Below are 56,525 nucleotides of genomic sequence, written 5' to 3' on the forward strand. Positions count from 1 at the left end.
CGGATCGAGCGGACATCCTCATCTTCATGCCGCCGGCGGCAGGGGGATGGAGCGGCATATGCATGCGTCTCGCGTGCATGCGGCGCATGTGCATGCTTCCCACGTCCATGCCGCGCACTTTCATGGCGGAGGCAGGAGATAATCGGCGGAAGGAGAGGGCAAGGTTACGGCGACAGCATGTGTAGGAAAGGAGGTAATCATGAGCATGAGGAATCGCCTGGCGGGTGTTTCCAAAATTTGGAGTCCAAATCCCCGCAGGGTCGTTTTGCTGGATCCGGAGAACTCATCGGCGACGGCTCCGCACGGGGAGGCGGCCGGAGCTGACGGCGGCCGGCAAGCCGCTAAAAACGGTGTTAGGGCGAATGGAGAGGGGGCATCCCCGTCCGAATCGTTGGTCCCGTACGGCTCGGGTTCGGTCGAGCCGGCATCGGCTCCGGAACCGCGAGCAAGAAGGGGTCGCGGGCTCCTGCTTCTCTCCCTCGGCGGGGGGATTCTTCTGGCTGGCGGCTTGGCGACCGTCGGCTTCACCAGCTGGGTGAACCATCTGCAGGTCCCGGGGTCGCTCGCGGACGAGGAGTATCATGCCTACGATCGAACGGTCGCCCAGTACGAGAAATGGAGAAAGGAAATTCTCGACCGGATCAACGGAGGCGGTGACGGCGCGGGGGCGGCGAAAAAGCTCGGCAGGATCGAGGCGAAAGTGCATTTCCCGCCGGAAGAAGCGGTCCATGCGTGCTTGCGGAGGCACCTTCCCGGTGATGTGTCGATTATCTCGATCGAGCCGGTCGCTTACCGATCCGTCGGGAACGCCGAAGAATTGGACTATCGGGTGACGGTCGAGTCGGCGGTCGATCTTTATGTCGTTCCGGCTCTGGCCGCGCCGGGACCGCCGGAAAATGCGCCCGGGCTAGTCAAGGAAGTCTGGCCCGATCTGCTGTGGGACGCGACGCTGCCTCCGGGGATGGAGTTTAAAGCCGGCGAGAAAGACCGCTACTTGCTCGCGAAGGCGGATCAGAAGGTATCGTTTCTTTGGAAGATCGAGAAGGCGCAGGTCGTCGACGGGAAATGGCGGATTCAGCGCGTTGCGCCCCCTCTCCTGGAGTGGAGCAACGGCTTTTTTGCCGCCGGGTTGGACAATGCGCTGCGGGGAGGCGGAGCCATTCCCCCCTTATTCCTCTGCCGGAGCAAGGATCTTGAAGAGTATTCCGCTTCCTTCGAACGGTGCCTGGCGGACCTGCACAGCAGGTATGACGCCATGGAGGCGGACGTCGCCCAGGCAAGAAAGGAGCTCGGAGGGGAGGTGACCAAGGCTCCGAAAGGCATCCGGAAAGGAATCGACCTGGCGGCAGTGCGGCGAGCCCGTTCCGAAGGCTTTCAGCAGGGAATGGAGGAGGGCGGGTATGCGAGCGACGCCCTTTCCAATTTGGAAGGCACCACCCGCACAGGAGTCATCCCATGGCTCGAAACGGTGACTCCCTTCGTTGGTGGTCTGGTTCATAGCAAGAAGGCGGAAAAAGAGGAGATCGCCAGGCAGCGCGCGGCGGCAAGAGCGGAATATCGAGCGCAGTGGGCGAGGCATATCCGGGAGCTCAAGGAAGCCGAGCAAAAGGGCAATCAATATCAAGCACAGCAGGAGTCCCGGTTCGTTCAGTACTATCGGGATCTTGCTGACCAGAGGGTGTCGGATATTCGCCGATTCATCCAGAAGACCGCCGTTGCCGAAGATGCAGCGGGCGGAGCGAGGAACCATCGTTCTCTGAGCAACTGAGCCTTTTTCGGCACCGGGACTGTAGAGCAGAACGCCGCCTCATCCGAGGCGGCGTTCCTTTTTTGGTGCGCTGCAGCCTACCGGCGGCCGGCGTCAAGGCATGATTTCAAGCCGTGTCGCCGATGGGATTTCGAATCACGATGCCGGCCGCCCGCGAGGAGCCGCGGGCGTGTGGGATGTCACACATCTGCCACGGGTTCGTAATAAAGTCGTCACGGAAATGGCAATGAACCGTCACAGAAATGTAACGACATTGTAACAACCGGTTCCATTCCGGCCGTGCTATAGAATATCGGCCGCCTACGACGGCAGCTGCGGTCCGGTTCCGGCTGCTTGGGACTCGGCGAGACGTGAAAACCGGCGGCCGGAGAAGTTTGGGCAAGAGCGAGTCCGGGAGGGTGGATCTGTGAGGAGGGATAGCGGCATCATAGGTTCGATTCGGAGTGTCTATATCCGACGGTTTCTGTGCTTTGTGCTGGGAATGCTCCTCGCGAGCCTTTCTATGCCGCTGCGGGCGGCCGACCCCTCGGTGGAGCCCGCTTCCCCCCTGGGCAGCGGGGATGCGGATACGGGGGGCAGCGGTCTCACCGGAGGCCCCGGATCCTGGGACCGGAATCCGGTGGAGGGGAACGGGTCGGGAAGCGGGGACGCACTCGGCGATGGCTCCTCGCACAAGCCGCTGGAGGATATCTTGCGCAATCAGCCTCTTTTGGCCGACGCTTCCAATGCCCTGAAGGAGGGGAGCGCCGCAGCCGATCCGGCACCCGATTCGTCCTCTTCCCCATCTTCTTCCTCTTCGCCGGCGCTGGTCAATCCCGGCACCGGAAAGGTCGTGATGCCGGAAACGCTCGTGACCGCCAACGAGCAGTCGGTTCTCCCCGGGGACTACGACATCAGCTCGGTTTACGGCACACCGGTCAATATCGTCGACACGCCTAGGAGCGTCCAGGTCATCACCCAGCAGGAAATCCAGTCCTCCGCGTTCATTTCCCAAAACGTCATGTCAATGATGTACATGGCGCCCGGCCTCTACATGGGGACGACCTTCGGCGAGTTCTCGGTGCCGAACATCCGAGGCATGCCGGCCAACAAGTACATCAACGGGATGCTCTCTTTCTTGCCTGGCACCGGCTACGAAGGGGGGCCGATGAACATGAACGACTTCGACCAGATCAACATCGTCCAGGGGCCGACGATGCCGAGCCTGCTCTCGATCCGCGCGGCGGGCGGGTATCTGGACATCCAGACCAAGCGCCCCTACTGGGACGGCTTCCACGGGACGGCGACGGTCATGGAAGGGATGTACGACCAGAATCTCTGGCAGGCCGACGTGGGCGGCCCGATCAACGACAAGCTCGCGTTCCGGTTCAGCTACCTGGGGAACTACTCGGGGAACTATTACGACAACGACTACCTGCATAACCAATCCTTCTACACAGCCCTCTCCTTCAAGCCGTACGACAACTACGAGCTCTTCTTCAACAATTCGTTCTACACCGAAGGCTACAACGAGATCGGCGGGATCAACCGGCCGACCCAGGAGCTGGTTTCGGATCATGAGTATCTTTCCGGCTATATACCGAATATTTATTTAGGTCCGCCGCGCTACGTCGATCACCATAAAGTCAACTACAATATCGGTCCGGAATTGTACAATTACGGGGTGTCGGTGCTGCCGCAATATTATGATACGCTGCGCTATGTCCCGCTCTCGGCGATCGGCGGATATCGGGCCAATTTGCTCAACCCGGGTTCGGGGGGCTACGTCGAAAGCGAGCGGGCCCAGGTCATCCAGCGGGTGAACGTAGACGACGGCTTCCAGATCGTCAACAATACCAACTTCGAGTATTTTTCCTACAACTACCAGAATTTTACGCCCTATAATATCTACACTCCGGGCTCCTGGGTAGCCCAGAACAACACCTCGTTCATCCTGAACTTCGACACCCCGATCGGCGGGGCTGCCGAAGGCGGACAACAGGAGAACCCGAGCCTGGCCGACCGGAAGAATCCTCCCTTGAAGGACGAGGCTTTTCCTATCCATCACACGGTCAATGTCGGGTTCGAGACCGACTATGCCAACATGATCGTCTACGAGGGCGACTTCGAGCAGGTGTTCAACGTCTGGAACATGGGGCCGCTGGCCAATGCGGTCTATCCCTCGTATTTTCAATACAACCTGCCGGGCATGCCGTGGTTCAGCAAGTATCTGTATCAAGACGTGCCGATTCCGGGCCGACCCGGGCAGGTGTTCAACCCGGGCAACTTCAGCTCGACCGATTCCGAGACCTGGTACTTGCGGCCCTACTGGCAGCACCAGATTGACTTCGGCAAGCACTTCTCGATTTTCATGGGCGCCAGCGCGCTGGCCTTGATGGCGACCGCGCAGAATCCCGTAGGCACGCCCGGCACCTACTTCGACTTCGGCGAGGCACTCCATCCGGGGGGACAGTACTTTTCCACCGTCATCCCGAACTTCGACTTCAGTCCGCGCTGGAAGCCGAACGAGTGGACGACGGTCTATTTCGATTTTCAGCAGGCGTGGCTAGCCGAAACGGGAGCTTTTTACGGCGTCTCCCCCTTGACGAGCAACTACAACCTTCACCTCCATCAGCGACTCTACAGCGGGGGGATCAACTTCAGCTTGCTCAATGGCAAGCTCAATATCTTGACCGCCGCCTTTGACCAGGAGTTCCAGGAATTGGAAAGCTACAAAAAAGTGCTTCTGGTCCCGGTTCCGATCGACGTGGTGGGGGGCACCCTACAGGTGAGCTATCAGCCGGATCGGCATCTCTGGCTCGTCGCCAACGCTTCCTACATCTTGGGCACGTTCGACTATGCTTCTCCGCTCACCACAGGCCCCAGCATGGACCAGCCATACCCGAGCAACTACGTTTTGAACAATCCGGGAAAGTACGCCTTCGACAACTTCGGCTACTTCCCCCAGGGTACATACAACTACGTGGGCTGGCCCAACTTCCAGACCTCCTTCATGGCGACCTACACGCTCGATTGGGGATTGGGCTTCTTCGCCTCCTTCAACGCGACGAGCCCGCAATATCTTGCCTACGATTACCTCGTCCGGATTCCCTGGCAGTACACCCTCAATTTGGGCATAAGCTACACGAGCCCGGATAAGCATTGGGTAGGGAGGCTCTGGGTCTGGAACGTGACCGACCAGCACAACTGGATGACGAGCGGCAGCGGATACGCGACATCGTTCAACAATTACGACGAGCTCATGGTCTCCTGGCCTTTCTGGATACAGGGACAGATCAGCTATCAATTTTAGTCGATTTTAGGAAAGGAGATTCTATGATCCGAGCCATGCGGACGGCGTCAGGCTCTATCCGGCTCTTCCTGGCGGTGGGCTCGGTCATTATGGGTGGAAGCGTCCCGGAGGGCTCGGCGGCTGCCCAAGCCGCCGGGGCGGGCCAAGTGGCCGTGGCCCCGCAGATGATTCTGGGTGCCAACGGCGAGGGCAGGAAGGCGCAAGAGCTTTTGCAGGCGGGCCGCCCGGCCGAGGCGCGGGCCGCAGCGGAAAAGGATCTCCAAACCTCGATCGCGCGATCCGGCTTCAGCGCCTTCGGCAACATGGTGCCCTACAACAACCTCGGCGTCGTCTACACGGCCGAGGGCAGGTATGCGGAGGCGCACAAGATGTTTTCCCGGGCGATCGGGCTGGGGAAGGCGGCGCTCAGCCAAGCACAGATGGCCGCCGGCTACAGCGGAGGATCGACCTACACGCAGGCGGGGGCGGGTGCCGGCACAGGGGTGGCGGTGCAGAAGAAGATCCTGGCCCTCTGTCTCTTCAACAATAGCATCGCCTACCGGAAGGAAGGCGACCTCGCGAAGGCCGCACGTTTTCAGGCGGATGCGCGGAAGCTCGATCCCGCCTTGCCCGAGTGGAAATGATCCGCTCCCATGGGATGCCGGTGTCCGGGAAATGTTTTCCCTCGCGGGGAAAAGGGTTGCGGAGGCTGCGGCTCGCGGTCGTCGCGGGGGCTGCCTGTCTGGCCGCTGCGGTTTCCGCAAGAGCCCGTCCGCCGGAGGGCGCTCCCGAGGGCGCCTTCCTTCCGACCGGGGTGCGGATCGATCTTTCGCCGATTCCTGGCCTGCGCCTAGATCCGCTCTACCTGGCGAAGGGAAAGACGAAGGTCCCGGTTTCCGGGTCGTTTGCCATGGCGGCGAGCCCGGCGGGCGGTGCGCTGGCGGTGGTGAGCTCGGGCTACAACCTCTGGTTCGGCTTCGACGGAAAGCCGGTTCCGGAGCTCTCCCACGAGTCCGTCTTTGTCTTCGACATTTCCCAGGGGGCGCCCAAGCCGGTGGCTGTTCTCCCGCTCCCGAACTCCTTTTGCGGGATCGACTGGAATCCGGACGGGAAGGAGTTCTACGTCTCGGGCGGGGGAGAGGATCGGATCTATGCCTTCGCAAGAAAAGGAGATACGTGGGCGCCCTCCCGTCCGCCGATCGCGCTGGGGCACGAAAAAGGCAACGGGATCGAGACGAAGCCCGTGGCTGCCGGACTTCGCGTCGATCCGGAGGGGAAGCTCCTGCTCGTCGCTAACTACGCCAACGACTCGGTCAGCCTCGTCCGGTTGACCGATGGAAAGAAGGTAGCCGAGCTCGACCTGCGTCCCGGGAAGATCGATCCCAAGGACAGGGGACTCCCCGGGGGCGAGTATCCAATGGATGTCGCTTGGGTGGGAAAGGGGAAGGCCTATGTCGCCAGCCTCCGGGATCGGGAGATCGTGGTCGTCGGCATGGAAGCCGAAACATTACGTTGCTTGGGCCGGATTCCGCTCCAGGGGCAGCCGAACCGGATCGCCGTCGATCGGGATCGACGCCGAGCCTATGTGACCGAGGATAACTCGGACCGGATCGCGGTGATCGAGACGGAGGCCGACCGGCTTCTGGAGGCGATTCCTTCTGTTTCCGAGCCGGGTTCGGGCCGGCCGGGGAAGTCCCGCAAGGGGGCCTCTCCGAACAACCTCTGGCTCGATCCCTCGGGGCGGCTCCTCTATGTCACCAACGGCGGAATGAACTGCGTCTCGGTGATCGAGCTGGGCCCTAAGGCGCGGGGGGTCGCAGGGGAGGTGCCGGAAGATGGAGCGGAGGCGAGCAGCAGGGTCGTGGCCCTGATCCCGACCGGATGGTATCCGACGGCCGTGGCCTGCGATGGACGCGGAAGCCGGCTCTATGTGGCGACCGGGAAGAGTGTGACGGGACCGAACGACCGGGGATTCGGCCGGCCGCTCCCGCCTCCGGAGGAGCTCGTCAAGGTCTGGAGGTCGAAGAACGAATATATCCTCCAAAAAACGGCCGGAACTCTGCAGAGCTTCCCGCGGCCCGATCCGGCGGACTACGCGCGCTTGACCGAGACCGTATGGAGGAACAACCGGCGAATCGGCGCCGCAGCGGGGGATAAGGCCATTCTGCAGATGCTGCGCCGCCGGATTCATCACATCCTGTACGTGATCAAGGAGAACCGTGGATACGACCAGCTCTTCGGCGATTTGCGGCGCGGGGACGGCGATCCCGACCTGGCGATCCTGGCTCCTTACTGCCCCAACGAGCGGCGGCTGGCCGAGCGGTTCGTCCTGTTGGATCATTTCTTCTGCAGCGGGGAGGTGAGCGGGGACGGCTGGAACTGGAGCACGGAGGCCCGGGCGACCGATATCATCGAAAAGACCGTTCCCCTCCATTATGCCCATCGTGGGCCTACCTACGATTTCGAGGGCGACAACCGGAACATCGCGGTGGGAATCGGGACCATGGCCCAGAGGAAGGAAGCGGACCCCGGGCTTCCCGACGATCCCGACCTCTTGCCGGGAACCCGGAGCGTGGCCGCACCCGACGGCTCCGAGGGAGAGGTCGGCCTCGGCTATCTCTGGGATGCGGCGCTGCGGAAGGGCATCACCGTGCGGAATTACGGGTTTTTCGGCGATCTCACCCGCTACCATCTGCCCAAGGAGGATCCTGCCTTCCTCCCCTTATCGCGGCATCCTTTTGCGGAGAGGATGATCCAGTTCTTTCCCGCCAACCCCACGCTGGCCAAGGTGAGCGACCTCTACTACCGCGGCTTCGACATGAAGTACGCCGACTACTGGCGGTACAAGGAGTGGGAACGCGAGTTCGACGACTATGCGCGGAAGGGGAATCTTCCCGCCTTGGAGCTGATCCGCCTTCCCCATGACCACTTCGGCTCCTTCCGGGAGGCTGCCGACAAGGTCGACACGGTCGAAGCGCAGATGGCCGACAACGACTATGCGGTGGGGCTGCTGGTGGAAAAGGTTGCGCGCAGCCGGTACAAGGATGACACCCTGATCTTCGTGATCGAGGACGACGCGCAGGCCGCGGCGGACCATGTCGACGCCCACCGGAGCATCGCCCTTGTGGCGGGCCCCTTCGTCAAGCAGGGAGCCGTCATCCGCCGGAGGTTCACCACGGTGAGCGTGCTGAAGACGATCGAGGAGATCCTCGGCTTCGGGCCTCTCTGCTTCTACGACGAGGGAGCCGAGCCGATGACCGACCTCTTCGATCCGGCAGCGTCGAGCTGGAGCTACCGGGCGGTCGTTCCCGCCGCCCTGCTTCAGACCGACCTTCCGGTCGGCGGGAAGAAAGGCGCGGGGGCCGGCGCCCGCCACGATTCCGCGTTTTGGGAGAAGCTCTTGGGCGGCCAGGACTTTTCGGACGCGGACCGGCTCGATTCGGAGCAGTTCAATCGCGCCTTGCGGTTCGGCTTGTCCGGACGGCGGAGCTCCCGGCCGACCTTCCGCGAAGCGGGGGAGTAAGGCCCGGCGGCCGCTTCGGCGGCGCCTCGGCAACGAGCTTTGCGGCAAGCCGTGGCCGGGAAGGACGAGGTTCCGAGCCGCCCGCCTCTGTATCCGGATTCACGATCTCCGTCCGGCAAGATCGGCTGCAGAGAGAGAAGCGCAATGAGCTGCGGATTGTAGATCAATGGGTTGCGACTTTCGGAAAATGGCACCGTTTTGTCACAGAAATGTCACATGTTTTTCACAACCGTTTCGTTGGCGCTTACGGTATAGAACTACGGGCGATCTTCGGATCGCTCGCCGGGCAAAGGGGGTTGATGAACCCGCACCGGCGTCGGACCGCGGCGAAGTTTTTTATCGAGGAGGAAGAGGAATGAAACGCGAGGTGTCAGTGACCAAACGACGAGGTTTTCGGCCGGCCGGGCTGTGGATTATCGCTTCGGCACTCGTGATCGGAACGGTCCGCGCGGACGAGGCAAATCCCGCCGCAGCCCCGACGGGCAGCAGCTCGGGGACGGGCGAAACGGCGGAGAGCGGCCAGGCACCCGTCAGCGGGAGCGGAAAGGCGAAGCAGTCGGGATGGGAGGGGATCGTCCAGCAGACCGAACCGGAAAAGAAGCAGAAAAAATCGCCGACCGGCGACGTGCAGATGCAGGAGGTGACCGTATCGGGGGAAGCCGAGTGGACTTCCCCTGACCTGACCTCGGGCGAGCCCAACGCCCCGATCCTGCCGACGACGGCCCCGGTGGTCTCGACCTTCGGGACGCCGATCAACGTGATGGATGCGCCGCGGCAGATCACCCCGGTCAATCAGACGCTGCTGCGGACGTCGGGAGCACTCTACCAGGGGTATATGGATCCGCTCTCGATCTCCTCCATCCTGCCCACGGCCTATACGGAGCTCAACTGGGGCATGGGCAACTCGGTGACGATCCGCGGCCGCCAGGCGCTCCCCTACATCAACGGCATCGAGATGACCCTCCAGAATGACGCCATGCAAGGCGTGCCCTTTAGCTGGAACATGGTCGAAAACATGGACATCCAGGAAGGCCCGGCGAACGCGGTCTTCGGGGCCACTCAGGCGTCGACCGGCAGCGTCAACTACATCACCAAGCAGCCCTACTTCGACAAGTTCCGAGGACGGGTCTGGGACACGACCGGCATGTACCAGCAGTACCTCTGGGGGGCGGACATCGGCGGCCCGGTCGACAAGGAGGGCAAGCTGGCATGGCGCTTCTCGTACATGGGCCAGGAGCAGGGGAGCTACTACCAGTACATGTACAACGATCAGCAGAACTTCTACTTCACCGTCGGGTGGAAGCCTACCGATAACTATTCGGCCAACTTCTACGGCGACTATGGGATGTACGATTTCTATCCCGAGCTGGCCGACTTGATGAACCGGCCGACCAACCAGCTCATCCAAAACGGGTTGTATCTCCCCGGCACAGTGCCCGGATTTCCTTTCACGGTGGCCCAGGGTGGACCGGCGACCGGCTCGGCGATCAATCCCCCGTTCAACACCTACGCGCAGTCGCCCGTCGGGATCAATCGGCGGGCTACCATCTGGAGCCCGTACGGAGGCGGGAACGCCAACAACGGTTTTGCCCAGCTCGTGCAGACGGTGCAAGTCAACGACGACCTCCAGATCGTGAACAATTCTTTCCTCTGGTACACCAAGACGGAATGGCTCGAGCCGCAGCTCTATGCCATGCAGTATACTCCGGGAGACTATGAGTTCGATAACCGGACCGAGGTTCGGTGGACCTTCGATCCGCTCGCCAGCGAGCCCGAGAAGCCCAAGACGAAGGAGGAACAGGGGCTGGAGAACGTCTTCGGCAAGCTTCTGCTCAAGAGTTCGGTCGACACAGGTGTCGAATGGCACTACGAGTACCATGACGACTATTTCTCGGAGAGTGCTTGGGCCTACGGCAACTCTTGGAGCCTCGTCGATCCTTTGAATCCCGCGTTTGCCAACCCGGCGCTCTTCTATTTACCCGGCACCAAGCAGTTCAACAGCTTCATCAATAACCCGAAGGCCGCCTTCGGAGGCCTTTGGCATGTGCCCGGCGCTCCGGCGAACTACTTTTACGAGCCGCTGAACGGAGCCTCGGGAAGCACCTTCGGTCACTACTGGTCGGTCGCGCCCTTCTGGCAGCACAACCTCCAGATCACCGACAAGTTCGCGCTCTACTTCGGCGTCCGGGCAACCGCGTACTTCTGGGACTTCACGACTCCGGAAGGACCGGCCGGCATGCCGCAGATTCCCGGAGTGACGACCGCGAGCCTGCAGCAAGCTTCGCTGGCCCCGCTTATCAACATCAGCCCTACCTATAAGCCGTTCGATTGGATGACCGCCTACTTCAACTACAACTGGTCCTACGTGAACAACGTGGCGGTGATCGGCGGGGCGGCACCAACGTTCGATGCCGCCTCGTTCCGGCTGCTGAACCAGTTGATCGAGGGAGGCCTCAAGTTTAACCTGCTCAACGACAAGCTCTTTATTACCGCTGCGGGCTTCACTCAGGATCAGCAGCTGAACAACCTGGGATTGCCGCCGACTCCCGCCACCATCACCGGATACGAGGTCAACCTCGCATACCAGCCGGATAAGCACTGGTGGGTGCGCGCCGGCTACATCGACATGCACGGTGTCGAAAACTGGACGGCGCTCACGCACGGCCCCAGCATGCGCCAGGACTACTCCACCGCATTCGCGCTGCAGCAGGCGTTGGCGCTCAACACCAACTTAGGCCTTCCTCCGGGGATCTACAATATGATCGGCTTCCCGGAGCAGTATGCGAGTGCGACGATCACCTACACCTCGGATATCGGTTTAGGCGGGACGATCCAAGGGATCGTGATGAGCGATCAGTATCTGGACTACTTGGGCAGCGCCAAGATCCCGACACAGTACATCTTGAACGCCCAGATCTTCTACGTGCAGCCGAAGTGGGAGGCGCGGCTCTACCTCTATAACTTCACGAACAATAACTACTGGCTGCCCTTCGGCTTGGGTTCGGCCGGAAGCCGCGCGTTTAACGAAAGCTCGATCGTCGCGGGATGGCCCTTTTGGATCGAAGGGAACGTAGTCTTCAAGTTCTAGCGCGCTTCGGTCGGTTTTCGTTCGTCGCTCATCGCAGGAAGGCGGAAGCCACAGGCCTCCGCCTTCCTGCCGGCACGGAGGCTGCTTTTCCGTTTGCGGCGAAGCCGCTCTTGCCGGGAGCGCGGGATCGGCATAGTCAGCTTGTTTCGAGGGGAGCAGGGGTGAAGGATCGGAAAAGGGAAGGGCGCGGCGGGAAAATCCGCCGGGTCGCGCTCGCCTTGGTCGCCGCCGGGGCCGTGGCGTGGGGCGGGTGCTTCCGAGTTCATGCGGGCTCCGAAGTGTGGGAGGGGAGCCTCGTCGATTTGCGGGTGACGGCGAAGGCGGGAGGAGAGCGGATGCTGCGCGGGATCGTCGTTTCGGTCGACGGCCGGCTGCTCACGGTGATGTCGGGCCTCGAGGACGCCTCCCGGATCGCGGCCAAGCGCTGGAATTTCCGCCCGGTGCGTTGCACGGGATGGCTGGCCGCCGATCCCGGCACGGGCCTGGTTCTCTTGCAGTTGGAAGGTTCGGACCTCTCGGCGGCCCGGATCGTGGCCCCCGACAACCTGCCGCCCGAAGGCGGGGAGACCTTCACCGTTCCCCGGCCCGGCCCGGAGGATCCCAAGAAGGAGGCGGCCTTTCTCCGGGTGTCGGGGCCGGCTCCTCCGGCCGGGGAGGACGGCCTACTCTGGTTGGGGGGCAGGGTGGAGGAGATCCTGCCGGGGAGCCCCGTCTTCAACGAACGCGATCAGTTCGTCGGCCTTGTGCGGGTGGTCGACGCGGACAACCATCGGCTGGGAGTGGTGCGCGTTTGCGCGCCGCTGGAGCTGCTCGACCGGGCGGACTTGGCGGCGGAAGCCGCCGCCCTGCGGCAGAGCATGGAAAAGCTGGCGGTGCGGAGCCAGGACCCGGCCGTGATGAACAATCCGGCATGGCGGGATTTGCAGGCCGCGGTCGGGCCGAAAGAAGCGGAAGCGGCGGCCGATCGACTGGTGGCGGCGGCTCCCCGGTCTCCTTCGGCCTGGACGGCGGCGGCGTTCGCCTACTTGCGGGCGCGGGCACTGGAAAAGGCCGAGTTCGCCGCCAAGAAGGTGGTCACATTCTTTCCTCAGGAGCCGTCGGCGCTGGTGCTCCTCGGCCAGGCCGAAGCGGCTCAAGGCCGATACGGCCCCGCGATCGACGCATTCTTGGAGGCCAAGGAACGGGGAGCCTCGGCGGCCGAAGCTTCCCTGCTCTTGGGAAGATGCTTCCTGGCCGAGCGGCAGTGGGAGAAGGCATCCGACGAATTCCGCGCCTATCTCCGGTTCCGGCCCAGGCACACCTCCGTTTGGCTGCTCTTGGGAGAGGCGCTGCTCAAGGCTCATGACTATGAAGAAGCCGCCAAGGCCTACACGCGGGCGGCGCGCCTGAACCCCCAGTCGGTTCGGGCTTGGGCGGGCATGGCGGAGAGCTTCCGAGAGGCCAAGCGGTGGGAGGATGCGGCGTCGGCGTACACCGAGCTGACGCTGCTCGAGCCCAAGAACGGCGGCGCCTGGTTCAACCTCGGGCTTGCCCTCCTGCACACCGAGCAGCTCGCCTTCGCGCGCGCATCTTTCCTGCGCGTGGTTCAGCTCAATCCGAAGGATCGGGACGGCTGGTTCAACCTGGCCGTGCTGAGCCAAAAAGCCCGGGACGCCCGCACCGCGGTCGAGGCCTACCGAAAGGCGCTGGAGATCGACCCGTCGTTCGGCGCCGCATGGTTCAATCTCGGCGCCGTCTTCCTGGAGATCCGCCGCTACGAGGCCGCATCGTTGGCGTGGAAGAAGGCCGAGGCGCTCCTCCCCGGCGACGTGCGTCCCGTCGCGAATCTCGCGCTGCTCGAGGAAGCTCTCCACCGGCCTTCCGAACGCGATCGGGAGCTGCAAAAGCTCGACGCGATGGACGCCCGGATCGCCCAGCAGATCCGTTCCCAGATCGCTCTGGGCGCGCGGCAAGTTCGGCAGCCGTAAAGGGGGCCGTGGCGGAGGAGGCCGCGTTTTCGCTTGTCGGGCGGCCGGGGAAAAGAGCAGGATGCGGCCTCATGAGGCGTCTGGTTTTTCTGCTGGCTCTTCTTGTCGTTTTCCTGGCAGCCGGGAGCGTTCGTGCCCAGGATCAGCCGATGTCCGCGTCCGAAGACGGGGAAAGCGGGACGGAGGAGAAGGTCGTGACGACCCCCTCGGGCCTCAAGTATGTGGATATTGTGGTAGGCCGCGGCAATCCGGTCGCGCCCGGAAAGCGGGTCACGGTGGACTACGTGGGAAAGCTCGAGGACGGCAAGGTCTTCGACAGCTCGCAGTCTCATGGGAAGCCCTTTACCTTCGTGATGGGCCAGCGGGGGGTCATCGCCGGATGGACCGAAGGAATCGCCACGATGCGCGAGGGCGGGAAGCGCAAGCTCATCATCCCTCCGCAGCTCGGCTATGGGGTCGACGGAGCGGGCGATGTGATTCCTCCCAACGCGGTCCTTCTCTTCGATATCGAAGTGCTCAAGGTGGAGTAGGGGCGATGAGCGTGCGGGCGCGCCACCGAAGAATCGCACCTTTTGTCTTGCGCAAGGGCCTTGCTGCCCGCAGCCTAAGGATGGAGAGATGAAGACCACGCTTATCAGCGCCAAGATCATCCCGGAGTTTCACCGGCAGATCGGCAGCGAGCTCGAGGCGTTCCTGCAATACTTGGCCATCGCCGCCTACTTCGAAAAGGCGGCCCTGCCGCGGCTGGCGGCTCACTTCGCCCGCCAAGCCGAGGAGGAGCGGGGGCATGCCATGCGCTTCCTGCAGCTGCTGATCGACAACGATGCCGACGTGGTGATTCCGGCGATTCCGGCCCCCGAAGGGCAATTCCGCGATGCCGAGCATGCGGTGACGCTTTCTCTGGAACGGGAGCTGAGGGTTACCGAGGAGATCCATTCTCTGTTGCGGCTGGCGCGGCAGGAGAACGACTTCACTTCCGAGACCTTTCTCCATTGGTTTGTGAAGGAGCAGCTCGAAGAAGTATCGACAGCCGATCAGCTCTTGAAAATGATTCAACGGGCGGGCAGCCAGCGGCTGCTCCTGGTCGAAGAGTTTTTGGCTCGATCCGGACCGATGCGCTTGGGTAAGCCCGCGGAGGAGGAAGGCGGGTAAAAGGAATCGGTCGACGTATCCCTTCGGCCTGTTTGCTTGCGTCCGCAAAGCGAATAGGGTTATCCGTTCCGTACGGCTCTTTCCGCAGGAGCGTCCTCAAGCACCCGTAGCTCAATTGGATAGAGCGTTGGCCTCCGGAGCCAGAGGTTGCAGGTTCGACCCCTGCCGGGTGCACGCGGAGCGGCAAAGGCGGCGTCGCTCGCCTGGTTGGTCGGGCAGGTCCCCTTCCCTGTCGCCGGCCGATCTCCTTTCTTGACAGGCAGAGGAGCATTCCTTTCGCTCACGGGAGATTCACGCAGGATCCGGGCATCGGCTTTGCCCGGCAAAAGTCGGATAGGAAAGGAGGAAAGGAATGAGCTGGGAACAGGTAGGCGCCTTGATCGGGGCGGTGGTAGCGACCGTTTTGATCGGTATCGGCTGGATCGCCCTTCGGTTGAAGCGTCTCTATCGCCGCCTCGAGGATATGGCGCACGATCTCTCCGAAACGCGGTCGGACCTCGGGAATTGGGAAAAGGAGCTCCGCACCGTCCGCACGGAAGCGCAGGTCATGCGCGGGGAGCTGCAGAGCACCCGCGGGGAGCTGCAGAGCACTCGCGGGGAGCTGCAAAACCTCCGGTCGGAGATGCACGACCATTGGTCGACGATGGCCAATGTCAAGCAGGTGCTCCACCGGGAGCTTCTGGATCGCTCGAACTCCGGCGGGGCTCCGACCGCCGTCGCTCCCGCTCCGGATACGTCGTCCGCAGCCGAGCCGTCGCGGATACCGGCTGCGGATTTGCCGACGGGCCAGGGGAAGCCGACGGCGAGCGATTGGCTCTGGCAGGAGACGCTCCGGAGGCTAAGCGGATAGCCGAGCGAGAAATTCCGAGCAAAAATGGCGGTAGCTCGCGGCCCCCACGCTCGAGGGGTCGTAGGCGGTGATCGGCTTTCCGTGGCTAGGCGCTTCGGCAAGCCGGACGGAACGGGGGATGATCGTCCGGAAGAGGAGGTCCGGAACGTGGCGGCGGACATCCTCGAGAACCTGCTGGCTCAAGTTGGTGCGAACGTCGAACATGGTCATGAGAATGCCGAGAATGCGCCTTCCGTTCTTCCCGCCCATGGCGTCCAACTTTCCGAGGAGCTCGAGTATCTTCGAGAGCCCTTCCAAGGCGTAGTATTCGCACTGAAGCGGGATGAGGACGAGATCGGCGGCGGCGAGGGCGTTGGCCATGAGCAAGCCGAGGGAGGGAGGGGTGTCGAGCAAGACGATCTCGTAGCCCTCTCCGGCTCGAAGCGGCTCCAGGGCGTCCCGCAAGTGAAAGAGGGGGGAGTCCGATCCCGCAAAGGCGGTTTCGATCGTGGCCAGCTCTAATTCGGAGGGAATTAAGTCCAGATGCGGGAAGGGCGTCGGCGCGATCTGCTCCCGGATCGACTTCTCCCCTAAGAGAACCGGGAGCAGGCTTCCGCCGGGGGCGACCGCGACCCCCAGCCCGCTCGTAGCGTTCGCCTGCGGATCGGTGTCGATCAAGAGGACCCTTTTGCCTATCTCCGCCAGGCACGCGGCGAGGTTGATGGCGGTCGTCGTCTTGCCGACGCCCCCTTTTTGGTTAGCGACCGCAATGACTTTCATCCGGGGGGGACAGTGCGACAAACTTGACAAGTCGGCAAAATGTTTCTTATGTGCCTGCACTCTTTCTCACGATGATCTCGGTCGAAAACCTGACCAAAGAATATGCGGGATCCCGTGCGGTGCAAGGGATCTCCTTCGCCGTGCAAAAAGGAGAGATCGTTGGGTTCCTGGGACCTAACGGCGCCGGCAAGACGACGACGATGCGCATCCTGGCCGGATACCTGCCCCCGACGAGCGGCAAGGTCGTTGTCGCCGGCCATGACGTCGTGGCGGAGTCCCTGGAAGCGCGCCGGCACATCGGCTACATGCCGGAAAACGTCCCCCTCTACACCGATCTCCGGGTCAACGAATACCTCGCCTACCGCGCCCGCCTCAAAGGAGTCAAAGGAAAAAAAGTGAGAGAGAGGCTGGAGGCGGTCAACCGTCTTTGCCATCTAGAGGACGTAAAGAATAAAATCATCGGCAAGCTGTCGAAGGGCTACCGGCAACGTGTCGGGCTGGCCGACGCCCTGGTCCACGAGCCCGATCTCTTGATCTTGGACGAACCGACGATCGGCTTGGACCCGCACCAGATCCGGGCCGTCCGTGACTTGATTCGATCCTTAGGCGATCGTCACACCATTTTGCTTTCCAGCCATATTCTGAGCGAGGTGGAGGCGGTTTGCACCCGGGTGCTCATCCTCCATCGCGGGAGGATCGAAGCCTCGGACACGGCCGAAAATCTCGCTCGGATGGTGCGCGGAGGCGGACTGGGAGCAATTCGGGTCGAGGTTCTTTGTCCTTCGGAGGCGGGCCGGCGGGAGTTTTCGCGGCTGCCCAACGTCGAGGCGGTCCACTGCCGGGAAGAGCGGGAGGGGTGGTCGGTCCTGGAGATCGCTCCGAAGGCCGGCAAGGACATTCGGGACGAGGTGTTTTCGGTCGTTCAGAAGCAAGGCTGGCGTCTTCGGGAAATGTCTCGTTTACGGGCTTCCCTGGAGGATATCTTCGTGGAGTTGACGCAGGATTGATCCCGCGGCGTCGCGCCACGAAGGAGGGGCGCAGCCGCCCGTCCTTCCGGAAAAAGCGGAATACGATGGATATCATTGGCGCGGCGGAGCCGTCGCGAGAACAGGAGCAAAAGGAAAGCTGATCATGGCACTTTGGGTTCTCACCCGGCACGAGATCCGGAGCTTTTTCATCTCCCCGACCGCGTACATCGTCCTATTCGCGTGCGCGGTGATTCACGGGCTCAACTTCGCCTTCTGGCTCGAGTACATAACAAGCAATAACATCAAGGACTTCACCCTGCTGCAGGCGACGGTGAACTCTTTTTTCTTCTGGTTCCTCCTCCTTATTCAGGCGCCGGTGCTCACCATGCGGAGCTTCGCGGAGGAGAACCGGTCCGGCACCATCGAGATGGTCTTGACCGCACCCGTGCGGGAGTGGGAGCTGGTTCTGGCCAAATTCATCGGCGCCATGAGCTTCTTTTGCGTGCTCTGGCTTCCGCTGGCCCTCGACTTCCTCGGGTTGCGTATCCTTTGGGGGCATCCGTTGGGAAGCAGCGGCAGCATGGAGCTGCTCTCCGTGCTCATGCTGCTCCTTCTGGGCAGCCTCTTCCTGGCCATCGGAATTTTCGCCTCCTGCTTGACGCGGAGCCAGATGGTCGCAGCGATCCTGGCCTTCGGCTTCATCTTCGCGGTCTTCTCTCTCTCTTTCGTCGTCTACCTGGGATTGATCGGCCAAACACGGGATCTGGTCACCTATTTTTCCTTCTTGGATCAGATGGATACGTTTTCCCGCGGCATCTTCGATTCTCGGCCTCTGGTCTTGACCATTTCGAGCACGATCTTCTTTCTCTTTCTCACCGAACGCGTCCTCCAGTGGCGACGGCTTCGTTCTTGAGCGCCCGTTCATGAAGACTCCTTCCGCTCCTCATCCGCTGCGCCTGCAGCTCCGGCTCAACAATGCTCTGACGATCGTCTTGTCCATCGCCATCCTCGTGATGGTGAATTACTTAGGGTATAAGTACTACTACCGGCAGGACTTTTCGAAGAGCGGCTACTACCAGCTTTCCGAGAAGACGGTGCATATTCTCCGCTCGCTGCCCGAGCCCGTGCGGGTGACCGTTTGCCTTGTCAACAACTCCCCGCTCCGGACGGAGATCGATAATCTTCTCCGACAGTACAAGTACGTGGCCGGCGATAAGCTCCAGCTGGAATACGTCGATCCGGCCCTTCACCTGGATCGAGCGGAAGCTCTGGCGAAGCGGCTCAAGTTCGACCTGCGGGAAAATGTGGTGATCTTCGAATATCGCGATCGGCATAAGTTCATCAACGATAAGGATATAGTGGACTATGACATGAGCGGGGCCATGTTCGGGCAAGCCCCCCGGATCAAGGCCTTCAAGGGAGAGCAGCAATTCACGGCCGCCATCCTATCCTTAATCGAAGGAAAGCTTCTCAAAGTCTACGTGACCACGGGCCACGGCGAACGGGAATTCGGCAACATGAGCGCCCCCGGCGGATACGGCGAGATCGACCTGCGCATCCGCCGGGAGAACGTGGAAACGATCCCGCTTGACCTCGGAGAATTTCCGTCGGTTCCGGCCGATGCGGACGCGGTGATCGTCGCCGGTCCAAAGGTTCCTTTCCGGCCTGCGGAAGCCGAAGCGATTGCGAAATATGTCGAAGGGAAGGGGAAGCTCATTCTCCTGCAAGGTGCGGAGAGCGTTTCCGGACTCGAGCCGCTGCTGGCCAAATACGGAATGCGCCTGGATAATGATCGGGTGATCGCGCTCGGGAAGCTCGGAGGGATGACGGGGGAAGTGCTCATTACCACCGCGCTCGGCACCCGCTATGCGGATCATCCGTCGGTCCGCGGGCTCCAGGGGTTGAGCCTGCAGATGCCGGATGCCCGCTCTCTGAGCCTCGTCCCGGGAAATGCCAACGCCTCGAAGGTGGTTTCCTTGGTGCAAACGCCCGAAGCTTTTTGGGGAGAGACCGATCCGAAGGAAATCGCCGAGCAGAATCCGAAGCGGGATGCCGGCGCCGACGTTCCCGGGCCGCTCACTCTCGCGATGCTCTATGACGGAGGGGAGGTCCCGGGCCAGGGGATTCACGTCATCGGAACCCGGATCGTTGCGATCGGATCTTCGGCGTTCCTGGTCAATCAATATATCGACGGGGTGGGTGTCGACTTCTTCTTGAACGTCCTCAACTGGATGCTGAAGAGAGAGATGGCCTTGGGAATCTCCCCCAAGGCGCCTCAGGAGTTCTCGCTTGCGATTCCTCAATTTCAGAGGCAGGCGGCGAACAGCTTTGCCTTAGGGCTCATTCCCTTGGCTTGCGCCCTGATCGGGGTCGGCGTCTTCTTCGCGCGAAGGAAATAGGCACGGCTCGTGAAAGCGTTTCGTTCCGGTCTCTTCCTGTTGCTGATCGCGCTAGGCTTGTTCGGCTACATCGCGCTCTTCGACCGAGGCAAGCAGTCCACCGAAGAGCGCCTCCGCACCGAGAAGCAGATTTTTCGCTTCAAGAGCCAAGACGTGAGCTGGCTCCGCATCGCAGGCCCCGATCATTCCGTCACTCTCGAGAAGAAGGATAACCACTGGAAGATCATCGCTCCGATCCAGGCGGAGGCTGACGATGCCGCCGTGGACCGGGTCCTGACCGAGCTGGAGTTTCTGGAATCGGAGCGGACCATCCCCGCGAAGGAAGCAGGGGGCTCCGATGCCCGCAAGCAGTGGGGCCTGGCTTCCCCGAGCCTGACCGTCGAGTTTCGAGCCGGCAAGGAGTCGCAGGGAATTTGTGTCGGGCGCCCGACCGCCGTCCACGATCTGCTCTACGCCCGCTCCGAGCAGGATCCGAACGGACCGGTCTATCTCGTCAACGCTGCCGTCGTGGATCGGTTGCGCAAGACGGTCGACGACCTGCGCAACCGGGTGGTCTTCGGCTTCGACAGCCTTTTTGTGGAAAGATGCGGGGTCGTGCAGCAGGCCGGAAACGCTCCGCTCAGCGTCGAGGTGGTGCGGCACGGGACCAAGTGGCAGCTGGTAAAGCCGTTGACGGCGCGGGCCGATCCCACCAAGGTCGACGAATGGCTCTCCTCGCTTACGACCCTTCGGGTGCGGAAGTTTATTTCCGACGATGGCGCGGCATTGAATGCCTATGGACTCGCGAGCCCGAGCGATCAGATATGGATCGAGGAAAAGAGGGAGACGCCCAAGGAAGAAAGATTGCTCATCGGCTCGCCCGTCCCCGGCGACCCCGGAGAAGTCTACGCCAAGAAGGTATCCCGGAGCACGGTCTTCACGCTGCCGGCCGAGACGGTCAAGCAGCTCTCCCGCGGCTTTCTCGGGAGCGTGCGGGACCGCCACGTCTTGCCTTCCTTTTCCGTGGCCGAAGTGAGTCGTTTCCAGGTTGAGCAGAATGGGAAGAACCTGAATTTCACCAAGCGGGGCCAGGACTGGACTGTCGACGGAGCAGGCTACAAAGGAATCGTGGACCGGGAACGGGTCGAGGCGTTCCTGCGGTCGCTACGCTCTCTGGAGACCAAGAGCTTCGTCCAGGATGTGCCTTCGGATCTCCATTCTCTCGGGTTAGATCATCCGCAGGGAGAGGTGGACCTGGAAACGGTCGAAGCCGGAGGCAATGCCGCCGGACCCGTCCGGCTCTTCCTGGGAAGAAGCGAGAAGGACGGCACGTATGTAAAGAACTCTCTTGAGCCCTTCGTCTATCAGGTCGACTCCGCATGGCTGCAGGATCTGCCCCGGGATGCATGGCAGTGGAAGGGCTTGGAAGTCGTCCAGATCGAGCCCAAAGACGTGCGGGAAGTGAAGCTCTCGTTCTCTACCGGGTCCGTCACGATCCGAACCGGTCCCGATGGAAGGGTCTTGCTCAACGGAGCGGAGCCGGAAGGTGCCGCCGCCCCGCAGGTCAAAGCTGCGATTGACCGGGTATGCCGGCTTCGGGCGGTCCGCTGGCTCGGCCCGGTCCGCCCGGAGTTCGGCTTGAGCAAGCCCGAGGCGATCTTCACGATCCAAGCCGCACGACCGGCGGTCATCCGTGTCGGTGCGGTGCTGCCCGATGGAAGCCGGGCAGCGCAGGTCGAGGGGGAGACGCTCGCCTTCGCGTTGGGCGCCGCCGAATTCCAGGGACTCAGCGAGCTCTTGCCCGCAGCGACGAAGCCGGCGGCTCCGGGTCACAATTGACCGGAGGCGCCTCGCCCTTTTCGGCGGGGAGCATCGGCGTTGCGCCTCCGGTTCCGCCACCGAGCGGCGCGCTGTTTTGCCGATACCGCCGCAATGCCCGGTGAACGAGGAAGAAGGCGGCTCCGGCCGCCGGCAGTCCGATGACAAGCGAGCCGACCGTCATCGGCCATCCCCATTGCTGTAATCCTTGCCAGCTGATCACCGCGCGGAAGTCCATCTGCTGGAGGCGCAGGCCGGAAGCATGGCCGCCGTGGCCGAGCAGGAAGGCTCCGATCTCATACTCGATCCAGAGAAGACCCGGCACGAAAGGCAGCGCGATGTCGTGGGCGGCTACCCCCAGCGCGGCCGCGATCAGATTCGCCCGCAGCGGCCAGGCGGTGGCCAGGGCGAGGACGGTCTTGAATCCGAAAAAAGGGGTGAATCCGTAGAAGACGCCGATGGCGAAGCCCAGCGCGATCGGAAGCGGATCGGCGCGGAGCTGAAAAAGCTTTTTGTGGGAATGGTGGGCATGCTCCCGCAGGAAGGTCCGAAACTGTTGAAAGCGCCGTTTCATGATGCTCGGGCCGCGACCGGAGATGGGCAGCTTCCGCCCGACTCCCCTCCTTCTCCCCGAAACCAAGCATGGAGACGGTCGTCTGTAAATTCTTCGCTTATTCGGCAAAAGGCAAGCGCGCGGGCCCGGACTCAGTCCGGTCGCCGTCGGGGTGACGGAGGATTCCCTGCACGAAGATGTCGACGAAGGTGTCGATCGCCTGCTCCCGATCCGCGAAACGCCCGGCCTCGGGAAAGATCGTCTGCACGACCAAGTGGTGGAGGACGATGCCGGCAAAGGCCCGGGCCGCGAGGTTTGGATCGATAGGACGGAAGACTCCTTCCCGAATCCGGGAAAGGATGTAGCCGCTTAGGTTCCGGTAAAAAGTTTCGGAATACGCCTCGAAAAACATGCGGGATAGGCTGTGGCCCTCTAAGCCGCTGAAATAGAAGAGCCGCAGGAATTGGGGGTCCTCGTCCACCGAGGCGAACATCTGGCGGGCGATCTCCCGGAGAACCACCTGCGGTCTCTCTCCGGTTTCTGCGGCGCAGCGGAGCCGGTCGAGGAGAGGCGCCAGCTTCGCGATCTTCTTTTCAATGATGGCGGCGTACAGCGCTTCCTTGCTCGGGAAGTGGCGGTAGATGAGCGCTTCGTTGACCCGGGCCAGGACGGCGATCCTCCGCGTCGTGGTCCCTTTAAAGCCGCGTGCCGCAAAGAGAGCGGTTGCGGCGGCGATGATCTTGTCCCGGGTGCTCGAGGCACGAGCCGGCTGAAGAGAGGTTGACATTGAGGACCGAAGCTAGATAAGTAACCATTTACTTTTTCGTCGCGTCAAGATCCTTCCGCGCCGTCTCTTGTCAGGTATGCCACCCGCTCGCAATGAAACCGAACCGGCCGCGCCGCCGACGAAGACCGATGTGCGTCCGGGGCGCGAAGATTCGGCGGGCCGGCACCTGGCCCGCGGTCCCGGAGCCGGCAGGCTGGCGGCCTTCCTCCTGTGGGCGGTAGCCGGCGGAATCGGGGGTGTGATGACGCTCCGGTTTCTTGTCGCCTTTTTCGCAACGGAGACGACCGATGACGCCTTCATCGCCGGTCATATCATCCGGATTGCCCCCAAGGTGGCGGGGCATGTGGTGGGCTACCATATCGACGATAATATGGACGTGAAAAAGGGGCAGCTGCTCATCGAGCTCGACCCGCGGGATTACCAGGCGCGGGTCGCTTTAGCCCAGGCAAACCGGGATTGGGCCGACACGGAGTGGAAGCGGATGGCGCAGCTCGTGCGCAGCGCCGCGGTCTCGCAGCTGCAGCTCGACGGGGCCTGGGCGGCGAAACTTTCGACCGAGGCCTATCTCCGCCTGACCGAGCTCCAGTTGGGCTACACGCGCATCTTTGCGCCCGAGGACGGCCGGATTACGCAGAGGACCGTCGAAAAAGGGCAGTATGTGCAGGCGGGCCAGACCCTCTTCTCGATCGTGCCCGCCGACGTCTGGGTGGTGGCCAACTATAAGGAGACGCAGTTGACGCACATGCGCCCGGGGCAGCCGGTCCGCTTCCGGATCGATGCCTATCCCGATCATGAGTACAAAGGCCATGTGGATAGCCTGCAGCGGGGCAGCGGAGCGCAGTTCAGCCTGCTGCCTCCCGAGAACGCCACGGGAAACTACGTCAAGGTAGTGCAGCGGGTCCCGGTCAAGATCCTCTTCGACGAGCCGATCCGGCCGGGGGAGACCGTAGGTCCCGGAATGTCGGTCGTCCCGTCGGTGCAGATTCATCCGATTGCGGTGACTCCGCTATGGGAGGTGTCGGCGGCGATCGCGGGGACTTTCATGGGCATAGGCATCGCCTTCCTGCTGTCCCGCCGGAAGGGAAAGAGTTCGCAGGGCGCCTGAAAGCGGTTACACTCTTCGACGCATAAAAGGCCGGCGGGAAGCGGCGTGCGGAGACCGCAGCGAGCACCGAGGCTGAGCAGGAAAAGAGGGGTTTGCACCGGTTTCGTCCGTTCTCGCATGGTCTTGGGCTGCGGCGTGCCGCTTTGCCGGGCGCATGGACCGAGCTACTTGGGCCGGTCGTCCTACTTGCCCTGGGAGTTCTCTATATCGTCGAGAGCGCGGGGCCGGTCATCTTCGACGACAACGAAGGGCTCTATGCGGGGGCGGCCCGCGAAATGCGGACCCGGCGGGACTGGATCGTTCCCACGCTCGAAGGGATTCCCCGGTGCCAGAAGCCGCCGCTTGTCTACTGGTCGATCCTGCTTAGCACGGGCCTGTTCGGGGAGAACGAGTTCGGTGTGCGGCTGCCCCAGGCGCTGGCCGTCCTGGCCTGGATGGCGGCTACCTATCGGCTCGGCGCCACCCTCGGGGATCGGCGGCTGGGATGGTCGGCCGCTCTGATCCTGGGCACGGCGTTCGGCTCCTTCATTTTCGGCCACGTCATCATGCCGGAGGTCTTTCTCTCGGCCTCGGTCGCGTGGAGCTTCTGGTTTCTCTGGAAGGCGCTCACGGAGCCCGAGAAAGAGCGATATAGGCTCGGCCTCTGGGTTTCGATGGCCTTCGGGGCGCTGGCCAAGGGTCTTCATGCGCTCTTCTACCCGTTGGCCGTCGCCGGGCTGCTGGCGCTTTTTTCCCGGACGATCCGGAAGCGGGTTCCGGCTCTTTTCCGCTGGGAGGGAATCGGTCTCTTTCTTCTTCTTGTGGTCCCATGGTATCTGGCTATGGAAATCCGGCTGCCCGGATTTGCTTGGGAACATTTCGGAAACGAGCAGCTCGGCCATGCGGTCAACCATCGGATCCCTCCGGACGCGGGAACGGTCCGCCTACCGATCTTCTTGGCCGAGCAGTGGATCTTTCTCCTTCCCTGGAGCCTCTTCGGGGCGGCTCTTCTCTTGCCCGCGCGAAAGCCGGCTCTCCCGGGCCCGGAAACGCAGCCGAAAGGGCTTTTCCTCGGACTTTGGATTCTTGTCACGTTTTTCTCGGTGCTGCCCTCCTCGCTGCAGGACTACTACGCCTTGAGCTGCTTTCCCGCGTTCGCCCTTCTGCTGGCCCGTCCGTTTTGCGAGGCCGGCGAGGGCCGGCCTCATTGGACGTTCTGGGTTCCGTTCGCCGTGATCTCGGGGCTGGCGGTTGCGGCCGCGGCGGCGGGTATCGCCTTCGGGTCGAGCTTGGGTGCGACCGCTTTCCCGATCGCGGCGGCGCCGGTCGATCAGCGGGATACTTTTCTTGCAGCGATCTACGGATTTCCCTTCAGCACTTGGCGGGCGTTCCTTCCGCTCTTGCTGCCGTCGAGCGCCAGCCTCTTTCTGGGCGGGGCGGTCGGGCTCCGGCTCGCCTGGCGCGGAAAGCGGCTGGCCGCCGGGATCTGCCTCGCCCTCGCCATGTTTGCGCCGCTGGCGGAAGCCGGCAAGGGCCTACGGCTGATCGCCGACTACTTTTCCTCGGAAAAAATCGGCCGCTACCTCAACGGCCTGCCGGCGGGGGAGGGGTGGATCGTGGCGGACGGAGAACCCCATTTCTACTCGAGCCTCTTTTTCTATCTCCGGAGAGATCGGATATACTGGGTCCACTCCTCGTCTACCTCCGCATTTTCGTTGCGGAGCGCTCCGGAAGCCAAGAGGCTCTTCCTCTCCGAGGCCGGATTTCTCGCGCTTTGGAAGGAAAAGCAACCTGTCTATTGGATCGGCGAGGAGTCCGCGTTGCAGCATTGGAAGCCGATCTTCGACCAAGCAACCCCCGGGTGGCGAGTCGTTCTTCGTTGCGGAACGAGGGTCTTGGCCGTAAATCATTAGCAGGAAGGGGTGCCAAGCCATGATCAGACGTGAGGAGATGGAGGAGGCGATTCGCCTTTTCCAGGAAGAGGATGAGCGGTGGAAAGGCATCGTCGAGCGGATGTCCAAGGAAGAGCAGACCCAATTCTACGTGGCCGTCGAAGGGGCTTCCGGCCGTTGGATCGGATCGGATTCCTTGCTCGAGGACGAGCCGGAAGACTGAAGCTCTCTCCGAAACTTTTTTCCGCAAGCCGCTAGGCGGCCGTTCCGGTGATCCGGTCCTGCGCCCATTCGAGGATCGGCCGAAGCCGCGGCGGCAGGAGGCGGCGCGCCTCTTCGGCGCTCACCCAGCGAAACTCCTGGTGCTCCGGTTTGCCGATCTCCGGGTTGATGCCGAGAACCACCTTGTCGCCGCGGGCTTCGGCCAGATAGTAACGGGCGATCTTCCCCCGGCCGTATGGCGCTGTCTGCCGGAACTCTTCCTTCCAAGGGAAAGAGAGGTTTCGGATTCCCGTCTCCTCCAAGATCTCACGGCGGGCGGCTGCAAACGGGTCCTCGCCCGGCTCCACGAGTCCCTTGGGGAAGTCCCAGTTGCGAAAGGCGCGCAGGAGCAGGTAGCGGGGTTCTTGCCCTTCCCGGCGGAAAACGACCGCTCCGGCGGAGAGACGGGGCGAGGAGGAGCTCACGGCTGTCGCTAGGGAAGGCGGAGGGCTTCGACCAGATTGGCGGCCGCTGCGTCGCGTTCCGCGAGCGGAGGCAGCCCGAAGCGCCATTCCAGGAACCGGAGAAAGGAGGTGGTGTCGTAAGTACGGTGGTCGACACCGCCTTTCTTCGCATACGGGGAGATCAGAACCGCAGGAATTCGGGTCCCCGGACCCCAGCGGTCGCCCCGCGGAGGCGGCACATGATCCCAGAAGCCTCCGTATTCGTCGTAGGTGAGCAAGACGACACAGTGGGGCCAGTAGCGGGAGGCCTGGATGGCGCGGATGAGGGCGACGGCATGCTTCTGCCCTTCTTCCAAATCGGCATAACCGGGGTGCTCGCTCCAGGCGCCGAGCGGCTTCACGAAGCAGACGGAGGGAAGGCGACCGCTTTGCAGATCCGCGAGAAAGTCGGTTTCGTCCTTGAGATGGAGCGCCCGCTCCGGGCTGCCGGGACCGTAGCGGGCAAAGTAGGCGAAGGGCTGGTGGTGAAACTGGAAGGTAGGCGGCGCTCGTCCCGCAAGCGCCTCGTTCCATCCGCCGGAATACCAAGCCCAGCTGACCCCCGCCTCGGTCAAACGGTCGCCGATCGTAGGCATGGCAAGAGGCGGAAGAAGCCGATCGGGCGGAGTGGACGGGCGATGGGGGGCGCTCGCCCCTTCGACGGTGCCCACAACATAGCCGTCCGGAGTGACCGCCCCGTCGCGTCTCAAGCCGATCAGGCGGCCCTCCTCGTCGAACACGGGTTCGGCGACCCAATCCGCCGGCGGATGGGCCCAGGAAGGCGTTCGAGCGGCGACGAGCCAGATGTGGTTGAGGAACGAGCCCCCGAAGGCGGCCTGGAAGAAATGATCGAGGACGGTGTACTGCCGGGCGATCGGATAGAGCGGCAGCCGATCGGTCGCGTAATAGCCCATGGGCAGGGCGCCGGTGGTCCCCCAGGCGACGTATCCGCTGTTTACGCCGCCAGCGATTTGCAGCTGGTTCCGGTAGAAGGAATGGACCGGATCGGGAATCGCGTCGTGCAGCGAAACATAGGAAAGCAAGGGGAAGGGACGATTGGGGAGGTGCGCCGGAAATCTCGGGTCGGGAACCTGGTGGTCCTGGACCGGCGGGAGAGTTTTGTACGGAAGTCCGGCGCGATCGACTTGCACCCCCGCCTCCCCTCCTTTGGGAATCCCTTCCGCACCCGGATACTCGCCGAAAAGATTATCGAAGCTGTGGTTTTCTTGGTAGAGGAGGATGATATGATCGATCGGCGGCGCGGGAAAGGGCGCTGGACCCGCTGCCGGGGCCCTTTGCGCGAGCGCGCCGAAGGCGACGGCGGCGAGGAGCGGGATGCGCCCAAGCATGCGGGATGAGAATGGAGAAGCGGCTCCGGAAAAGCAAGCGTGCAGGCCGACGTGCTTGGTTCCGGCGGCTGTCCTGGGGGGCCGCCGCAGGGATCGCCTTCGCGGCGCCCGGATCGATCTCTGCCTGGGGGCAAGCGGCGCCGTCTCCGCAGGTGCGGGATCTCCCTCCCCTCCGCATGCACGGGGAGCCGAATAGGCAGGCGCCGCTTCCCGAGATTCGGGCGCTCGTCGAGCGTTTCTTCAAGGATCTGATCGCCGGAGAGATTCAAAAAGCATTCCAGGACCTGCTGGTGACCAGCCGGCTGAGCAGCCGGCACGAGAACCTGTCCGTGCTCATGGACAAGACCGCGCAAGCCTTCACCTACTACGGGAAAGCGACGGGTTTCGAACCGTACGACACCCGGGCGGTCGGCTCCCGCCTCCTGGTCGTCACTTATCTCTTGGACTTGGATCTTCAACCGCTGCGCTGGCGGTTCGTCTACTATCGTCCCGAAGAGGCTTGGAAGCTCATCGACATTCGGGTCGACGACGCCTTGGAAGACCTGATCAGCCGCTGACCCGCATCGCATGCGCCCGGCGAAGAGCTTCCTCGACCGGTTTCGGAACGAAGCAGGAGACCGGTCCGCCGAGCCGGGAGATCTCCTTGACGAGCGAGGAGCTCAGGTAGATGAACGAATCTCTGGGCACCAGGAAAACGGTTTCGATTCCTGGCGCGATCTTTCGGTTCATGAGCGCGAGCTGGAATTCGAATTCGAAATCGGAGACCGCCCGGAGCCCGCGGATGATGGCCTGAATCCCTAGTTCCTTGGCGAAGTCGACCGTTAGGGCGTGGAACGGAAGGACACGCACCGGTCGGGGGAGTCCGGCGACCACCTCTTCGGCCAGCCGCACCCGCTCCGCCAGCGGGAAAACGGGCGTTTTGGTGGATTGCGCCGCCACGCCGACGATGACTTCATCAAAGAGACCCTGTGCCCGCTCGATGATGTCGAGGTGGCCGAAGGTGATCGGATCGAAGGTTCCTGGATAGAGCGCCTTGCGGGATGGCATGGAGGGTTCGGGTTACGGCCGCCGTTCGATATTGGCGCCGACGGCGCGCAGCTTGGCGTCGATCCGTTCGTATCCGCGGTCGATATGATAGACGCGGCTGACAGTCGTGGTGTTTTCGGCTTGCAGTCCGGCGAGAACGAGAGCGGCCGAAGCGCGGAGATCCGAGGCCATGACGGGAGCCCCGCTCAGGCGGGGGATTCCGTCGATGACCGCGACGTTGCCGCGGAGATCGATATGGGCACCCATCCGCTTGAGCTCGCTGATATGCATGAAGCGATTCGGAAAGACCTCATCGGCGATCTCGCTCCGCCCGGGAACCGTCACGGCCAGAGCGCAAAACTGGGCTTGCATGTCGGTCGGAAAGCCGGGATAGGTGCCCGTCCGCAACCGGAACGGCCGCAACGGATCGCCGGCTTGCACGCGTAGCCCGTTTTTTTCCTCCTCAACCGAGGCGCCCGCCTGCCGCAACGCCTCGATGATGCTTCCCATGTGCTCGGATGGGGCGTTTTCAAGGAGGATCTCGCCTCGGACGATCGCCGCCGCCACCGCGAAAGTTCCCGCCTCGATCCGATCGGAGATGACCGTGTGCTCCGCCCCATGAAGTTCTTCGACTCCTTCGATTTCCAGACAGCCCGTGCCCTCCCCGTGTATCCTGGCTCCCATCGCGCGGAGGAAGCGCGCAAGGTCGGCTACCTCGGGCTCTAAAGCGGCATCCTCGATGATCGTCGTTCCCCGGGCGAGGCAAGCGGCCATCATGACGTTGTCCGTTCCCAGCACCGTCGATCCGTGAGGGCCCCGGAGGGAGAGCCGGGTGCCGGTGAGGGCGGAGGTTTCGGCGACGACATATCCCTTGGATAGGGTGATCCGGGTTCCCAGCGCTTCGAGGCCGCGAAGATGGAGGTCGATCGGCCGGTCCCCGATCACGCAGCCTCCGGGGAGAGAAACCTTGGAGCGGCCGCACCGAGCGAGAATGGGCCCGAGGACGCAGACCGAGGCCCGCATCCGGCGGACGAGGTCGTACGGCGCTTCCCACCCGACTTTCCTCGCCTCCACCGTCACCGTGCCGGCGGAAAACGACACATCCGCGCCCAAGTAGCGCAGAATCTCGAGCATGTAGCGGATGTCGCTCAGATCGGGCACCCGATGAATGACGCACCGCTCCCGCGTAAGCAGAGTCGCGGCGAGAATGGGGAGGGAGGAGTTCTTCGAGCCGCTGATCGAAACGGTGCCCCGAAGGTGGGCGCCTCCGTGAATGAAGAATTTATCCACGTGCCTCCCCGATCACGACGCGCGCCATTCCCGTGAGGTCTTTTAGCGATCTCGAAGCGAAAAGGCCAGCGCGCTCCAGGAGCTCGACGACTTTTTCCGCCTGCCCGTCCCCCACTTCCAGCGCGATCGCACGGGTGCGCCCGGCTGCCTGGTCGATCAGGGAACGAATGAGCTGCAATCCGTCCGGGCCTCCGTCCAGCGCTTTCCGGGGCTCGAATTGGACGGTTCTCGGCAGTCGGGGCAGGCAGCCTGTCGGAATATAGGGAAGGTTGGCGACGATCAAGGCGAAGGCCGGCTCCGGAGCCCCCTCGAGCAGGTCGGCTTGATAGAACCGCAGATTCGGCACTCCCCGCGCATTTTCCTCGGCCACGGCGAGAGCGGAGGGATCCACGTCGCAGGCGTAGACGCGGCGGTCCGCCGCGCGGCATGCCAGCGAGATGGCTAGGACCCCCGAGCCCGTGCCGACATCGAGGACGGGTCCCGGGGGAAGGATTTCCAAGAGGTCGGCGGCGGCTTCGAACAAGAGCTCGGTCTCCGGCCGGGGGATCAGCGTCGCCGGTGTGACCCGGAAGCGCCGTCCGGCGAACTCGGCGCTCTCCAGGACGTAGGCCAGGGGCTCTCCCTGCGCGCAGCGATCGGTCCAAGCTTCCACGCGGTGGAGGCAATGGGGAGGGACAGGCAGCTGCGGCTCGACATAGAGCGAGAGCGGGGGAATGCCCAGCGCCTCGGCCACAAGCCATTGCGCCGTGCTCCGAGAAGATTCGACGGACGCCCGGGCCAGCCGGTCGATCGTCCGCCGCAGCAGGCCGATCCGCGTCACGGCGTAAAACGTGGGGATGAGCCCGCCGCCTCCGCCGCGGACAGCCGCTCTTCCATCTCCTTTTCGGCCAAGGCTTCGAGCAGGGGCTCGATGTTCCCTTCCAAAACGGAAGCAAGCCCGTGAAGGGTGACCGGAACCCGGTGGTCGGTGACGCGGTCTTGCGGAAAGTTGTACGTGCGAATCTTCTCGTGCCGATCCCCGCTGCCGATGAGGCTCCGCCGCTCGGAAGAGAGCCTGGCCCTCTCTTCCTGCTGTTTTTGGGCGAGAAGCCGGGTGCGGAGAATCGTGATCGCCTTTTCGCGATTCTTGATTTGGGATCGCCCCTCCTGGCAGCGCACGATCAGCCCGGTAGGAATATGGAGCACCTGGACGGCCGAGTCAGTCGTGTTGACACCCTGGCCTCCGGGGCCTCCCGCGCGGCAGACCTCGATGCGCAGGTCTTCGGGCTTGAGGACGACGTCGACTTCCTCTGCTTCGGGCAACACGGCCACCGTGGCGGTCGAGGTGTGGACGCGCCCTTGCGACTCGGTCGCGGGCACCCGCTGCACCCGGTGCACTCCGCTCTCGAAACGGAGCTGGCGGTAGACACCTTCGCCCGAGATTTCGACGATGATCTCTTTCAGTCCGCCGAGATCGCTCGGGACCAGAGCCATCGGGCTGATCCGCCAACCGCGCTTTTCCGCATAGCGGCTGTACATGCGGTAGAGGTCGGCCGCGAAAAGAGCGGCTTCCTCTCCGCCGGTACCCGCCCGAATTTCGAGCATGGTGTTTCGCGGTTCGTTTTCCTCTCCCGGGAGGAGCGCCACCATGAGCCGGCGATGCGCCGCCGTCTCCTCTCCGCGTGCCTCGGCCAGCTCCTCCTCGGCCAAGGCCCGTAGATCGGGGTCTTCCTCCTTTTGAAGCAGAGTCTCCAGAGAGCGGACCTTTTCCTGCGCGGAGAGCCAAAGCCTATGCCGCTCGAAGATTTCCTTCAGGTGAGCATGCTCCCGGGTCAGCTCGGCCGCCCGCGAAGGCTGGGCATACACCTCTGCGCGGGAGAGGATCTCCTCGAGCTCTTCGTACCGTTGACGAAGACGGGAGACATAGGCGGTCAGTTCCATAGAGCCACCTGGAGTAGGAAAAGGGCGTGCGTCGGCCCCGGCCCAAGGCTCGGCGGGCCGCGGGCCCGCGGGAGCCGCCGGACGCTAGGTTTTGGACTTCCGGGGGGATTTGGCGGCCGTCCCGGTCATCTCGGGCATCTTCGTGCCGAAGCGGCGCAGGAACTTTTCCACCCGTCCGGCCGTGTCCACGAGCTTCTGCTGTCCTGTGAAGAGGGGATGGCAAGAGGAACAGATTCCTAACCGCAGCCGATTCTTGGTCGAGCGGGTGTGGTAGACGGCCCCGCAGGCGCAGGTGATCGTGGTCTCCCCATACTCGGGGTGAATGTTTGCCTTCATCGTGACGATTTCTTCCTTCTATTCGAACTTGGCCACAATCAGGGATGCGTTGTGTCCCCCGAACCCGAAGGAGTTGCTCATCACCGTCCGCAGCTTGCTCTCTCTGGCCTGATGAGGGACGTGGAGAAGATCGCACGCGGGGTCGGGATTGTCGAGGTTGATTGTGGGAGGAATGAGCTGGGCCTCCAAGGCCTGCAAACAGAGGATGAGCTCCACCGCTCCGGCCGCCCCCAGGCAGTGGCCGGTCATCGACTTGGTGGCGCTGACCGGGACCTTCTTCGTATGCGCGCCGAATACGCGATGGATCGCGAGGGCTTCGCAGATGTCGCCTTGCTGGGTCGAGGTGGCATGGGCGTTGATGTAGTCGATCTGCTCGGGGCTCTTTCCTGCCCGCTGGAGGGCCGAGAGCATGGCCCGGGCGGCGCAGCGGCCTTGGGGATCCGGGGCCGTGATGTGAGAGGCGTCGGCGGAAAGCCCGTATCCGATGATCTCGCCCAGAATGGGAGCGCCTCGCTTCTTGGCGTGCTCGAGCTCTTCGAGCACCACGATGCCGGCTCCCTCGCTCAAGACAAAGCCGTCGCGATCCCGATCGAAGGGCCGGGATGCCTTTTGGGGCTCGTCGTTGCGCAGGCTCAGCGCCTTCATGTTGGCGAAGCCCGACAGCCCTAGAGGCACGACAGCGGCCTCGCTCCCCCCGGCCAAGATGACTTCCGCTTCGTGATCGCGGATCAGGCGCCAAGCTTCCCCGATGCAATGCGCAGCCGTCGCACAGGCGGTCACTACGCAGAAATTCGGGCCCTCGAAGCCGAGCTCGATCGCAATCAGCCCGGAGGCGATGTTGGTGATCATCATCGGGATCATGAGCGGAGAAGTCCGCCTCGGCCCCTTTTGCAGGAGGACGCTGTGCTGGTCCTCGAGGGTTTTCAACCCGCCGATGCCCGAGCCGACGATCACTCCCACGCGGGTGGGATCCACCGCCGCGGAGAGCAAGCCGGAGTGGCGTACGGCCTCCTTGGCGGCCGTCATCGCCAGCTGGGAGAACCGATCGGCGCGCCGAGCTTCTTTCGGATTGCGGAAGGATTCGCTCAGGTCGATGCCGCGCACCTCTCCGGCGATCAGACAATCATACCCGGTGGTATCGAACGCGGTGACGCGGCCGATCCCGCTTCGGCCGTTCCGCACGCTCTCCCAGAGAGCGCCGGCGTCGTTTCCGTTCGGGGTCACCGCCCCGAAGCCGGTTACCACGACACGCCGTGTCATGAGGAAAAGGGGGAGTCGCCGTCCCCCGGGAGGAGAAGAATCGGACGAGGAAGAATCACGGCGTCAGCTTTCTTCCTCTACGTGCTCTTCGATGTATCGGATGACGTCACCGACCGTTTGCAGCTTTTCCGCCTCTTCGTCCGGAACTTCCACGTTGAACTCTTCCTCAAACGCCATGACCAGCTCGACCGTATCGAGGGAGTCCGCTCCGAGATCCTCGATAAACTTGGCCTTGGGTGTCACCTGCTCGGGATTCACGCCGAGCTGTTCGACTATCATTTCTTTTACGCGTTCTTCGATCGATTTCTTCTCTGCCATAAAGTCCAGTCTCCTTCGAGTTCGAGGCTAGTTAGAATCGGAGCCCGGATTTGGCAACCAAAAAGTCGCCGAATCCTGGTACAGCCCCCTGTGTCTCTCCACACCCCACCCGCCGGGGGACAGCGAGAGGATCGTCGATCGTCGCCGATTCGGTTATCATTGCGTGCCCTTCTCTCGTCGCTATTTCCGGAGACCGGGTCAAGCCAGAAGGCCGCCGTCGACGACAAAAACCTGACCGGTAATGTAATCGGAATCAGGCCCGCAAAGAAAAGCGACCATTCCCGCCACCTCCTCTGCGCGGCCGAAGCGCCGCAGCGGGATCTCTTCGAGAAGCCGGACGCGGACCTTCTCGGAGAGGTCCTTAGTCATGTCGGTCTCGATGAACCCCGGACAGACGGCGTTCGCGGTGATGCCGCGGGACGCGAGCTCGCGCGCGATCGACTTGGTCAACCCGATCAAGCCGGCCTTCGACGAGGAATAATTCGCTTGTCCAGGATTGCCCATAAGGCCCGATACCGATGATATATTTACGATTTTTCCGGACCGCCGTTCGAGAAAGTGGCGGCCCAACGCGCGGATCCACAGAAAGGCGCCCTTGAGGTTGGTATCGAGCACCAGATCCCAGTCCTCTTCGGTCATGCGGGCCGCCAGGCCGTCCCGGGTGACCCCCGCGTTGTTCACCAGGAAATCGACCCGGCCGAAATCGCGAAGGATGCTCCGGCTCGTGTCGTCCACCTCCTGCTTGATGCGGACGTCGGTAGCGTAGCCTTTGGCCTTCCCTCCGAAGCTGAGGATCTCCGCCGCGGTGGCCTCGGCATCCGGCGCCTTTCGGCTGACGCAGGCGACGGCCGCGCCCATGCGGGCCAGACGAAGGGCAATCGCCCTGCCGATGCCGCGGCTGGCGCCGGTCACCACGGCGACCTTATCGCTCAGCGAGTCGGTCTTCATGCAATTTGAGATCTTCTAGCGTCGCCAGGGAGACTCCTTCGGCACCGGGTTCGATGCGCCGCAGCAGGCCCACGAGGATCGGGCGGGGGCCGATCTCGACAAACCGCCGGATCCCGCCGGCGAGCATCCCCCGGATGCAATCTTCCCATTTCACGGAGCCCTCAATTTGTTCGGCCAGGCTTCGGCGGATCTCGCCGGGTTGGTGAACGGGCCGGCCCAGGAAGTTCGAATAGACCGGAACACGCGGGATTTCCAGGGGAAAGTCTTCGAGAAAGGCCTCCAGCTCCTCGGCGGCTGTGCGCATGAGGCGCGAGTGGAAGGCGCCGGAGACCTCCAAGGGGATAGCCTTCCGTACGTTCCGAGCCCTGGCCAGCGCGGGAACCAGGGCCAGCCCCCGAGGCGAACCGGAAAGAACGATCTGATCGGGCGCGTTGTAGTTCGCGACGTCCACACCGGCCTCGCGGGCGATCTCCTCCGCGGCTTTCCGGTCGATGCCGACCAGCGCCATCATGGATCCGGGGGATTCCTCGGCCGCTCTCTGAATGGCCGATGCCCTTTTTTTCACCAGGCGGAGGCCGTCGGAATACGAAAAGGTGCCGGCGGCGGCGTGAGCCGTCAGCTCCCCCAGGGAGAGGCCGGCAACCGCCGAGAAGCGGAAAGCCGGGAGGCGCTTTTGCAGCAGCGTGAAGAGGGCGTAACCATGAACGAAGAGAGCGGGCTGGGCGGCGATGGTTTCCGTTAGAGCTTCCGCCGGCCCAAAAAAGCAGAGAGAGCGGAGCGGCATCTCGAGCACCCGCTCCGCCTCTTCGTAGAGGCGGCGCACATCGGGATCGGCCTCGTAAAGGTCTTGCCCCATGCCTACCTCCTGAGCGCCCTGACCGCCGAAGAGAAGTGCGCGATTCGCTTCCACCGAGGGTTCGCCTGCTTCTGGCGAGAGCGGCCAACATGGCCTTCCCGGTTCCTCACGCCAAGCTTTTTTTTTTGCATCCTCTATCCCGCACGGTTCGTAGCCCGCGCCCGTGGTCAACCGCCGTGGGCCGTCTCCATGCTGTCTAAAAGGGCGAGGAGTCCCGCCAGGAGTTCCCGCGGCCGGGGAGGGCATCCGGGAATCGCCAAGTCGACCGGGACCACGGCTGCCGCTGCCCCCACGCAGGCGTATCCCGGGGAAAAGAGGCCGCCCGTGGCTGCGCAATCTCCCACCGCCACGACCCATTTGGGATCGGGAATGGCTCGGTAGGTCCTTTCGAGCGCCTCCCGCATGTTCCGGGTCACCACACCGGTCACGAGCAGCACGTCCGCATGCCGGGGGGAAGCGACGAAGCGCAGGCCGAAGCGCTCGAGATCGTAAAAAGGATTCTGGAGGGCGTGAAGCTCGAGCTCGCACCCGTTGCACGAGCCCGCGTCGACCAAGCGGAGGGCTAAGCTGCGCCCCAGCCGTCTTCTCGCTCCCTCCTCCACCCGGCGGCCGAGCTGCCGAAGCAGAGCTTCGTCCACCGGCGGAGGAGGCTCGGGAAGGCCGCAGGAGACCATCCCGAAAGAGAGGGACGGCGGGGGCGGGGTGCGCGGGGAGGGGGTCAGAGGTCATGGCCGGCGTACGAGCAGTTGAAGGACTTATTGCAGAGGGGAAAGTCGGCGATGATGTTCCCGGAAATCGCCGCTTCCAGCAGCGGCCATTGGAACCAGGACGGGTCCCGAAGGTGGCAGCGGGCGACCCGGCCGCGCTCGTCGATCCGGACCCAGGCGAAGATGTCTCCGCGGAATCCTTCCACGAGGGCTGTTCCTTCGGCGGGCGCCGTCGGCTCCGAGGGCGGGGGCGTGAAGCAGGGGCCGGGCGGCAGTCCGTCGAGGATCTGCCGGATGAGGCCGAGGCTCTGCTCGATTTCGCGGATCCGGACGCCCACGCGGGCATCGACATCTCCCTCCTCCCGTACCGGAACCGAGAAGCGGAGTTCCGGGTAGGGAGGATAGGCGAGATGGCGGCGGGCGTCGAAGAGTCGGCCGGAGGCTCGGCCGATGACGCCCCCGCAACCGTACCGGACGGCCAGAGTGCGGGAAAGCATTCCGGTTCCGACCGTCCGATCCTGGAGGGAGGGAGTGGTCTCGTAGACCTCCTGGATTCCGGGAAGAGCGGCCGCGATCTCTTCGCAAACTTCCCGGAGCCTCCGGAGCGCCTCTCCCGACGGCATGGCGCGCATTCCGCCGGGAACAATCCGGTCCATCATGAGCCGATGGCCGAAGCAGAGGTCCGCAGCGCGCACAATCTTCTCCCGGAGCACGGTGCAGAAGGCGTGCATGCGCGCGAAAGCCGCATCGTTGCAGATCGCTCCGATGTCTCCAAGGTGGTTGGCCACCCGTTCGACTTCGACGCAGAGAGCCCGAAGCCAATGAGCCGCGGCCGGGGCTTCGAACTCGAGGGCTGCTTCGACGGCTCGGGCGAAAGCCGCAGAGTAGGCGGCCGTCGTGTCGCCGGAGACGCGCGCCGCCCACCGAGCCGCCTGTTCCAGCTCCGCTCCGGTCAGCAAAGCATCGAGACCTCGGTGGACGTACCCTAGGCGCTCCTCCAGGCGCACCACGGTTTCCCCTGCCGCCGTGAAGCGGAAGTGGCCCGGTTCGATGATGCCGGCATGGACCGGACCGACCGGAACTTGGTGGAGCTCCTCTCCTTCCGCGGGAAGAAAAGGATAGTCGGCCCGTCCGTCTGCGGGAGATGCCTTCCCCAGGGGGAAGCGGACTCCCCAGGCCCCGTGATCGAGCCAGGGTCTCGGATCGGGGCTCTCTTCGGGCAGAAGCCCGAAGAGATCGTAGATGGTCCTCTCCGGGCGCAGAGCGGGAGGATGGAGCCGGCCCAGCGAAGGGAACCGCCCTTCCGGGCAAGGTAGGCTCAACACGCCCGCCTCCCCGGAATCCGCGTCCCAAAAAGAGAGATGAACGCAGCCGGGCTCGCCCCAAAGCCCGAGGAGGGAAGCGTTTCCGGCGGCCAGCGTTTCTCCGGCGATGCGCCAGAGGGAGGTGTCGATAATCGATCGAGGCCAAGGTCGATGGCGTTCGACGAGGTCGCCCCGCCGGAGGAGCTCCGGAAGCGAGGGATGGCGGCCCGCGGGCGGAGAAGAACCCGGGGCGGAACCGGAAGGACCGGATGGAGAAGAATTAGGCATGAGCGCGAGGGGAACTACCGGAGAAGCTGCGCCGTCTGGCGGAACCAGCCGACGACGGCGTGCGGGAGAAATATTCCCGCGGTCAACACGGCGAGCATATGGATCAGAAACGGCAGCGGCATCACGCGGATCGGCTCTCGGCGCCCGCTCGGCCTGCCGAAAGCCATGCCGGAGATGCGGAGCGTGAGCGCCCAAAAGGCGATAAGAAGGCCGAGAAGAAGCAGCAGGATCACCCACGGATGGCTGGAAAAGCCGCTGCTGACGATCAGGAATTCGCTCAGGAAGATGCCGAAGGGAGGCAGGCCGATGATCGCCATCGTTCCGGCCAGCAGTCCCCATCCGAGAAACGGGTGGCTCTCGGTAAGCCCCCGGATGTCCGCGATCTTCTGTGAGCCCTTGGCTTGGGAAATGTGACCGACCATGAAGAAGATCCCGGACTTGGTGAGGCTATGGAGCGCCATATGGAGAAGTCCGGCGAAGTTGGCCAGAGGATTCCCCAGCCCGAAGGCGAAGGTGATGATGCCCATATGCTCGATCGACGAATAGCCGAAGAGCCTCTTGATGTCGCGGCGCCGGTAGAGCATGAACGCCGCAAAGAGAACCGTGGCCAAGCCCATGGTGATCAGGATCGGACCCGGGGAGAGGACATGAGGGTTGCCCGCGAGGAGCATTTTGAATCGGATCACAGAGTAGAGGGCGACGTTGAGCAGCAGTCCCGAAAGCACCGCGGAAATCGGGGTCGGTCCTTCCGCGTGCGCGTCGGGCAGCCACGCATGGAGCGGAAAGAGTCCTACCTTGGTTCCGTATCCTAAGAGCACGAAGAGAAAGGCGAGATTGAGCAGCGACGGGTCGAGTGTCGCGGCATGCGCAAGAAGCGAGCTCCAGCGCATCGCCTCCGCTCCTTCTCCGACCGCCTGCCGGGCCGCCACGTAGGTCAGTGTGGTCCCGAAAAGCGCCAGGGCGATGGCGACGCTGCTCAACATCATGTACTTCCAAGACGCCTCGATCGCTTCGTGCGTGCGGTAGATCCCCACCATCAGAACCGTGGTAAGGGTAGCCAGCTCCACCGAAGCCCAAAGAACCCCGATGTTGTTGGCAAGGAGGGCCAGCGTCATCCCGAAGAGGAGAAGCTGGTACATGGCGTGGTAAAAGCGGAGGAGTCGCGGCGTGAGGCGGCCGATCTCGATTTCGTGCTGGATGTATCCCGCGCTGAAGAGGCTCGTGGTAAAGCCCACGAAGGCGTTGAGGATCAGAAAGACGATGTTGAGATCGTCGACCAGGAGGTAGCGGCCCGGCGCCTCTCTCGGAACCGCGAGAAGGGAAAGGGCGACGCAGAACGAGAGAAAGGATGCGAGGATGTTGATCCGCGCTGCGAGCCGCCAGTCCCGGAGGAACGCCAGCAAGAGAGCGGACGCTGCGGGAATCACGAGCGCCCAGGCCGTCGGGTTCCAGGAAGAATAGTTCATCGTCTTTCTCCGCGGAAGCGGTCGACGACCAAGATATCGACCGTGTCAAAACGCTCCCGGATGCGGAAAAGGAAGATGCCGATGACGATGAAGGCGATCAGCACCGCGAACGCCACGCTGATTTCCACGACCAGCGGCATCCCTTTGGCTCCGGCAGCGGCCAAGATGAGCCCGTTCTCCAGAGACATAAAACCGATGACCTGGCTGATGGCATTGCGTCGGGTGACGATCATGAGCATGCCGAGGAGGATCACCGCCAGGGCGAAGGCGAGATCTTCGCGGGAAAGCCGGTCGCCCGGAGGAGTGGTGCGCAGGGTGACGACCAGCGAAAGTGCCACCAGAGAGATGCCTACCAGCATCGTGGGACCGATGCCGCCCACCGTCTCCAAAACCTGGTGGATCCGCAGCTGGGCGACGATTCGACGGAGCGCGACCGGGATAAGGACGGCCTTGAACACCAAGGCGACGGCTGCGGTGATGTAGAGATGGGGGGCGTTTTGCGCGAATGCCTGCCAGGCGACGGAAAGGGTCAAGAGCAGGGCGTGGAACGTGAACACGTGCAGGAGGGCATAGACCCGGTCCTGGTAGAGGAGCATGAAGCTGGCCAGCACAAGGCTCCCGGAAAGCAAATGGGCGACGTCGAAGTCGAATGTGCTCATGCCGATGGGGATGGGTTTATAGGCTGCTGGAAACGAAACGGAGGAGGGAGGCGAGGAGGCCGAGCATGAGCGCAGCCCCGAGAAAGTCCGGGACGCGGAAGAGGCGCATTTTGGCCAACGTGGTCTCGAAAATGCCCAGCGCGACGCCTGCCGTCGCCAGCTTCAGCACGTAGAAGAGCCCTCCGGCGAGGTAGGAAGCGAGGGAAGCACCCGGCGCCGCTACGCCCCAGGGGAGGAAGATCGTGCCGATCAGAGAGAAGTAGAGCAGCAGCTTGAGGAAGGCGCTCAATTCGAGGAGGGCCAGGTGCCGGCCCGAGTACTCGAGGATCATCGCCTCGTGGACCATGGTCAGTTCGAGGTGCGTGGCGGGGTTGTCGACCGGCAGGCGGCAGTTTTCGGCCAGCGCGATCAGGAGGAGAGCGGCGAAGGCCAGGACCATCGAGACCCGAAGGCCTACGGCGGGCGAGAGCACGTAAGCGGTGATCGCGGAGAGCTCGGTGGAGCCCGCGATCAGGGCCAACGTGAAAACCACCAGGAGCATGGCGGGCTCCGCCAGCGAAGCGATCATCATCTCCCGGCTCGCGCCTATGCCTCCGAAGCTCGTGCCGACGTCCAGAGCGGAGAGAGCCAGGAAGAATCGAGCGCTGCCGATCAGGGCGGTGACGGCGATGAGATCGGCCCAAGGACCGAAGGGAAGACCCAGGCAGAAGGTGGGAACGAGGGCGGTCGCCAGCCAGGTGAAGGCGAAAATGAGATAGGGGGAGGCGCGGAAGAGCCAGGAAGCGTTCGGCGCCAGCGCGGGGCTCTTGCGGAAAAGGCGGAGGAGATCCCGGTAGGGCTGGAGAATCGAAGGGCCTTGGCGGCCGAGCATGCGCGCCTTCACCTTGCGCACCAAGCCGGTGAGGCCCGGCGCCAAGAGGAGCACCAAGAGCATCTGAAAGGCTTGGACCAGAAACGATCGGACTAGACCCATACGCTCAGCAGAAGCAGCAGGAGGACCAGAAGGAGAAAGACGAGAAGGAGATAACGCCGGATCGTGAGAAACTGCATCGGATTGAGCTTGTCGGCGAGCAACCAGACGAGCCGGATGATCGGCGCGTAGATCCCCCGCCAGGCCGGATCGTGAATCTTGACCGTGATCCGGGCGGGGCGGATTTCTCCGGGCAGGGGCATGTCGACCGCCTCGCGGGCTCCGAAGATGCTGGAGGCGTAGACGCGGCGGATCGGCTGAGCAAAGCTCGCGGCGGTATACTGCGTCGACGGGCTCGGATCCGGAAAGCCGCAATCCCAAGCGGGTGAGCGGCGGATCGGGCGAAACCCGAACCATCGCACAAGCCCGGTAACGGCCAGACCGGTGAGGACGATGAGGACGAAAAGGAGGAAAGCGTCGTAGGAGCTCCGGTGCTGAGCGATCGGGACCATCGGAGCCCAGAAGGGCCGGCTCTGTTGCGGCATCGCCTGTCCCACCAGCTCCATGACCGCCGGACCCAGGGCATTGACGACGGGCCCCGGGAAGATCCCGGCCAGGAGGCAGAGGAGGGCGTTGAGGAAGAGGACGGAGAGAGACCATCGATCGGTTTCCCGGGCCTCGGCAGCGCTCGGCGATCGAGGCCGTCCGAGAAAGCTCATGCCGAAGGCCTTGACAAAACAGGCCGCCGCCAGCGCCGCCGACAAGGCCAGGAGAGCTCCCACGACGACGATCAGGAACTTGAGCGCCCACTGGGGAAGATCGGGGCTCACCAGAATAGCCTGGAAGGTGAGCCATTCCGAGGCGAAGCCGTTGAGGGGTGGAAGCGCCGAGATCGCGACCGAACCGAGCAGGAAGGCAAACGACGTTCCCGGCATCCGGTGGATAAGCCCCCCCATCTTCCCCATATCGCGCTCGCCCGTCGCGGCCAGCACCGCCCCGGAGCCGAGAAAGAGAAGGCTCTTGAACAAGGAGTGGTTGATCGTGTGGAAGAGGGAAGCGGTCAGGGAAAGCGCGGCGGCCCACGGAATCCGATTCGTCGCGAAGGCCAGTGCGAGTCCGAGGCCGATGAAGATGATCCCGATGTTTTCCACCGTGTGGTAAGCAAGCAGCCGCTTGAGATCATGCTGCATCAGGGCGTAGAGGACGCCCAGAACGGCGGTTACCCCTCCCAGGAAGAGCAGCGGTAGGCTGCTTTCCCAAGACTGGGGGCGAAGGAGATCGAAGACGACCCGGATGAAGCCGTAGACGGCCACCTTGGTCATCACTCCGCTCATCAACGCCGAGACATGGCTCGGAGCGGCCGGATGGGCCTGCGGAAGCCAGACGTGGAGGGGAAAAAGGCCGGCCTTGGAGCCGGCGCCGATCGTCGTCAACAGGAGTACGAGCCCCGCAGTCCAGGACGGGAACGCGGCGGCGCGCATCCCGGAAAATGCATAGCCCCCGGCGGAGTTCGCCAGCAATCCGAAAGCCAGAAGGAGCGTCAAGCCCCCGAAAACCGCCATGATAAGGTAGAGCTGGCCGGCCCGGGCGTTCTCTTCCTCACGGTGGTGGGAGACGACGAGCGCCCAGGAAGCCAGCGACATGAACTCCCAAGCGAACAGAAAGACATACGCGTCATCGGCCAGGACGACCCAAATCATTCCTGCAAGGAAGAGCGGAAAGAAGGGAAGGACGCGCTCGGGCGCCGATTCATGGCGGCCGTAGCCGATGCCGAAGAGAGAGGTCGAGGCGCCGCCCCAGCCGATGATCGCCAGGAACAGGGAGGAGAGGGCGTCCATTCGGAAATGGGCTCCGAGCCAGGGCAGGCCGATGGGAAGGGTCAACGCAGGCGTGTCGCCGGAAAGGAAGAGAAGCTGCGATAGGCCGACAGCCAAGGAAACTAAGCTGACGGCAATGGTCCCGGCATAGACAAGCGGGCTCCGACGGGACGCAGGGCGCGTCCCCAAGCCAGCGATGCTCAGCAGGAGGAGAGCGGCCGAGCAGCCGAGCGCGATAACCAAGGTCATTCGGTTCTACGGCTTGCCCGAGGAGGAAAGCCTCTTTTGCGCACCGAGAGCCGGAGCACGGGTCGCGAATCGCGTACTCTCCAGCACGGCCATCGCCTCGGAGGACAAACAAACGTTCAAGCTCCTGCTTGTACGCAGGCCGCCGGCAGCGCACAAGGCAAATTTGGCCCGTCCTCCGGACGCCGGCGACACGGCGTCAAGGCTCCCGGAGGAGAGATTCCAACAGCTCGTGGATTTTCTGGGGGTTGGCCTGCCCCCGGGTCCTTTTCATGACGAATCCCTTGAGCGCATTGATCGCCGCCGTCTTTCCCGCTTTGTAGTCGGCTACGCTCTTCGGATTGGCGGAGATCGCCTCTCGGCAGAACCCCTCCAAGGCCTGGGTATCCGAAATCTGGGCCAGACCGCGTTCGGCGACGATCTCCTTGGGCGGCCGGGGTCTTTCGATCAGGATCGCCAACACTTCCTTTCCTTGCCGGGAATTGAGCCGTCCTTCGGAGATAAGATCCGCCAGCTCCCCGAAATATTCGGGGGGGATCGATAGGGGGGCTGGCGAATCCTCGCGGAGCGCTAGGTAGTCGTTGATGGTAAGATTGGCTAATGTAACCGGGTTCCGGGTCGAGCGGGCCGCCTTCTCGAAGTAGTCGGCAAGAGGAGGATCGGACGCGAGGACGCTCGCCTGATATTCCGAGAGGCCGTAGGTCTGGCGCAGGCGGCTCTTTTTTCTTTCGGGAAGCTCGGGCATGCGCCGCTTGGCCTCCTCGCGCAGGCGGCCTTCGGTATGGATCGGCAACAGGTCGGGATCGGGAAAGTAGCGGTAGTCATGGGCCTGCTCCTTCGTGCGCATGGGAATTGTCTCCCCGCGCGCGTCATCCCAACGCAGGGTCTGCTGGATCACCGTGCCTCCCGAGGCGATGAGCGCGATCTGAGACTGGATCTCATGCTTGAGGGCCCTCCGGACGGCGCTGATGCTGTTCAGGTTTTTGATTTCCCGCTTGGTGCCGAATCCTTCGGTGCCGGCAGGCCGGACGCTGATGTTCACGTCGCAGCGGAGCTGCCCCTTTTCCATATCGACGTCGCTCACCTTCCCGTAGCGGAGGATTTCGCGGAGCGTGGTGAGCAGGGCGAAGGCTTCCTCGGGCGTGCTCAGGTCGGCGGCCGTGACGATCTCCATGAGCGGGGTCCCCGCCCGGTTGAAGTCGATCCCGCTGCAGTTCTCCAGGTGGAAGGACTTCCCCACGTCCTCTTCCAAATGGATCCGGACGAGCCGGACTTTCTTGCCCGCCAAAGCCTGCGGCTCCTTCTGCGCGTCCTTGGGGAAGGCGAGCATGGGGAGGGTCACCTCTCCTCCCAGGCAAAGAGGCTGGTCGTACTGGGAGATCTGATAGTTTTTCGGGATGTCCGGATAAAAGTAGTTCTTCCGGTCGAACTTGGCCCGCGGAGGAATCGATGATCCCAGCATGAGTCCGGTGAGGATCGTCTGGATGACGGCTTCCTCGTTGGGGACCGGGAGTGCGCCGGGAAGACCTAGGCAAACCGGGCAGACGTGGCTGTTCGGCTCGGCGCCGAATTCGTTCCGGCATCCGCAAAAGAGCTTGGTCTCCGTCTTCAGTTGGACGTGGACCTCAAGGCCGATGACCGCTTCGTACGTCATGAGCGCTTCCTTGCTCTACTCCAGCGGGGGCCGCCGGGCATGCCAGCCGGTGCTCTGCTCGTAGGCATAGCCCACCTGAAGAACCGTTTTTTCCTTCCACATCGGGCCGATGATTTGCAGCCCGATGGGCAGGCCCGCCGCGGTGAAGCCGCACGGGATGGAAACGGCGCAAAGCCCGGCGAGGTTTACCGCGATCGTGAAGATGTCTGCGAGGTACATCTTGAGAGGATCATCCGTCCGCTCGCCGAGGCGGAAGGCCGGCGTGGGCGAGGTCGGGGTTACGATCGCCTGGCACTCCCGGAACGCCGCCAGAAAATCCTCCCGGATCCGCATCCGCACCTTTTGCGCCCGCAGGTAGTAGGCGTCGTAATAGCCGGAGCTGAGCGCATAGGTGCCTAGGAGGATTCGGCGCTTGACCTCGCGGCCGAAGCCTTCCCCGCGCGTGCGGCTATAGGTTTCGAAGAGATCGTCGCATCCTTTGGCCCGCCTTCCGTAGCGCATCCCGTCGAATCGGGCCAGGTTGGCCGATGCTTCCGCCGTGGCGACGAGGTAGTAGGCGGCGATCGAATAGGGGGTGTGGGGAAGGGAGATTTCCCGAAGGGTCGCCCCGAGTCCTTCCAGATGGGCGATCGCCCGTTTCGTTGCCGCCTCGACTTCCGGATCGATGCCGCTCACAAAATATTCCTTGGGAATCCCGAGGATCATTCCGCGGATGTCCTTGCCGAGCTCGGCGGAAATCGAAGGCGGCGGTTCGGGGCTGCAGGTGTTGTCCCGGGGATCCGCCCCCGCGATGACTTCCAGCAGCAGCGCCGCATCCGCGACCGTTTTTGTCATCGGCCCGATCTGATCGAGGCTGGAAGCAAAGGCGGTTAGTCCGTAGCGGGAGACGCGTCCGTAGGTCGGCTTCAGGCCGACGCAGCCGCAGAAGGCGGCGGGCTGGCGGATCGATCCACCCGTGTCGCTGCCCAGGGCTGCGATCGCCTCGTGGGCTGCAACGGCGGCCGCCGAGCCTCCGCTGCTGCCTCCCGGCACGCGCGAAAGATCCCAAGGATTGCGAGTAACGCCCCATGCGGAATTCTCGGTGGAGGAGCCCATGGCGAACTCGTCCATGTTCGTTCTCCCTAAGAGGATGGCCCCGGCCGCGCGCAGCCGCTCGATCACGGTCGCGTCGTAGGGCGCGATATACCCTTCGAGGAGGCGGGAGCCGCAGGTGCAGGGTTCGCCGCGGACATGGATCAAATCCTTGACGGCGATCGGGATCCCGCCCAAGGGGAGGGATATGTCCGCCTTCTGCGCCGCTTCGAGGGCGCGCTCGGGATGGAGATAATTGTATGCCCTGAGCTTGGGATCGACCATGGAGATGCGATCGAGGAGCGACTCGACCAGCTCCTTTGGATGAATCTCCTTGGCAAGGAGCTTGCGTCGAAGCTCCTGAATCGTAGCGAAAGCTAGGCTCACTCGAGGATCCGTGGGACGAGGAAGAGGCCGCCCCCTTGCTGCGGGGCGTTCGACAGCGCCTCGCTCGGCGCGAGCCCCGGCGAGGGGCGATCCGGGCGGAGGCGGTTCCGGGCTCCCTCTTCGTCACCGGCGAGGACGACTTCCCGTACATCGACCTCCTCGAGCTTCTTCACATAGGCGAGGACCTGCTCCAGCTGCTTTCCGAAGGTCTCGATCTCTTCCGGAGAGAGTCGAAGACGCGCCAGATCCGCTACGTAGGCAACATCGATCGCAACGCCGGCCACGTCCTATCCATACCGAAACCCGCGGGTGTCTGGCAAGATGCGGAAAGCTCGGTCCTCCATTGCGCTTGTCCCCAAAGAAGCGAGTGCGCTAGGAAGAGGAGGAAGCGGAGGATACTATACATGACGGAACGGCCGGCTATCTCCCCTACACGCCAGGAAGATTTCGCCGAGTGGTACCAGCAGGTCATCGCCGCGGCGGAGCTGGCCGAAAATTCGGAGGTCCGGGGCTGCATGATCATCAAGCCCTGGGGATACGCGATCTGGGAAAGGATGCAGGGGGAGCTCGATCGGCGAATCAAGGCCGCCGGACACCGGAACGCCTACTTCCCGCTCTTCATTCCTTTGAGCTTCCTCGAAAAGGAGGCGGAGCACGTCGAAGGCTTTGCCAAGGAGTGCGCGGTGGTGACGCACCACCGGCTCGAGGCGAAGGAGGGGCGTCTGGTTCCCGGAGCGCCGCTGACCGAGCCCCTTGTCGTTCGCCCTACCTCCGAGACCATCATCGGGGCGGCTTTCGCCCGCTGGATTCAATCCTATCGCGATCTGCCCCTGCGCATCAACCAATGGGCCAACGTCGTGCGCTGGGAGATGCGGCCCAGGCTCTTCCTGCGGACGAGCGAATTCCTCTGGCAAGAGGGGCATACGGCGCATCAGACGGCCGAGGAGGCCGAGGCCGAAGCGCGCACCATGCTCCGGCTTTACGAAGGATTCCTCAAGGAGATGCTCGCTCTGCCCGCGGTGGCGGGGGAGAAGACGCCTCGCGAGCGGTTTCCGGGAGCCGTGAGGACCTTGACCCTCGAGGTGCTGGTCCAGGACCGGAAGGCGATCCAAGCAGGCACATCGCACTTCTTGGGACAGAATTTCGCCCGGGCCAACGGAATCGTCTTTCTTTCGCCGGAGGGCAGCCGGCAGCATGCCTGGACGACGAGCTGGGGGGTGAGCACCCGGCTCGTGGGCACGCTGATCATGGCGCATGCCGACGACAACGGCTTGGTCCTTCCCCCGCGCGTCGCTCCCACGCAGATCGTCCTCCTCCCGCTTATTCGGAAGGAGGAGGAACGGGCGCAGGTGGAGGAAGCGTGCGCGCGCCTGGCGGCCGAGCTCGCCGACAAGAGCTATGCTGGGGAACCGATCCGCGTCGAGGTCGATACCCGACCTCTTGCCGGAGGCGGCAGGAATTGGGAATGGATCAAGAAAGGGGTGCCGCTTCGCGTCGAGCTCGGCCCGCGGGAGATGGCTGCGGGAACCGTCTCGGTCGGCCGGCGGGATCGTCCTCCCCGGGAAAGGTTCTCCCTCCCCGTGCGGGAGTTCGTCGCGCAGGCGGAGCGAATCTTGGCGGAGATGCAGAATGGCTTCTGGGAACGGGCGCTGGCCTTTCGGAAGAGCCATACCCGGCAGATCGAATCCCGGCGGGAGTTCTTCGAGTTCTTTACGCCGAAGAATCCGCAAAAGCCGGAGATTCACGGGGGATTCGCCGATGTCTCTTGGTCCGAGGATACGGCACTCGAAGAGCGCCTCCAGGAAGAGCTGAAGGTGACGATCCGCTGCGTGCCGCTCGACCAGGAGGAGTCGGCGGCGGGGATCTGTCCCTTTTCCGGCAAGCCCGGGAATCGCCGGGTGCTCTTCGGGAAGGCATATTGACACGATCGCTGCCGCCCGCAGGCCGGCTTGGGAGGGGGACCTACGCAAGCCCGCTTGCGGCGTGCTCTTTGTCCGCGACCGAATGAAGACATTCCCCATCGGGGTTCTCCTCCTATCGGCCATGGTCGGCCGGAGCCTCTTCGGCGCCTCTCCCGCTCCGTCCCCCGCGCAAGAGCCGGCCGAGCGTGCCGCCCGGTACGAGGCGGTCAGCACGCCGCAATTCGTCCAAGGGAAGAGGCTCGTCTCCCTGCTGGGAATCCGGCGCGGGGATTCGGTCCTCGATCTCGGTTGCGGGACGGGGAGGCTCGCCGAGTACGTGGCTCGGACGGTCGGCCCCGCGGGAAAGGTGGTCGGGATCGACCCTTCTCCCCAGCGCATCGCTATTGCGCAGAGGAGGCGGCGGGAGGGGCTGTCGTTCGCGGTGGGCGGCTCGGACGATCTCTCATCCTTCCCGGACGCCTCCTTTGATCGGGTCTATCTCAACTACGTCTTCCACTGGATCGAAAATAAGGCCGAAACCCTCCGGCAGATCCATCGGATCTTGAAGCCCGGCGGCAGGCTGGGGATCAGCACCGGGTACAGGGATCGGCCTTCCCGGATCCGGAGCCTAATCCGGGAATCGGTGCGGGAAGCGCTGGGGGAGGTGCCTCCCGACCTCTTTCTCTCGCCGTTTCGCTTGAGCGCGCGGGATCTCCGGTCTCTAGCCGAGCGGGCGGGCTTCCGGGTCGTCCGCTTGCAGATCCTCTCCTTCCGGGCTTACGCGAAGGACCCGGAAGCCGTCATCGCCTTCCTCGACGCGAGCAGCTCCGGGCGCTTCCTTTCCGGGGTCGGAGAGCAGGAGCGTTCCCGGATCCTCGCGGTCCTCCGGAGGAAGCTGGCCAAAATCCGGACGGCCCGAGGCATCGAGATGGAGCACCCAGCGATCTTTCTGGTTGCCGAGAAGCCGCGGTGAACGATGCGGGCTGCGAGCGGGCCCTCGCCGGACTCAGCCCAGCTCCGCCAGGCACTCGTCGAGCCATCCGAGAAGTTGCCGCATCGATTCGGGCGTCTCGTCTCCCATGTGGGAGATGCGGAAGGTCTGCCCCTTGAGCTTTCCGTATCCGCCGTCGATCACGCACTGAAAGCGGTCCCGTAGCCGTCCGATCCATTTCGCCACATCGATTTTCCGCGTGTTGGAGGCGCAGGTGAGCGACAGAGAGGCGAACTCCTCCTTGGGGAAGAGGGAGAAGCCCCTCTCCTTCACCCAGGAGCGGACGATCCGCGCGTTTTCGCGGTGGCGGGCGTATCGGTTTTCGATCCCCTCCGCCTCGATTTCCGCCAGTTTCTGCCGGAGGGCGTACAGGTGGCCGATCGAAGGGGTGCTCGGCGTCATGTTCTTCTCGTGGTTCTTTTGAAACTCGATGAAGTCGAAGTAGTAGCCACGTCCGGGCACGGTCGCCGCCTTTGCCAGCGCCCGCTCGGAAACCGCGAAAAGGGATGCTCCCGGGGGAAGTGCCAGCGCCTTCTGGGTGCCGGTCAACATCACGTCGATCCCCAACTCCCGGAAGGGGATCTTGAGCACGCTGAAGGAGGAGACGGTGTCGACGATGAAGGAGACATCCGGAAACTCCCGCATCACTGCGGCGATGTCCCAAAGCGGATTCATGAGGCCGGTGGAAGTTTCGTTGTGGATGAGGGTGAGGGCATCGAACCGGCCGGTCGCCAGCTTCTGCCGGACCGCCTCCGGGTCGATTGCCGTGCCCCAGGGGACAGCGAGCATCTCCGCGTCTTTCCCGCTGCGGAGGGCGACGTCATACCATTTATCGGAGAAGGCTCCGTTGGCGCAGCAAAGCACCTTCTTCTTCACGAGGTTGCGGATGGCTCCCTCCATGACGCCCCAGGCGGAGCTCGTGCTGAAATAGACGGGCCCCTCCGTGTAGAAGAGCGCTTGCAGCCTGGGTTGGAGATCCGCGTAGAGCTCTTGGAAGGTCTTGCTTCGGTGCCCGATCATCGGCGAGGCGAACGCCTGGAGCGTGGCGCGGGAAACTTCGGTCGGGCCCGGGATAAAAAGTTTTACGTGCGATATCATTCTGAGGAGGATAGGGGCCTCATGCGCAAAAGGCAATGGCTTCTCCTTGGCACGCTTTGCCTGGCCGCCGTTCGCGCCTTCGCCGATCCTGGAATCGAGGAGATTCTGCGCGAGATGGTCGCCCGGGACGACGAGGCGAAGCAGCTCCTGCTCCGGCTGGAGTATTGGCAGGAGATCCGCACCGATCAGCTCGACGCCCGGGGAAATTTAAAGAAAACGGATCTGATTCGGATGGTGGTCAAGCCCGGAGAAGGGCTGCTGCTCGTGCCGAATTCGTCCTCGGGAACGATCTCGGTCCAAAAATTGAGCAGCCAGCAGCTCCGGGAAGCCCGCGCTGCGCACCAGGTGAGCGATTTGCTGGCCATGCGGAATCTCGTTCCCCGTTACACCATCACCCTCGAGGGCGAAGGCGTCTGGAACGGACAGCGGGCCTATCTGCTCCGTTTCGAGCCCAAGCCGGATGCGCCCTGCCGCTCTCGTGCCGACCGGGTAATCAACGCTCTCCAAGGAATGCTCTGGGTACGAAAGAAAGATTGCTCGATCCTTCATGTCGAGGCCAACCTGACGCATCCGGTTCCGATCGCCTGGATTTTTGCTTCGGTCGACCAATTGGATGTCTGGTATGAGGCGACGACGGTCACGCCCGAGCTGGGCGTTCTTCCGGCGAGCGGGACGGTGGAGTATCGGGTCAGCACCTGGTTCGGCACCAACCACGCAAAGCAGCAGGTCGTCATGCGGAACTATCGTCGCGGAGACCTGACGGCGGGAGTGGGATCCGGGCCGTGATCGGCGATGGTGCTCTCGGGCCAAGCCCCGGAGAAAAAAATCCTCGACAAAAGCTTGCCGGCGCCGTGCGGTCCGGATACAGAAAAGCAAGAGGTTCCGCGCCCTGAGAAGCCAGAGGAAACGCTTATCCTCGGAAAATCGGCCTCCAGATGGGAACCCATTTTGCGCCCCTCGGCGGGAAGACCGCCGAGGGGGTGCCTGAGTCGAGGAGGCGGGAAAGCCGAACTCTCGGCGGGGCGGTCCCCTCCGATCGCCGAGGAGAAAAGAGCGAACCTAAAAGGCCCGGCCTGACGTCGCGCGCGCTGCGGCCACGGCGTTCAACAGGCGCTCGACGTTGGCGGCGGTCTTGCCTTTGAACACGGCCGATCCGGCGACCAGGACGGTTGCGCCCGCACGAACGATTTCCGCCGCGTTCTCGGCTTTCACCCCTCCATCGACCTCAAGCCACGCTTCGGAGCCGATCTCATCGAGCATTCCGCGCAGCCGGCGGATCTTGTCGGTGCTGGCGGGGATGTATTCCTGGCCGCCGAAGCCCGGGTTGACCGACATGACGAGCACTAAGTCGACGTAACGGAGGATCTCCTCGAGAGCGACCAACGGGGTGGCCGGGTTGAGCGTCACCCCGGCCCTGACTCCCGACTCTTTGATCGCCTGCACGGTGCGATGGAGATGGGGGCAAGTTTCTACATGCACCGTGAGGATGTCGGCCCCTGCGCGAGCGAAGTCGGCTAGGTACCGTTCCGGCTTCTCGATCATCAGATGGACGTCCAAAAGCACTCCGGTCTCGGAGCGGAGGGGGCGGAGGGCCTCGACGATCAGCGGGCCGATCGTGATGTTCGGAACGAAGTGCCCATCCATGACATCGATGTGAAGCCAATCGGCACCCGCTTCGATCGCCTCCCGGGCATGAGCTTCCAAGCGGGCAAAATCGGCGGATAAGATCGACGGAGCCAGCTTCACGGGATGGTCTCCATCGCCCCGCCGTCCCGCTTCCCCTGATGGTATCATCTCGTTTCTCCTTGGTCCTACGGTCGAATGCGTGAAATACGATAGACTAGCCCATATCCGATGCCGGAGAACATCTCTTTCTTCTTCTTCCGCCGGAGGGTGAGAAATAGGAAGAAAAAAGCTACGGCTCGAAAGGCATCGCACAGCTTTCCGCTCCCCGTTACCCATGGAATGACCCCATGCGGAAAAAAGGCTGGTGACCCGCCGCGCGAACGGGAAGATTGGAAGCAAAAGACCAGTGAAGCCCGTGGGATGGATGGAAGAAGCTCGGATGAGCAGCGATCCGCCGGTGCGGGTCGAGGAACGGCGCGTCTCCGGAGGAGTCCGTCTCGGCTACCTTGCCCTGAATCAGCCCGCATCGCTCAACGCCCTATCCCTGGAAGGCGCTGAGCTTCTCGATGCGGCGCTTTCCCGGTGGGCTGAAGATACGGGGGTGGCGTGCGTCGTCCTCTCCGGGGTCGGAGGTCGTGCGTTCTGCGCCGGAGCGGATCTTCGGAGAATCTACCGGGCGATCCGTTCGGGGGACGGCGGTTATGCCGGCCGGTTCTTCTCCAGCGAGTACCGGGTTGTTGCGAAGATCCATCGATACCCCAAGCCCATTTTCTGTTGGGGCGATGGGATCGCGTACGGCGCCGGCCTTGGCCTGCTCGCGGGGGCGAGCCACCGCGTGGTCACCGAGAGGAGCCGGCTGGCGATGCCGGAAATTTCGATCGGGTTCTTCCCCGACGTGGGCGGAAGCTGGTTCCTGGGGCGGATGCCCGGACGGATCGGCCTCTTCCTGGGGCTCACGGGGCTCCCCTTTGGGGCCGGGGACGCGCTCTTCCTCAAGCTGGCCGACGCCTTTCTGCCGTCCGAGGAGCGAGCGGCGATCCTGGAGGAAAGGCTCCCGAGTCTTCCCTGGACCGGCCGGGCGGAAGAGGATCGCCTGCTTCTCTCCCGATCGCTCCGGGAATGGGCGCGCCCGTGGCGGAGTCGGCTCGCTCCCGCTCGAACCCGGCTCGACTTCGATCGGATTCAATCGCTTACCGATGCCGACACTCTGCCGGAGATCGTGCGGAAGGTTGCCTGCGGACCGGTTTCGACCGACCCCTGGTATGCCCAAGGGGCGGAAAATCTAGCGGAAGGCTGTCCGGTTTCGTCTTGGCTCGTCTGGGAGCTGTCCCGGAGGACGACCCGGATGTCGCTCACGGAGGTGATCCGTCTGGAGACGATCGTCGCATGGCACTGTGTCCGGCGTTCCGACTTTCCGGAAGGGATTCGCGCCCGGTTGATCGATAAGGACCGGAAGCCTCGCTGGAGCGATGGAAGTATCGAAGAGGTTTCGCCTCGAAAGATAGGCGAGCACTTCCAGGCCCCTTGGGCACCCGAGGACGATCCCATGCGGGATCTGTGAGGCTCGGCCGAGGAGTAATCTACAATTTGGGTTGCCGCCCGCCCGGATCGATCGCATCTAGGAAACCAAGCAAGGCTCCGCAACCTAAAAGCATGACCGGGATGAGGCTGAGGGCGTTGAAGCCCAACAGACAGACGAAGACTCCGGCAGCAGCGCCCATGAGCAGTCCGCCGAGCAGGGGCTTCGCCAGAACCATCCCGGCTCCCGCCAAGGCCGCCAGAGGCACGGCGACGCTCAGGATTTTTACCCCTGCGGCGGAGGCGGGATAGCCCGATTCGGCAAGGGAAGCCAAGCCGTAGCCGAGCAGGCCATAGGCGAGAGAGACGAGGCCCCCGAGGAGGCCGACGACCAGGGCTCCGATTCTCATGGCTTCTGCTGGATCCTAAGATGGCGCGGGACAGAGAGGGGATGGCAAGGGAAAAGAAGGCGCGGCGAGGCAGGGGGGTGCCGGGCGGGAGGCGTGCGGGTGTCGGCCTTCCGGAAGCGGCGATCCCGGTTGCCGACTTTCCGGGCGAACGGCTATTTTGTTCCCGGCGTCGGCCGGGCTCCCTTGTCGGTGGTGGAGGAAATGGAAATGCATCGTCGGCCGAAGAGACGCTTGAGGCGGAGCGGCGCCCTTTCTCGTTGCTTTGCCGCCGCGGGGCCATACCTTCGGAGACCGGGACCGGCCGGGTCGGCGGATTGTGTGATTGAAGGGAAAAAAAGGAAGCGATGAAGAGCCTATGGGTCGACCCGGCTTTGCGCTTGGTCGGCGAAATCACGGTCCCCGGGGACAAGAGCATTTCTCACCGGGCGATCATGTTGGCCTCGCTGGCTCACGGCCAGACGACGGTGACCGGTTTCCTGCCTTCGGAGGATTGCCTCTGCACCCTGCGCGCCTTTCAGGCCCTGGGCGTCGATATCGAGGTTGCGAGCCCGAGCTCTCTTTCGATCGAGAACCGCAGCCGCCGTCTCTTTCCGGCCCGGGAGGCGATCGACTGCGGGAACTCCGGGACGATGATGCGGCTGATCGCCGGGATCCTTGCCGGGCAGCCCTTCCGTTCGCGCCTCGTGGGGGACGCCTCCCTTTCCAGACGCCCTATGGGAAGGATCATCGAACCGTTGCAGCGGATGGGCGCGCGCATCCTTGCGGAGGGGGAGAAGGGAACCGCGCCCTTGGCACTGGAGCCCGCCAGGCTGCACGGGATCGAGTACGAGCTGCCGGTCGCCAGCGCCCAGGTAAAGTCCTGCCTTCTTCTGGCCGGGTTGATCGCCGAAGGGATGACGCGAATTGTAGAGCCGAGCCCGACGCGGGACCATACCGAGCGGATGCTCGCGCATTTCGGCCTTCGCCTGCTGCGGGAGGGGCGTGCGCTTCTCATACCGGGGGGGCTCTCTTTGGAAGCGCGCGATCTGGTCATCCCCGGAGATTTCTCATCCGCAGCCTTTTGGATCGCCGGAGCCGCCGCCTTTCCCGGGTCCGAGGTCCGGATCCGCGGCGTGGGCTTGAATCCCACGCGCACCGGATTGCTCAATGTGCTTTTGCGCATGGGAGCGCACATCGAGGAAAGCCTCGAGGAAGCGGAGAGCGGCGGCGAGCCGATTGGTTCGCTTTTTATTCGCGGAGGAAAGCTGCGGGGAACAAAGATCGAAAAAGAGGAGATTCCGAACCTGATCGACGAGCTGCCGGTCTTGGCGGCGATCGCCGCGCTGGCCGAAGGGGAGACGCATATCCGTGGGGCCGCGGAGCTGCGGGTCAAGGAATGCGACCGGATCCGGTGCATGGTGGAGAATCTCCGAAAGTTCGGAGTTCCGGTTGAGGAGCTGCCGGACGGAATGATCATAGAGGGCGGGCATCCCATCCGCGCGGCGCGGGTGTCCTCTTTCGGCGATCATCGGGTGGCGATGGCGTGCTCGATCTTGGCGCTCGGGGCCAAGGGACGGAGCCGCATCGATCAAGTGGGGTGCGTGGATACCTCGTATCCCGGCTTTGCTCGCGATTTGGTCAAGCTCAGCCAAGCGGCTCCGGCGGCCGCACCGGGGTGGACGAGCTACCTGCCGTGGATGCCGTCTCGGTGTGAACAGCCCGGCCTCGAGGAAGCGGCGCAGTCGCTTGCGGTTGCGATCGACGGCCCGTCCGCTTCCGGGAAGAGCACGGTAGCGAAGGCTCTCGCGCAGGCCCTGGGCATCCCGTATTGCAACAGCGGGCTGGTGTACCGGGCGATCACTTGGAGCCTGATCGACAAAGGGGTTCCGCTCGATAGCCAGTCGGCCTTCAAAACGGCGGTGAGGCAGATGAACCTCGAGTGCCGGATCGAGGGAAACGAGCTCCGTGTTCGGGTGGACGGCCGGGAACCCGGCGAGGAGGCGCGGAGCCCCGCGGTCAACGCGGCGGTCTCCCGGGTCGCCGCCTGCTCGTGGCTGCGGAGAAGGCTGCTTCCGATCTTCCGCCGCTTGGCCGAGGGTGGGCCGATCGTGATGGAGGGCCGGGACATCGGTACGGCCGTCTTCCCGAACTCCCGCTTCAAGTTTTATCTCGACGCGGATCCGCGGGTGCGCGAGCAGCGGAGGCAGAAGCAGGGAGAGGCGGATTCCATCGGGGAGCGGGACTGGGAAGACCGCTCCCGGGCCGCGGCTCCGTTGCAGCGGGCGCCGGACGCGGTGCTCATCGATTCCACCGAGATGACGGTGGACGAAGTGGTCGGCCGGATGCTCGACGAGCTGCGCAAGCGGGGATTCCCCCTGCCGAAAGACTCGTCGATCCGATGAGCGGTGGATCCTCTCGCTCATGAGGCCTTGGTATGCCGCCGCGCGGGCTCTGGTGCGAGCCTGTCTGCGCGCCTGCTTCCGGTTGCGGGGGGAAGGAGCGGATCGGGTGCCTTCCGGCGGATTTCTTATCGTCTCCAACCACGCCAGCTACCTCGATCCTCTGGCTGTGGGGTCCGTGGTGCCTCGGGAGATCCACTATCTAGCGCGCCGCTCGCTCTTCCGCGGT

General features: G+C 63.4%; 50 protein-coding genes, 1 tRNA gene and 1 pseudogene (2 of these 52 cut by a window edge). 26 read left to right on the forward strand and 26 right to left on the reverse strand.

Annotated features, from left to right (window positions below):
- The 11 genes from MTHMO_RS02755 to MTHMO_RS02805 form a co-directional block, all read left to right on the forward strand.
- A protein-coding gene (locus MTHMO_RS02755; RefSeq protein ID WP_202213423.1) for a hypothetical protein crosses the window boundary here: on the forward strand, positions 1–142 show its end. 1,769 nt of this gene lie to the left of the window's left edge; the window shows 142 of its 1,911 coding nt (coding positions 1,770–1,911); its start codon lies beyond the left edge, outside the window; it ends in the stop codon at positions 140–142.
- A 57-nt stretch (positions 143–199) separates the two neighbouring features.
- A complete protein-coding gene (locus MTHMO_RS02760) occupies positions 200–1,768 on the forward strand; it encodes a hypothetical protein (protein WP_202213424.1) in 1,569 nt (522 codons plus the stop codon).
- A gap of 502 nt (positions 1,769–2,270) precedes the next feature.
- Positions 2,271–5,060, forward strand: coding sequence for a TonB-dependent receptor plug domain-containing protein (locus tag MTHMO_RS02765; RefSeq protein WP_237394726.1), 2,790 nt, complete (start codon positions 2,271–2,273; stop codon positions 5,058–5,060).
- 23 nt (positions 5,061–5,083) lie between these two features.
- Positions 5,084–5,683, forward strand: coding sequence for a tetratricopeptide repeat-containing protein (locus tag MTHMO_RS02770; protein WP_237394727.1), 600 nt, complete (start codon positions 5,084–5,086; stop codon positions 5,681–5,683).
- 14 nt (positions 5,684–5,697) lie between these two features.
- The gene (locus MTHMO_RS02775) at positions 5,698–8,562 is read left to right on the forward strand and encodes a bifunctional YncE family protein/alkaline phosphatase family protein (protein WP_237394912.1); all 2,865 of its coding nucleotides are present in this window, start codon (positions 5,698–5,700) and stop codon (positions 8,560–8,562) included.
- A 355-nt stretch (positions 8,563–8,917) separates the two neighbouring features.
- Positions 8,918–11,650 carry a TonB-dependent siderophore receptor gene (locus MTHMO_RS02780; protein ID WP_202213426.1) on the forward strand — a complete coding sequence of 911 codons (2,733 nt, stop codon included), beginning with the start codon at positions 8,918–8,920 and terminating at the stop codon, positions 11,648–11,650.
- A gap of 161 nt (positions 11,651–11,811) precedes the next feature.
- Positions 11,812–13,617: a tetratricopeptide repeat protein gene (locus MTHMO_RS02785; RefSeq protein ID WP_202213427.1), complete on the forward strand. Its 1,806-nt coding sequence runs from the start codon at positions 11,812–11,814 to the stop codon at positions 13,615–13,617.
- A gap of 71 nt (positions 13,618–13,688) precedes the next feature.
- On the forward strand, positions 13,689–14,147 hold the full coding sequence (locus MTHMO_RS02790) for an FKBP-type peptidyl-prolyl cis-trans isomerase (RefSeq protein ID WP_202213428.1): 459 nt from the start codon (positions 13,689–13,691) through the stop codon (positions 14,145–14,147).
- 88 nt (positions 14,148–14,235) lie between these two features.
- A complete protein-coding gene (locus tag MTHMO_RS02795; protein ID WP_202213429.1) occupies positions 14,236–14,769 on the forward strand; it encodes a ferritin in 534 nt (177 codons plus the stop codon).
- 100 nt (positions 14,770–14,869) lie between these two features.
- A tRNA-Arg gene (locus tag MTHMO_RS02800) sits at positions 14,870–14,943 on the forward strand.
- A gap of 178 nt (positions 14,944–15,121) precedes the next feature.
- Positions 15,122–15,619: a hypothetical protein gene (locus MTHMO_RS02805; RefSeq protein WP_202213430.1), complete on the forward strand. Its 498-nt coding sequence runs from the start codon at positions 15,122–15,124 to the stop codon at positions 15,617–15,619.
- On the opposite strand, the gene MTHMO_RS02810 is transcribed toward MTHMO_RS02805, so the two are convergent.
- Complete coding sequence (locus MTHMO_RS02810; RefSeq protein ID WP_202213431.1) at positions 15,608–16,378, reverse strand: ParA family protein; 771 nt, start codon at positions 16,376–16,378, stop codon at positions 15,608–15,610. The two genes, MTHMO_RS02805 and MTHMO_RS02810, sit on opposite strands and share 12 nt — an antisense overlap.
- Before the next feature lie 71 nt (positions 16,379–16,449).
- Between MTHMO_RS02810 and MTHMO_RS02815 the strand changes: the two genes are divergently transcribed.
- The 4 genes from MTHMO_RS02815 to MTHMO_RS02830 all read left to right on the forward strand — a co-directional run bounded on the left by MTHMO_RS02815 (position 16,450) and on the right by MTHMO_RS02830 (position 21,563).
- Positions 16,450–17,385 carry an ABC transporter ATP-binding protein gene (locus tag MTHMO_RS02815; protein ID WP_202214819.1) on the forward strand — a complete coding sequence of 312 codons (936 nt, stop codon included), beginning with the start codon at positions 16,450–16,452 and terminating at the stop codon, positions 17,383–17,385.
- A 124-nt stretch (positions 17,386–17,509) separates the two neighbouring features.
- Positions 17,510–18,259: an ABC transporter permease gene (locus MTHMO_RS02820; protein WP_202213432.1), complete on the forward strand. Its 750-nt coding sequence runs from the start codon at positions 17,510–17,512 to the stop codon at positions 18,257–18,259.
- Between the two features lie 10 nt (positions 18,260–18,269).
- Positions 18,270–19,745 (forward strand): GldG family protein, encoded by a 1,476-nt coding sequence (locus tag MTHMO_RS02825; protein WP_202213433.1) that lies wholly within the window; start codon positions 18,270–18,272, stop codon positions 19,743–19,745.
- A 9-nt stretch (positions 19,746–19,754) separates the two neighbouring features.
- On the forward strand, positions 19,755–21,563 hold the full coding sequence (locus tag MTHMO_RS02830; protein ID WP_202213434.1) for a DUF4340 domain-containing protein: 1,809 nt from the start codon (positions 19,755–19,757) through the stop codon (positions 21,561–21,563).
- Here MTHMO_RS02830 and MTHMO_RS02835 read toward each other — a convergent pair.
- Both MTHMO_RS02835 and MTHMO_RS02840 read right to left on the reverse strand, forming a co-directional pair.
- Positions 21,511–22,116, reverse strand: a complete 606-nt coding sequence (locus MTHMO_RS02835; RefSeq protein WP_202213435.1) for a DUF2062 domain-containing protein — start codon at positions 22,114–22,116, stop codon at positions 21,511–21,513. The genes MTHMO_RS02830 and MTHMO_RS02835 overlap by 53 nt on opposite strands.
- A 97-nt stretch (positions 22,117–22,213) precedes the next feature.
- Positions 22,214–22,882: a TetR/AcrR family transcriptional regulator gene (locus tag MTHMO_RS02840; RefSeq protein ID WP_202213436.1), complete on the reverse strand. Its 669-nt coding sequence runs from the start codon at positions 22,880–22,882 to the stop codon at positions 22,214–22,216.
- Between the two features lie 130 nt (positions 22,883–23,012).
- On the opposite strand from MTHMO_RS02840, the gene MTHMO_RS02845 reads away from it, so the two are divergent.
- The 3 genes from MTHMO_RS02845 to MTHMO_RS02855 all read left to right on the forward strand — a co-directional run bounded on the left by MTHMO_RS02845 (position 23,013) and on the right by MTHMO_RS02855 (position 26,081).
- Positions 23,013–23,987, forward strand: a complete 975-nt coding sequence (locus MTHMO_RS02845) for an HlyD family secretion protein (RefSeq protein ID WP_237394728.1) — start codon at positions 23,013–23,015, stop codon at positions 23,985–23,987.
- Positions 23,988–24,079: 92 nt separating this feature from the next.
- Positions 24,080–25,879 (forward strand): glycosyltransferase family 39 protein, encoded by a 1,800-nt coding sequence (locus MTHMO_RS02850; protein ID WP_202213438.1) that lies wholly within the window; start codon positions 24,080–24,082, stop codon positions 25,877–25,879.
- A gap of 19 nt (positions 25,880–25,898) precedes the next feature.
- A complete protein-coding gene (locus MTHMO_RS02855; RefSeq protein ID WP_202213439.1) occupies positions 25,899–26,081 on the forward strand; it encodes a hypothetical protein in 183 nt (60 codons plus the stop codon).
- Between the two features lie 31 nt (positions 26,082–26,112).
- Here the strand turns inward: MTHMO_RS02855 and MTHMO_RS02860 are convergent, their stop codons facing one another.
- Entirely contained in the window at positions 26,113–26,544 is a 432-nt protein-coding gene (locus tag MTHMO_RS02860) for a bis(5'-nucleosyl)-tetraphosphatase (protein ID WP_237394729.1), read from the reverse strand.
- 8 nt (positions 26,545–26,552) lie between these two features.
- Positions 26,553–27,911 (reverse strand): acid phosphatase, encoded by a 1,359-nt coding sequence (acpA, locus tag MTHMO_RS02865; RefSeq protein ID WP_202213441.1) that lies wholly within the window; start codon positions 27,909–27,911, stop codon positions 26,553–26,555.
- An 11-nt stretch (positions 27,912–27,922) separates the two neighbouring features.
- On the opposite strand from acpA, the gene MTHMO_RS02870 reads away from it, so the two are divergent.
- On the forward strand, positions 27,923–28,468 hold the full coding sequence (locus tag MTHMO_RS02870) for a hypothetical protein (protein ID WP_202213442.1): 546 nt from the start codon (positions 27,923–27,925) through the stop codon (positions 28,466–28,468).
- On the opposite strand, the gene coaD is transcribed toward MTHMO_RS02870, so the two are convergent.
- The 18 genes from coaD to gatC all read right to left on the reverse strand — a co-directional run bounded on the left by coaD (position 28,458) and on the right by gatC (position 46,658).
- Positions 28,458–28,958 carry a pantetheine-phosphate adenylyltransferase gene (gene coaD / locus MTHMO_RS02875; protein ID WP_202213443.1) on the reverse strand — a complete coding sequence of 167 codons (501 nt, stop codon included), beginning with the start codon at positions 28,956–28,958 and terminating at the stop codon, positions 28,458–28,460. The two genes, MTHMO_RS02870 and coaD, sit on opposite strands and share 11 nt — an antisense overlap.
- Before the next feature lie 12 nt (positions 28,959–28,970).
- Entirely contained in the window at positions 28,971–30,227 is a 1,257-nt protein-coding gene (gene murA / locus MTHMO_RS02880) for a UDP-N-acetylglucosamine 1-carboxyvinyltransferase (protein WP_202213444.1), read from the reverse strand.
- Positions 30,220–31,047 carry a peptide chain release factor N(5)-glutamine methyltransferase gene (gene prmC, locus MTHMO_RS02885; RefSeq protein WP_202213445.1) on the reverse strand — a complete coding sequence of 276 codons (828 nt, stop codon included), beginning with the start codon at positions 31,045–31,047 and terminating at the stop codon, positions 30,220–30,222. Before prmC ends, murA begins: the two co-directional genes overlap by 8 nt.
- Complete coding sequence (gene prfA / locus MTHMO_RS02890; protein WP_202213446.1) at positions 31,044–32,147, reverse strand: peptide chain release factor 1; 1,104 nt, start codon at positions 32,145–32,147, stop codon at positions 31,044–31,046. The genes prmC and prfA overlap by 4 nt, the downstream gene beginning before the upstream one ends.
- A gap of 84 nt (positions 32,148–32,231) precedes the next feature.
- Positions 32,232–32,483 (reverse strand): 50S ribosomal protein L31, encoded by a 252-nt coding sequence (gene rpmE / locus MTHMO_RS02895; protein WP_202213447.1) that lies wholly within the window; start codon positions 32,481–32,483, stop codon positions 32,232–32,234.
- A gap of 18 nt (positions 32,484–32,501) precedes the next feature.
- Positions 32,502–33,743, reverse strand: a complete 1,242-nt coding sequence (gene fabF / locus MTHMO_RS02900) for a beta-ketoacyl-ACP synthase II (protein ID WP_202213448.1) — start codon at positions 33,741–33,743, stop codon at positions 32,502–32,504.
- Between the two features lie 63 nt (positions 33,744–33,806).
- Positions 33,807–34,061, reverse strand: a complete 255-nt coding sequence (locus MTHMO_RS02905) for an acyl carrier protein (protein WP_024806753.1) — start codon at positions 34,059–34,061, stop codon at positions 33,807–33,809.
- Positions 34,062–34,259: 198 nt separating this feature from the next.
- On the reverse strand, positions 34,260–35,009 hold the full coding sequence (gene fabG / locus MTHMO_RS02910) for a 3-oxoacyl-[acyl-carrier-protein] reductase (protein WP_202213449.1): 750 nt from the start codon (positions 35,007–35,009) through the stop codon (positions 34,260–34,262).
- The gene (gene fabD / locus MTHMO_RS02915) at positions 34,984–35,919 is read right to left on the reverse strand and encodes an ACP S-malonyltransferase (protein ID WP_202213450.1); all 936 of its coding nucleotides are present in this window, start codon (positions 35,917–35,919) and stop codon (positions 34,984–34,986) included. The genes fabG and fabD overlap by 26 nt, the downstream gene beginning before the upstream one ends.
- A gap of 113 nt (positions 35,920–36,032) precedes the next feature.
- The gene (locus MTHMO_RS02920) at positions 36,033–36,539 is read right to left on the reverse strand and encodes an NADH-quinone oxidoreductase subunit B family protein (RefSeq protein WP_202213451.1); all 507 of its coding nucleotides are present in this window, start codon (positions 36,537–36,539) and stop codon (positions 36,033–36,035) included.
- Between the two features lie 44 nt (positions 36,540–36,583).
- The gene (locus tag MTHMO_RS02925; RefSeq protein WP_202213452.1) at positions 36,584–38,164 is read right to left on the reverse strand and encodes an NADH-quinone oxidoreductase subunit C; all 1,581 of its coding nucleotides are present in this window, start codon (positions 38,162–38,164) and stop codon (positions 36,584–36,586) included.
- 14 nt (positions 38,165–38,178) lie between these two features.
- Entirely contained in the window at positions 38,179–39,630 is a 1,452-nt protein-coding gene (locus MTHMO_RS02930) for a hydrogenase 4 subunit F (RefSeq protein WP_202213453.1), read from the reverse strand.
- Positions 39,627–40,289, reverse strand: a complete 663-nt coding sequence (locus MTHMO_RS02935) for a hydrogenase-4 component E (RefSeq protein ID WP_202213454.1) — start codon at positions 40,287–40,289, stop codon at positions 39,627–39,629. The genes MTHMO_RS02930 and MTHMO_RS02935 overlap by 4 nt, the downstream gene beginning before the upstream one ends.
- Before the next feature lie 16 nt (positions 40,290–40,305).
- On the reverse strand, positions 40,306–41,262 hold the full coding sequence (locus MTHMO_RS02940; protein ID WP_202213455.1) for a respiratory chain complex I subunit 1 family protein: 957 nt from the start codon (positions 41,260–41,262) through the stop codon (positions 40,306–40,308).
- Positions 41,253–43,265, reverse strand: coding sequence for a hydrogenase 4 subunit B (gene hyfB, locus MTHMO_RS02945; protein ID WP_202213456.1), 2,013 nt, complete (start codon positions 43,263–43,265; stop codon positions 41,253–41,255). Before hyfB ends, MTHMO_RS02940 begins: the two co-directional genes overlap by 10 nt.
- Positions 43,266–43,461: 196 nt before the next feature.
- Entirely contained in the window at positions 43,462–44,916 is a 1,455-nt protein-coding gene (gene gatB / locus MTHMO_RS02950) for an Asp-tRNA(Asn)/Glu-tRNA(Gln) amidotransferase subunit GatB (RefSeq protein ID WP_202213457.1), read from the reverse strand.
- A 15-nt stretch (positions 44,917–44,931) separates the two neighbouring features.
- Complete coding sequence (gene gatA, locus MTHMO_RS02955) at positions 44,932–46,374, reverse strand: Asp-tRNA(Asn)/Glu-tRNA(Gln) amidotransferase subunit GatA (RefSeq protein ID WP_202213458.1); 1,443 nt, start codon at positions 46,372–46,374, stop codon at positions 44,932–44,934.
- Entirely contained in the window at positions 46,371–46,658 is a 288-nt protein-coding gene (gene gatC, locus MTHMO_RS02960; protein WP_202213459.1) for an Asp-tRNA(Asn)/Glu-tRNA(Gln) amidotransferase subunit GatC, read from the reverse strand. Before gatC ends, gatA begins: the two co-directional genes overlap by 4 nt.
- A 120-nt stretch (positions 46,659–46,778) precedes the next feature.
- On the opposite strand from gatC, the gene proS reads away from it, so the two are divergent.
- The gene (proS, locus tag MTHMO_RS02965; protein WP_202213460.1) at positions 46,779–48,296 is read left to right on the forward strand and encodes a proline--tRNA ligase; all 1,518 of its coding nucleotides are present in this window, start codon (positions 46,779–46,781) and stop codon (positions 48,294–48,296) included.
- 82 nt (positions 48,297–48,378) lie between these two features.
- Positions 48,379–49,248 (forward strand): class I SAM-dependent methyltransferase, encoded by an 870-nt coding sequence (locus MTHMO_RS02970; RefSeq protein ID WP_202213461.1) that lies wholly within the window; start codon positions 48,379–48,381, stop codon positions 49,246–49,248.
- Between the two features lie 33 nt (positions 49,249–49,281).
- On the opposite strand, the gene MTHMO_RS02975 is transcribed toward MTHMO_RS02970, so the two are convergent.
- On the reverse strand, positions 49,282–50,364 hold the full coding sequence (locus MTHMO_RS02975; RefSeq protein WP_202213462.1) for an alanine--glyoxylate aminotransferase family protein: 1,083 nt from the start codon (positions 50,362–50,364) through the stop codon (positions 49,282–49,284).
- Between the two features lie 21 nt (positions 50,365–50,385).
- Here MTHMO_RS02975 and MTHMO_RS02980 point away from each other — a divergent pair, with 21 nt between their 5' ends.
- On the forward strand, positions 50,386–51,150 hold the full coding sequence (locus MTHMO_RS02980) for a hypothetical protein (RefSeq protein WP_202213463.1): 765 nt from the start codon (positions 50,386–50,388) through the stop codon (positions 51,148–51,150).
- Between the two features lie 273 nt (positions 51,151–51,423).
- On the opposite strand, the gene rpe is transcribed toward MTHMO_RS02980, so the two are convergent.
- Positions 51,424–52,158, reverse strand: a complete 735-nt coding sequence (rpe, locus tag MTHMO_RS02985; protein ID WP_202213464.1) for a ribulose-phosphate 3-epimerase — start codon at positions 52,156–52,158, stop codon at positions 51,424–51,426.
- 271 nt (positions 52,159–52,429) lie between these two features.
- Here rpe and MTHMO_RS02990 point away from each other — a divergent pair, with 271 nt between their 5' ends.
- Complete coding sequence (locus MTHMO_RS02990) at positions 52,430–53,551, forward strand: enoyl-CoA hydratase/isomerase family protein (RefSeq protein ID WP_237394730.1); 1,122 nt, start codon at positions 52,430–52,432, stop codon at positions 53,549–53,551.
- Between the two features lie 19 nt (positions 53,552–53,570).
- Here the strand turns inward: MTHMO_RS02990 and MTHMO_RS02995 are convergent, their stop codons facing one another.
- Complete coding sequence (locus tag MTHMO_RS02995; RefSeq protein WP_202213466.1) at positions 53,571–53,918, reverse strand: hypothetical protein; 348 nt, start codon at positions 53,916–53,918, stop codon at positions 53,571–53,573.
- A gap of 344 nt (positions 53,919–54,262) precedes the next feature.
- On the opposite strand from MTHMO_RS02995, the pseudogene aroA reads away from it, so the two are divergent.
- The 3 genes and pseudogenes from aroA to MTHMO_RS03005 all read left to right on the forward strand — a co-directional run.
- Positions 54,263–55,546 (forward strand): annotated as a pseudogene (gene aroA / locus MTHMO_RS11205) (3-phosphoshikimate 1-carboxyvinyltransferase); the annotation flags it as partial.
- A gap of 48 nt (positions 55,547–55,594) precedes the next feature.
- Positions 55,595–56,299 carry a (d)CMP kinase gene (cmk, locus tag MTHMO_RS11210; protein WP_370568358.1) on the forward strand — a complete coding sequence of 235 codons (705 nt, stop codon included), beginning with the start codon at positions 55,595–55,597 and terminating at the stop codon, positions 56,297–56,299.
- Positions 56,300–56,318: 19 nt separating this feature from the next.
- Positions 56,319–56,525 carry the beginning of a 1-acyl-sn-glycerol-3-phosphate acyltransferase gene (locus MTHMO_RS03005; RefSeq protein ID WP_202213468.1) on the forward strand. The gene runs 396 nt beyond the window's last position, so 207 of the gene's 603 nt are visible here — the first part of the coding sequence; it begins with the start codon at positions 56,319–56,321; the stop codon falls past the right edge of the window.

It is taken from the genome of Methylacidimicrobium sp. AP8, from assembly GCF_903064525.1.
Taxonomy (GTDB): Bacteria; Verrucomicrobiota; Verrucomicrobiia; order Methylacidiphilales; family Methylacidiphilaceae; genus Methylacidimicrobium.

What these genes read in the sequence shown, in the direction of transcription:
- MTHMO_RS02760 (WP_202213424.1), top strand. Translation starts at nt 200, where the DNA reads ATGAGCATGAGGAATCGCCTGGCGGGTGTTTCCAAAATTTGGAGTCCA.
- MTHMO_RS02765 (WP_237394726.1), top strand. Translation starts at nt 2,271, where the DNA reads ATGCCGCTGCGGGCGGCCGACCCCTCGGTGGAGCCCGCTTCCCCCCTG.
- MTHMO_RS02770 (WP_237394727.1), top strand. Translation starts at nt 5,084, where the DNA reads ATGATCCGAGCCATGCGGACGGCGTCAGGCTCTATCCGGCTCTTCCTG.
- MTHMO_RS02775 (WP_237394912.1), top strand. Translation starts at nt 5,698, where the DNA reads ATGCCGGTGTCCGGGAAATGTTTTCCCTCGCGGGGAAAAGGGTTGCGG.
- MTHMO_RS02780 (WP_202213426.1), top strand. Translation starts at nt 8,918, where the DNA reads ATGAAACGCGAGGTGTCAGTGACCAAACGACGAGGTTTTCGGCCGGCC.
- MTHMO_RS02790 (WP_202213428.1), top strand. Translation starts at nt 13,689, where the DNA reads ATGAGGCGTCTGGTTTTTCTGCTGGCTCTTCTTGTCGTTTTCCTGGCA.
- MTHMO_RS02795 (WP_202213429.1), top strand. Translation starts at nt 14,236, where the DNA reads ATGAAGACCACGCTTATCAGCGCCAAGATCATCCCGGAGTTTCACCGG.
- MTHMO_RS02805 (WP_202213430.1), top strand. Translation starts at nt 15,122, where the DNA reads ATGAGCTGGGAACAGGTAGGCGCCTTGATCGGGGCGGTGGTAGCGACC.
- MTHMO_RS02810 (WP_202213431.1), bottom strand. Translation starts at nt 16,378, where the DNA reads ATGAAAGTCATTGCGGTCGCTAACCAAAAAGGGGGCGTCGGCAAGACG.
- MTHMO_RS02815 (WP_202214819.1), top strand. Translation starts at nt 16,450, where the DNA reads ATGATCTCGGTCGAAAACCTGACCAAAGAATATGCGGGATCCCGTGCG.
- MTHMO_RS02820 (WP_202213432.1), top strand. Translation starts at nt 17,510, where the DNA reads ATGGCACTTTGGGTTCTCACCCGGCACGAGATCCGGAGCTTTTTCATC.
- MTHMO_RS02825 (WP_202213433.1), top strand. Translation starts at nt 18,270, where the DNA reads ATGAAGACTCCTTCCGCTCCTCATCCGCTGCGCCTGCAGCTCCGGCTC.
- MTHMO_RS02835 (WP_202213435.1), bottom strand. Translation starts at nt 22,116, where the DNA reads ATGAAACGGCGCTTTCAACAGTTTCGGACCTTCCTGCGGGAGCATGCC.
- MTHMO_RS02840 (WP_202213436.1), bottom strand. Translation starts at nt 22,882, where the DNA reads ATGTCAACCTCTCTTCAGCCGGCTCGTGCCTCGAGCACCCGGGACAAG.
- MTHMO_RS02855 (WP_202213439.1), top strand. Translation starts at nt 25,899, where the DNA reads ATGATCAGACGTGAGGAGATGGAGGAGGCGATTCGCCTTTTCCAGGAA.
- acpA (WP_202213441.1), bottom strand. Translation starts at nt 27,911, where the DNA reads ATGCTTGGGCGCATCCCGCTCCTCGCCGCCGTCGCCTTCGGCGCGCTC.
- MTHMO_RS02870 (WP_202213442.1), top strand. Translation starts at nt 27,923, where the DNA reads ATGGAGAAGCGGCTCCGGAAAAGCAAGCGTGCAGGCCGACGTGCTTGG.
- coaD (WP_202213443.1), bottom strand. Translation starts at nt 28,958, where the DNA reads ATGCCATCCCGCAAGGCGCTCTATCCAGGAACCTTCGATCCGATCACC.
- prfA (WP_202213446.1), bottom strand. Translation starts at nt 32,147, where the DNA reads ATGGAACTGACCGCCTATGTCTCCCGTCTTCGTCAACGGTACGAAGAG.
- rpmE (WP_202213447.1), bottom strand. Translation starts at nt 32,483, where the DNA reads ATGAAGGCAAACATTCACCCCGAGTATGGGGAGACCACGATCACCTGC.
- fabF (WP_202213448.1), bottom strand. Translation starts at nt 33,743, where the DNA reads ATGACACGGCGTGTCGTGGTAACCGGCTTCGGGGCGGTGACCCCGAAC.
- MTHMO_RS02905 (WP_024806753.1), bottom strand. Translation starts at nt 34,061, where the DNA reads ATGGCAGAGAAGAAATCGATCGAAGAACGCGTAAAAGAAATGATAGTC.
- fabG (WP_202213449.1), bottom strand. Translation starts at nt 35,009, where the DNA reads ATGAAGACCGACTCGCTGAGCGATAAGGTCGCCGTGGTGACCGGCGCC.
- MTHMO_RS02920 (WP_202213451.1), bottom strand. Translation starts at nt 36,539, where the DNA reads ATGGTCTCCTGCGGCCTTCCCGAGCCTCCTCCGCCGGTGGACGAAGCT.
- MTHMO_RS02925 (WP_202213452.1), bottom strand. Translation starts at nt 38,164, where the DNA reads ATGCCTAATTCTTCTCCATCCGGTCCTTCCGGTTCCGCCCCGGGTTCT.
- MTHMO_RS02930 (WP_202213453.1), bottom strand. Translation starts at nt 39,630, where the DNA reads ATGAACTATTCTTCCTGGAACCCGACGGCCTGGGCGCTCGTGATTCCC.
- MTHMO_RS02935 (WP_202213454.1), bottom strand. Translation starts at nt 40,289, where the DNA reads ATGAGCACATTCGACTTCGACGTCGCCCATTTGCTTTCCGGGAGCCTT.
- MTHMO_RS02940 (WP_202213455.1), bottom strand. Translation starts at nt 41,262, where the DNA reads ATGGGTCTAGTCCGATCGTTTCTGGTCCAAGCCTTTCAGATGCTCTTG.
- hyfB (WP_202213456.1), bottom strand. Translation starts at nt 43,265, where the DNA reads ATGACCTTGGTTATCGCGCTCGGCTGCTCGGCCGCTCTCCTCCTGCTG.
- gatB (WP_202213457.1), bottom strand. Translation starts at nt 44,916, where the DNA reads ATGACGTACGAAGCGGTCATCGGCCTTGAGGTCCACGTCCAACTGAAG.
- proS (WP_202213460.1), top strand. Translation starts at nt 46,779, where the DNA reads ATGACGGAACGGCCGGCTATCTCCCCTACACGCCAGGAAGATTTCGCC.
- MTHMO_RS02970 (WP_202213461.1), top strand. Translation starts at nt 48,379, where the DNA reads ATGAAGACATTCCCCATCGGGGTTCTCCTCCTATCGGCCATGGTCGGC.
- MTHMO_RS02975 (WP_202213462.1), bottom strand. Translation starts at nt 50,364, where the DNA reads ATGATATCGCACGTAAAACTTTTTATCCCGGGCCCGACCGAAGTTTCC.
- MTHMO_RS02980 (WP_202213463.1), top strand. Translation starts at nt 50,386, where the DNA reads ATGCGCAAAAGGCAATGGCTTCTCCTTGGCACGCTTTGCCTGGCCGCC.
- rpe (WP_202213464.1), bottom strand. Translation starts at nt 52,158, where the DNA reads ATGATACCATCAGGGGAAGCGGGACGGCGGGGCGATGGAGACCATCCC.
- MTHMO_RS02990 (WP_237394730.1), top strand. Translation starts at nt 52,430, where the DNA reads ATGAGCAGCGATCCGCCGGTGCGGGTCGAGGAACGGCGCGTCTCCGGA.
- MTHMO_RS02995 (WP_202213466.1), bottom strand. Translation starts at nt 53,918, where the DNA reads ATGAGAATCGGAGCCCTGGTCGTCGGCCTCCTCGGGGGCCTCGTCTCT.
- cmk (WP_370568358.1), top strand. Translation starts at nt 55,595, where the DNA reads ATGCCGTCTCGGTGTGAACAGCCCGGCCTCGAGGAAGCGGCGCAGTCG.